Origin of the sequence: Chitinivorax sp. PXF-14 (assembly GCF_040812015.1) — a bacterium.
Lineage (GTDB): Bacteria > Pseudomonadota > Gammaproteobacteria > Burkholderiales > SCOH01 > JBFNXJ01.
The window spans coordinates 112,731-166,605 of record NZ_JBFNXJ010000003.1 but is presented as its reverse complement, the minus strand read 5'-3'; the positions used below and the strand labels follow the sequence as shown (position 1 = coordinate 166,605).

Sequence of the window (53,875 nt, the reverse complement as noted above, 5' to 3'; positions counted from 1 at the left end):
TGCCCTTGAGGGCGACGCCGAAGCACTTCTCCTTGCCGGCCATCATGTCGTCAGCGGCAGAAGCGGGCAGCGCGGCAGTAATGAGTGCTGCGCCAAGCGCGAGGGTGAGTGCAGTAACGGTGGTGCTTTTGCTCATGGTGAACTCCTATTTAAGTGAAGAATGCGGCGAACCACTGAAGCCCCCGGAGCAAAGGCGCGCATGACGTGTGCCGTTCACCGTGGGTAAGCAGTAGTCGTTATCGACCACCGGGTTCTTACAGTGATCTCGATCAGTGAGCAGAAAGGAGGGGGTCCAGCCGCCCTTGACGATCCAATTCAGCTAGATCGTCAAACCCTCCGACATGGGTTTCGCCGACGAATATCTGCGGCACGCTTCGCTGGCCGCCGCTTTTGAGCAGCATCTCCTCGCGCTTTCCAGGGGCAGTGCCGATATTGATTTTTTCGAACACTATGCCCTTGCGCGTGAGCAGATGTTCGGCGCGAACGCAATATGGGCACAAGTCAGTGCCATAGAGTGTGACGGGTTTCATGGTTCAACCCACCCTGTAAGCCGCGAAACGTTCATCCACCTCTGTGCCGAAAGCGTGATTCGAGTAGTTACTCAGCACCTTGACGGAAATGGCCAGAATGATGTTGAGCAAGTGGCTTTCGTCAAATCCGACATCCAGAAACTCCTGAACCCTGGCCGCTGTGGGCTGGCCCAGGTTCTTCACCAATTCCTGCGTCATTGCGAATAGCGCCGCCAAACGTGCATCCGGGATTGGCTGTCCGGTATGGATCGCCTGCAGAACATCACCCGGCACGCCGGACATTTTGTCTGCAATCATGCTGTGAGCAGCGGTGCAGTAGTTACAGCCGTTGACTCGACTGATCGCCAGAAATACGACCTCTTGTTCGGTCGGACTGAAGCCAGACTTTTGGCGAAAAGCGGAGTAGCCATGCAGATAAGTCGACAGAACGCCAGGCACATTCACCATGTTGGCATACATGTTTGGAATGAAGCCGACTTGTTTGAGGGCGGTGTCGAGCAGTGCTTTTTGGTCACCTTGCGCTTGAGTGTGGTCGACAGCGGAAAGGGTTTTGATGTAAGCCATGAGTTTCTCCTTCAATGGGTTGGCTGCTTGCAAGATCACGCACGATTGCAACGATCCAGCCTATTCATCGTAGATCCGCAATGATCAAGAAAGTTGATCATTCGTCTCAATGAAATGACCGATAGTGCTGTGCAGACTACCAGCGCAGCCAGTCGGAAGGCGATTGGCCAAACTTGCGGACGAAGGCTCTATGCAACGCGCTGGAACTCCCGTAACCAACCTTCAATGCCACCGTCTTACTCGGAATGCCTTTCGCCAACAGGCGTTGTGCAAGCATGAGGCGCCAGGAGGCCAAGTAATCTGCAGGCGTGCCGCCCGTGACCAGGTGAAAGTGCTGGGCGAAACGGGCTCTGGACATTCCTGCTAATGCAGCCATAGCGGATAAATCCCATTTGTCAGATGGATTCTGATGGATGGAGTCCAGCGCCTTGGCCAGCTTAGGGTCGGATAAGCCTGCTAATGCGCCACCAGATATTTGTCCTTGCTCCAGGCAGTGGCGCAGCATACGAATCATCAATACTTCGCAGAGGCGATCTAGCACCCCCTGGCGACCGCTGCGATCTTCAAACGCCTCAGCGAACATGATGTCTAGGATGGGTTCAATTTCCGCAAAATCGCGCAATTCAAGGATAACCACCTCGGGAAGAGAGTCGGAAATCGGATTGCGACCGCCACTACCTGTAAGAACCGTGGCGCAGACGACGTCAGCACCATCGCGGTCGTCGGCGATGAGCCGGTGACGTTCTGGTCGCGGCAGATAGAGCAACGTCGGCAGCACGATCAGGGTATCGGGCCTTCCAGGATTAATGAATTTGACCGGGCCCCTTTTTATTAGATGAAGATGACCACGCTGTTCGTCGCGATCAAAGTCGTGGAGACCGCAAATGTTGCCCGTGTAAAAAACACCTGCACGCAGGGAAAAATGATTGAGAAGCCGATCCAACGGACTTGTCATAGAGATGTTGGCTCAACCTGAGAACGAACGGCAGTGAAAAGCCCTTCGAAGTTGTCGAGAGCAAAATCGCAATCCGGATTCGGGATCGGATCGGGCGGCGGCTCGCAGCCCCACTCATTGGGCCTGCGAACAAATGCCGTCTGGAAGCCGCAGGCACGGGCGGCATTGAGGTCGAAGTTGTGGCAGGCGACCATGAGGATCTCCGATGGCTCTATGCCCAGCCATTTCGATGCCTGCAGATAGGCGCGCGGATCGGGTTTGTAGTAGCCGATGGCCTCGCAGGAGATGACCGCATCCCAGGAAATGCCGTTCAACCGCGAGACATCCACCACCAGCGAAAGCGGGAGCATGGTGAAGGAGACGACTGGGTAGAGCGATCTGATTTCGCGCAAAGGATCCGCAAAATCACCCCATGCTGACAGCTTGTGCCAAGCTTGGGCGATTCGTCGTTGATCCTCATTGGAGAACGCCTGCAATCCATAGGACTCGAAAATCTCATTCAACACACGGAAGTGGACATCGTCCATATTGAATGAGGGTTGGCATTGCCCGACAATGGATCTCATTGCAAGGCGCCGGTATTGATTGGCAATTGCGCCCCAATCCCTTTCCACGCCATGCGATCGCCCAATGGCGGCAAATGCATCCCTGACTCCTGAGTGCCAATCCAGGACGGTGCCTCCAGTATCGAACGCCACTGCTTTGATTTGCATGGAATCTTCTCCTTAGAACGTGCCTAAAACCGGGTGGTCAACTTCGTCAGCCAGGCAGGTGATGCGTCCACCAGCCAGGCTTCAACGGGCTTGTCGGCCCCCGACAGGATCATGGCGGCCAAGGCGATCATGACCGCTCCGAGAATCATCTTGCCGGTTTTGCCCGCCTGCATGAGCTTGCCGCGCATCTTCACCATGGCGCTGCGCCCGACGTAAGCAAGGGCCACCACGGGGAAAGCTGCCCCTGCACCGAAGACGCCCATCAACAGGGCAACTTGCGGCAGATGTGATCCCTGACTGGCCAGCACCACGGCAGCGCCGAGGGTCGGCCCCACGCATGGGCTCCAGACCACGCCCAGCACTAGGCCGATGGCGAACTGGCCCCAAAGGCCTGAGAGATTCATGCGGGAGATCAGGTTGTTGCCGGCATCCCCGATGCCGAAAGTGGCCGAGGCGAAGCGTTGTTGCAGGCTGCCCGACATCAGCACCAGGCCCAAGACCCCGAGGATCGCTGCGCCCACGCTGCGAAAGATGGCGGAGTCCAGATCTAAGGCGGTGCCGGCCCAGGCCAATCCAGTCCCGATGATGGCGTAGGAGATGGCCAGGCCGCCTGCCAGGGCGAGCGGCGCGCGTGGGTGCGCGTTCGCTGCCGTCCCCAGCAGGATGGGGATGATGGGCAGCACGCATGGCGAGAGCGTCGAGAGGATGCCTGCCAGCAGCCCGAATCCGTAGGAGCCGAACCCGAACTCCATCAGTTGACCACCTTCTTGATGAGGCCTTCTATCCCTTCTGGCGAGGTGTCACCCACAGAGCGCCCAGTTTCCTTGCCGCCCTTGAACGCAACCAGAGTGCTTTGCATCGTCACCTTGAACTTCTTGAGCGTGGGCTTGGCCGAGTCGAAGTCGATGTTCATCAATGTCACATCCTTGTAAGCGGGCCGCTTCATCAAACCTTCGACGATGGGTTTTTGTTCCTTGCAGGTGGGGCACCAGGTTGCGCTGATGTCGAGCACGACGGGCTTGCCCTCCTGGGCCAGCTTGTCGAACTCCGCTTGGTTGAAGGCCTTGATGTCGCCAGCCATGGCGAGAGATGCAATGGATGCGAGGGCAAGAAGAATTACGGTCTTGACGGGCTTCATAAAAAGTCTCCTGGGCGGTTATGGGTAGTGATGGATGGCATTTGGTCGCTGCAACAACCCTGGTTCTTACACAAAGATGGCCGCCGTCCTGTCTATGTAAGAAATTGACCAGCGCTGACGACAGAGGGCACAAGGGGGGACGAAACCCCGCGCATACCTCAAGGAGTCCTTTGATGCACGCTACGCTGCCCTTGCTGGAAGTCAGTGACTTTCCCGCACTCCACCGTCAGGTGCTGACCACGCTGCAGGTCAATCTCGGTTATCGCTGCAATCAGTCTTGTGTGCACTGCCACGTCAACGCGGGGCCCAACCGCAAGGAAATGATGGATGAAGCGACGATGGCGCTGATCCCTGCGGTGCTAAGTGCGAGAGACATCCAGACGCTGGACTTGACGGGAGGGGCCCCGGAACTGCATGTCGGTTTCCGTTCCCTGGTGCGCGCCGCACGCGAGTTAGGGGTGCACGTCATTGATCGCTGCAATCTGACGATTCTGTTCGAACCGGGGCATGAGGATCTCGCCGAGTTCCTCGCCGCCAATCGGGTCGAGGTGGTCGCTTCGTTACCGTGTTACAGCGCGGACAACGTCGACAAACAGCGGGGCAACGGCGTGTTCGACAAGAGCATCGCCGCCTTGCAGAAACTCAATGCGCTGGGTTACGGACAGCCCGGCAGCGGCTTGACCCTCAACCTGGTCTACAACCCGCAAGGTCCCAGCCTGCCGCCGGATCAGGCCACGCTGGAAGCGACCTACAAGCGCGAGCTTTTCGAGCACTTCGGCATCGTGTTCAATCAATTGTTCGCGCTGGCCAACATGCCGATCAACCGCTTCGGTTCCTGGCTGATTTCCAAGGGTCAGTTCAATGCCTACATGGGGCTGCTCAAAAGCAGCCACCGCAGTGAAAACCTCGCGCAAGTGATGTGCCGAAGCCTGGTCAGCGTCGACTGGCAAGGCCATCTATTCGACTGCGACTTCAACCAGCAATTGGGCTTGTCCTTGCAAGGCAGCCGCGTGCATCTGCGCGACTTGCTGCAAGAAGACTTGCAAGGCGCTCCCATCCGCGTTGCCGACCACTGCTTTGCCTGTACGGCGGGTTGCGGCAGCAGTTGTGGTGGGGCTTTGAAGCAAGGGGAGCGCCCATGAGGTCAGCGAAATTCTGGCTACTGCTCCTGATCGCGGCACTGCTGGGGCTGTTTTTTTACTTCAACGGGGCGCAGTGGCTGTCGTTTGCCGCCCTGAAGTCTGGGCTGACTCAGCTTCAGGCGTGGCGTGAATTGCATTCGCTCTGGATGATGGCGGGGTTCTTTGGGCTGTACGTCCTGGTAGCGGCGCTTTCCTTGCCGGGAGCCGCTGTCATGACGCTGGCTGCCGGTGCGTTGTTCGGCTTGGCGTGGGGCACCCTGCTGGCTTCGTTTGCCTCCAGCGTGGGCGCGCTGCTGGCCTTCCTCGTGGCGCGTTACCTGCTGCGCGACCTCGTGGAGGCACGGTTTTCAGCAAGGCTGGCGTCGATCAATGAAGGCGTGAACCGGGATGGGGCTTTCTACTTGTTCACGCTGCGCCTGGTGCCGGTCATTCCCTTCTTCATGATCAACCTCTTGTTGGGATTGACCCGCATGCGCGCCCGCACGTTTTACTGGGTCAGCCAGTTGGGCATGCTGGCTGGGACGCTGGTTTACGTGAACGCGGGAACACGGCTGGCGCTGATCGAAGCGCCTTCCGACATTCTCTCCGTGTCATTGCTGGCCTCATTCGCGCTGCTGGCGGCATTCCCTTGGCTGGCCAAGGCGACTATCGGATGGATCAAGCAGCGCCGTGTCTATGTGCGCTGGCAACGGCCGAGCCGATTTGATCGCAATCTGATCGTGATTGGCGCTGGCGCGGCCGGGCTGGTGACGTCTTACATCGCCGCTGCGGTCGAGGCCAAGGTCACGTTGATTGAGTCGCACAAGATGGGGGGCGATTGCCTCAACTACGGATGCGTTCCGAGCAAAGCGCTCATCCGCAGCGCGAAAGCCGCGCATCAGATGCGTCATGCAGCCGATTTGGGGCTCGAATCCACAATGCCTGCGTTTTCATTCAAGCGTGTCATGGCGCGGGTTCATGGCGTGATTGCCGCCGTGGCACCGCATGACAGTGTGGAGCGTTATACCCAACTCGGCGTGGAGGTGCGCCAAGGTCATGCCCGTTTGATCAATCCATGGACGGTCGAGATCACCGATCAAAGCGGCAAGGTGGAGCAGTTAAGCGCCCGTAGCATCGTTCTGGCGACCGGCGCACGCCCTTTCGTGCCGCCGCTACCGGGGCTGGAATCGATCAACTACCTCACCTCAGACACCCTCTGGGATCGCCTCAAGGAACGGGATCATGCGCCAGAGCGGCTTATCGTGCTCGGCGGCGGTCCAATCGGATGCGAGTTGGCGCAGAGCTTTGCGCGACTGGGCTCCACAGTGACGCAGGTCGAAATGCTGCCTCGGCTGATGCTGCGAGAGGACGACGAGGTGTCGAGCTTCGCCCGTCGCGCCCTTGAGGGCGATGGTGTCCATGTGCTCGTCGAACATCGTGCGCTGCGTATCGAACAGGAAGCTGGTTCCAAATACCTCGTCGTTGCCGGAACGGCCGGGGAGCAGCGCATCGCGTTTGACGAGATTGTGGTCGCCGTGGGTCGGCAGGCCCGGCTGGAAGGGTTCGGCTTGGAGGCGCTGGGCATCCCCACCCAACGCACGATTCAGACCAATGAATACCTTGAAACGCTCTACCCAAACATCTTCGCCGCGGGCGATGTGGCCGGGCCCTATCAATTTACCCACACTGCCGCGCACCAGGCGTGGTATGCGGCGGTCAACGCGCTGTTTGGTCGCTTCAAGCGCTTCAAAGTGGACTACTCCGTGATCCCCTGGGTGACGTTTGTCGATCCCGAAATTGCGCGGGTAGGCCTCAATGAGCGCGAGGCTAGGGAGAAAGGCATCGCGTTTGAGGTAACCCGCTATGGCCTGGACGACCTGGATCGCGCGATTGCCGAAGGTCATGCCGAAGGCTGGATCAAGGTGCTGACCGAGCCGGGCAAGGATCGCATTCTGGGCGTCACGATTGTCGGCGCGCATGCCGGGGAATTGCTCTCCGAGTTCGTGCTGGCCATGAAGCACGGGCTGGGGCTTAACAAAATCCTGGCCACGATCCACCCGTATCCCACTTGGGCCGAGGCCAATAAATATGCGGCGGGGGAATGGAAGCGCGCCCACGCACCGCAGCGGGTATTGCGATGGGTGGAAGCCTATCACCGCTGGATGAGGGGATAAGCCGATGTATTCAACGATGAAAGTTTGGCTGCGCAGACTGGCCGTCGCCATCACGTTCTCCTTGGGGGCTGCGACGGCCTATGCCCAAACGCCACAGGGCTTCGATCACGGCGCATGGAGCCAGATGCTTCAGCGACATGTGCGCTGGATTAGCGACGGCCATGCGAGCACCGTGAACTATCAGGGTATGGCGACCGACAAGGATAAGTTGCAGAACTATTTGACGGCCCTGTCAGCCGTATCGCGCCAGACCTTCGATGGTTGGTCGCGGGAGGCACAGTTGGCGTATCTGATCAATGCCTACAACGCCTTCACGGTGCAGTTTATTCTGACCCGATACCCGGATTTGAAGTCCATCAAGGATCTGGGTTCCTTCATCCAGTCACCCTGGAAGAAGCCGTTTGTGTCTTTGCTCGGGCAAACCCGTTCGCTGGATGACATTGAACACGGATTGATTCGCGGATCGGGGCGCTATCGTGATCCGCGTATCCATTTTGCGGTCAATTGCGCCAGCATCGGCTGCCCGGCGTTACGGCCCGAAGCCTATGGCGCGGAAAAACTTGACGAGCAACTCGAAGACCAGACCAAGCGCTTCTTGGGCGACCGGACGCGAAACCGGATCGCGGACGATGCGCTGGAGGTTTCCCCCATCTTCAAGTGGTACCGCGAGGATTTCGAGCAAGGCTTCCGTGGCGATAAGGCGTTGCCGGATTTACTGGCGCGTTATGCCGGTGTGGCCGGACTGAACGCCGCGCAAGCGAACGATCTGCGCGGTGGAAGGCTGGCGATCCGCTTTGGCGATTACGACTGGCGTCTCAATGACGGCCGGAGGTAAGCATGAAGTTAAGCATCATAGTCCCCATGCTCAATGAGTCGACAGGCCTGCCCGATTTGTGCGAGCACGTGGTGCCACTCGCCCGATCAGGCGTGGAAATCATTTTTGTTGATGGCGGCAGTCAGGATGGATCAGAAGCCATTGCACACGCAGCCGGGTTTCGTGTTCTGACGAGCGCAGCGGGTCGGGCGCGCCAAATGAATGCGGGCGCGGCGGCGAGCAGCGGCGACGTACTGCTTTTTTTGCATGCCGACACGCGGCTGCCGCCAGGGGCCATGATCGCCATCGCACAGGCGCTGCGCAGCCATCAGTGGGGACGCTTCGATGTGCGCATCGCCGGTAAACCGATGGCTTTGCGCATGGTTTCGGCACTGATGAATTGGCGTTCACGCCTCTCCGGGATCGCCACCGGCGATCAGGGCCTTTTCGTGACGCGTGAGGCGTTTGAAGCAGTCGGCGGATTTGCGGATCAACCGCTGATGGAAGACATCGACATCTGCCGAGCACTCAAAACCGGAGGGAAGCCCGCCTGCTTGGCGCTGCAAGTCGTCACCTCGGGCCGTCGCTGGGAGCAGCGCGGCGTGTGGCGCACTATCGCGCTCATGTGGTGGTTGCGTTGGCGTTACTGGCTGGGTACGCCGGTGGAGGACATTGCGAGGGCCTACCGATGAGTCCCATCCGGATCGTGATCTTCGCCAAGGCGCCGCTGGCGGGGCTCGCCAAGACACGCCTCATTCCGGCACTGGGCGAGCAAGGTTCGGCTCGGCTTGCCCAGCGCATGTTGCGCCATACCGTGGCCGAGGCGCTGGCCGCCGATGTCGGAGAAATCGAACTGTGCGTCACGCCAGAACCCGGCGCGCAGCAATGGCGGCCCTTTCGCGACCCTGAGTGGCCTGTCGCCTGGCAGGCACAGGGCGATGGCGATTTGGGTGAGCGGCTCGCGCGCGCCACACGCAGAGGCGTTCTGGATGGGCGCGCGGTGCTGCTCATCGGTACCGATTGCCCTTTTCTGACCGCAGAGCGTCTGCGTGAGGCTGCTACACAGCTGGTGTCGAAGGACGCGGTGATCATTCCGAGCGCCGACGGTGGCTATGTATTGCTCGGCCTAAAGACTTTCAATCCTTCGGTCTTTCGAGGCATCGCCTGGAGCACTGACAGTGTCGCTTTTGACACCCTATGCCGCATCGGCGTATTGCAGTGGTCGGTCGCGCAGTTGCCCATACTGTGCGACATCGATGAACCCGCCGATCTGGCGGCTCTGCCGCAGGATTGGTGCGTGCGGTGAAGCGTGTGGCCTTCTCAGCCTTGCTGCTGCCAGCGCTTATTCAGGCGCAGACACTGGATGTGGGGCGCATTGACGCCGGAGCAACGGCCATTCCCGCGCCCTGGCAAATCGTCGTACCGTCTGAGAAAGCGCCGCCTACCCGCTATCAGCTACGGCAGTGGGATGGCGTCGCGGCCATCGAAGCCACGGCCAAGGGCAGCATGGCGCTGCTGGCGCGACCGCTGAACATGGACTTGCAGCCAACGCCGGTTTTGTGCTGGCGCTGGCGCATCGATGCGCCCCTGATCCATGCGGATCTATCGAAAAAATCGGGCGATGATTTTGCCGCCCGTGTCTATGTCGCCTTTTCGCTGCCCGACCGTGCGCTGAATCTCGGGCAACGCCTCAAGTTGGGACTGGCGCGGCAGTTGTTTGGGGCGCAGGTTCCAGACGCGGCGATCAACTACGTTTGGGATAACCGACACCCCATCGGTTTCGAAGCCCCCAATGCCTACACCGACCAAGCCCGCATGCTGGTACTCGAATCCGGCGCCGAGCGGGCTGGCCGCTGGATTGAGGAGCGACGAGATGTTCTCTCCGATGCGCGTCGCCTGTTCGGTACGGATCAAATAAAAGCTGCGCAGCTTGCCATCGCAAGCGATACAGACAATACCGGCGAATTTGCACATGCCGGGTTCGCCGATTTTCACTTTGTGCCCCCGGATCAACCCTGTTCATTCTCAGCGCCGTCACGCTGACCGTGACGTAGTTCTCAAGCGATCCCCAGCCATAAAAAAAGAGAAACACTTGTGGATAACCTCCAGCAACATTACAGGCAAAGTCGAATCATGGTCAGTTGGGCTTCCTTCCGATCCTTGCCCGGTTGGGTTCAGTTTTGGGTGGGCTGCATTCTGGTGCCGGTCAATGCGGCATCGTTTGCGATGCTGGATACCGGGTCTGGCCGCGCCATCGCGGCCGCTGCCCTGCTGGTCGTGGCGACGAACGTTCCCATCATGCTGTGGGCTCGCGGGATGACCAAGTTGATGGCTGTACCTCATCTGTTCTTTTGGGGACCGTTGCAATGGTTCTTGCTCTCAAAAATCAGGCAGTTCTCTGATGCCGATGCCATGCCGCCGCTTGAACTGATTTATGTCACGGCGGTGTTGTTGGTGAATGGGATCAGCCTGGCTTTCGACGCATTGGACAGTTGGCGCTGGCTGAAGGGAGATCGTGCGGTACCCGGCATGCGAGTGTAAGAAATTGGCCCGGCAGTGCGACTCAGTAGCAAGCCAACACGATTCTGGAAACCGCCCATCATGCATGAACTCGTACAAGACTATTACGGCAAGCAGCTGCAAAGCAGTGCCGATCTGAAAACCACGGCCTGCTGCGATGCCAGTGCCATGCCGGAGTGGCTCAAGCCCTTGCTCGCGCGCATTCATCCCGAAGTGCTGTCACGCTATTACGGTTGCGGGCTCGTCTGTCCGCAACAGCTTGCGGGGTGCCGGGTACTGGATCTGGGCTGCGGGTCCGGACGCGACGTTTACGCGCTGGCGCAGTTGGCCGGCCCGGACGGGATGGTGGTGGGCGTCGACATGACCGACGAGCAACTTGCCGTCGCGCAAAGCCATAGAGCACACCATGTACAGGCATTCGGCTTCGATAACGTGCGTTTTCTGAGCGGCTACATTGAGCGGCTAGCCGAACTGGATCTGGAACCCGAAAGCTTTGACGTCATCGTTTCCAACTGCGTGGTGAATCTGTCGCCCGACAAGGCCGCTGTTTTGCGCGGCGTTCATAGGCTGCTCAAGCCGGGGGGCGAGTTCTATTTTTCGGACGTCTATGCGGACCGCCGCGTGCCGACCGCCGTGCGCGACGACCCCGTGCTCTACGGCGAATGCCTCGGCGGTGCGCTGTACTGGAATGATTTCCTGCGGTTGGCCAACGCGGCAGGGTTTGCCGATCCGCGTTTGGTCGAAGATAGACCGCTGCTCATCACCGACCCCACCTTGGCCGAGCGCGTGGGAAACCTGCGTTTTTTCTCCGCCACCTACCGCCTGTTCAAGCTTGGCGGCCTGGAAAGCGCCTGCGAAGACTACGGGCAAGCCGTGATCTATCGCGGAACGGTAGCGCAGCACCCGCATCGTTTCCAACTGGATAAGCACCACGATATCGCCACAGGAAAGGTGTTCCCTGTCTGCGGCAATACCTGGCGCATGCTGAACGAAACCCGTTTCGCCCGTCATTTCGACTTCATCGGAAATTTCGATCAGCACTTTGGACTGTTTGAGGGCTGCGGCGGCGGCCTGCCATTTGACCAGGGCTCCAATGGCACGTCAGGAGGTGGCGCATGTTGCTAAGCGAGGCTGTTAACCAAAGTGTCGGCCCCAAGTTGGAGAAGCCGTTGACCCTTCTGGTGCTGTGCACCGGCAACTCGGCGCGCAGCATCATGGCGGAGGCATTGTTCGATCATCTGGGCAAACCATGGATTCGAGTGGTCAGCGCCGGTAGTCACCCAGTGGGCCGGGTCAATCCGTTTGCCATCGAGCAGATCAGCGCACATTTGAATGACGATGGAGTGGCTTACCGAAGCAAGAGCTGGGATCAGTTTGCCCAAGCGCATTCGGATAGGCCGATTGATGTTGTTCTGACTGTTTGCTCGAATGCCGCAGACGAGCCGCCATGCCCGGTGTTCCCTGGTGAAGCACGGCGGGTGCATTGGGAGTTTGCCGATCCAGCCGCTGTCTCAGGAAATCCGGAGGAGATCCGCGCCGCGTTTTCCGCGACGTTTCTTGAGATGCGAACGCGCATCACATCGCTGATGGAATTGCCGCTTGAGCGCCTGAGCAAATCCCAAGTCGCGGATGCCTTGCGGGCGCTATCAGAAAGAGGAGAACAATGATGGAATGGGTACTGATTATCGCGGCGACATTTCTCGCCTTTGCCAACGGCGCCAACGACAATTTCAAGGGCTTCGCTACCGTGTGGGGATCGGGCACGCTTGATTATCGACGGGCTCTGTTCCTTGCAACCATCGCGACAGTTGCGGGCAGCCTGTTGTCATGGATGCTGGCAGATGGTTTGGTGCAGCAGTTCTCGGGTAAAGGGCTGGTGGCCAGTGAAGCGACACAGAGCCTGCCGTTTATCGCCAGTGTTGCCATGGGCGCGGCGGTGACGGTTTTCCTCGCCACCCGACTGGGTTTTCCCATTTCGACGACGCATGCGCTGATCGGTGGCCTGGTCGGGGCCGGAGCGGCACAGACCGGCGGTGTGCACTTCGCCAAGCTGGCCGACACCTTCCTCCTGCCGCTTCTGGTCAGCCCCTTGCTTGCAGCCGTTTTGGGCGTGCTCGCCTATCGGCTGCTAAAAAAGAGACCGGCTGAGAAGGATTGCGCCTGCGTTGCGCTGGAGCCTATAGTCGCGCCGGTCGCGGATTCTGCATCGCAGATGTCCGCCATGCTGCCCGTTATTGTCATCGAGCAGGCCAGCGAATGTGAGCGGGCGGCGATGCCTGTCCGTTTTTCGATCAGCAAGTATCTTGACCGCTTGCATGTCGGGTCGGCTATGGCTATCTGCCTCGCGCGCGGAGTGAACGACACGCCGAAGCTGGTCGCCTTGCTGCTGTTGGCACACAGCCTCGGAGCTTCTCAAGGCTCGGTGGTCTTGATTGCCCTGGCCATGGCATTGGGCGGCGTGCTGTTCGCAAAAAAGGTGGCGCAAACCATGAGCCAGCGCGTCACCCGAATGGATCACACCTCGGGTCTCGCCGCCAACCTGATCACGGCGTCTCTGGTACTGTTCGCCAGCAAGCTCGGGCTGCCGGTGTCGACGACACACGTCTCGGTTGGCGCGATTGCCGGGGTGGGGGCCAGCTCGAGCACGCTGGATTGGCATGCACTGCGCAACGTCTTGTTGTCCTGGGTTTTGACCCTGCCGCTGGCTGCCGGTGTGGCATGGGCAATGAGTCTGGCCCTATGAACTGTTTGGATCGCGCTGGGGGGGCATCATGTGATAATAAGCCATGCCCTAATTCAGCAACAAAGATCTATTTTCAAGATCCGGGCTTTATAGGCGAGTAATGGTATTCGTTCGGTTTATCTTGGTTGTGCTGATATCGCTTGCCGTTCCCTTCGTGGCAACGGCAGGGATCATCACGTCCCAGGCAACCGAATGCCCGATGCAGTCGAGCAACGACAGCATGGCTGCGATGACCATGCACGACTGCTGCGACCACGGCATGCTGGACAAGGCCAAGCCTCACGCCTGCAAACCTGGCCAAGAATGCAAGGTGTGCAGTGCCTGCGCGGTGGTCCCTGCCGCTTCGGCCTCTCCTCTTCTCCCGGATGCGTCGCAGGTCGTTATCGCCTTGCCGGACTCGACGCTCCCCTCCCACGACCCACGCGGGTTGTGGCGACCTCCCCGCTCGCTCTAATCCCTTGACTTGGTAGCCCTGCGGCCTTGCCGACAGGGCGTTCGTGCGCGGGTGCGCACCGATCCGTCATGGAGTTGGAGATGTATTCCCTAATACGAAGAACCGTCCTGCCCGTGTTGGCCGGACTGGCGAGCCTTGCCCAGGCCGCCCCTTTGAGTTTCACCTCGGCGCTCGATCTTGCTGAGCGCCAATCCCCCAAACTGGCGGCAAATGCCGCCGCAATCGATGCCGCCCGTTCGGCGGCCATCCCGGCCGGAGCCTTGCCCGATCCCAAGGTCTTCGCCGGCATCGACAACTTCCCGGTGTCTGGCCCCGATGCGGGGCGCTTGCAAGCCGATTTCATGACAATGCAGAAGATCGGCGTGATGCAGGAGGTGCCTAATGCGGACAAGCGACGCGCCCGCGAGGCGGTGGCCGCTGCGAGCGTGGATGTGGCGTCTGCCCAGCGGCGCGTGGATCGTCTCGCGGTGCGACGCGACGCCGCCCTGGCCTGGCTTGATCTGTACTACCTGCAACGCAAGCAAGCGCTGTTTGCCGACTTAGACCACGAAAACACCCTGTTGGGGCAAATCGTCCAAGCGCAGATCGCCAGCGGTCGCGCCCAGGCCGCCGACGCGGTGGCTCCCAAACAAGAAGCCGCCCAACTGGCTGACAGCCGCGACGACTTGGCGCGCGACCTGATGCAAGCCAGTGCAAAGCTGCGTCAGCTCATCGGCGGCGGTGCCGACGATGGCTTGGTCGGTGCCCCGCCTGCATTCGAGGTGAACGCACAACACCTGCGTGGACACCTGCAGCAGCACCCGGAATTGCTGGCCTTCGCGGCCGAGACGCGCAAGGCGCAGGCCGAAGTCACGGAAGCCCAGTCCATGAAGAAGTCCGATTGGGGTGTCGAGCTGGCTTATCAACGCCGCGCGCCGCAATTCGGCAACATGGTGTCGATCCAGTTCACCTTCGACCTACCGGTGTCACCGGCCACGCGGCAAGACCCGTTGATCGCCGCCAAGCAGCGCGAATTGGATCGTATCGATGCCGAGCGGGAAGGCATGTTGCGAACCCAAGCCACTGAACTGGAGAACCTGTTGGCCGAGTACGACGCACTCAGCCGCCAGCTCGAACGCGCCAAGCAGATTGCGCTACCGCTGGCAGAGCAAAAAGTGGCGCTGCAAACCGCCAGTTACCAAGCTGGCAAAGGCGATCTGTCTGCGGTATTGGCGGCCCGCCGCGAGCGCATCGAACAACGCCTGCGCATCGTTGAACTGGAAGCCGGACAGGCCCGCGCTGGCGCGCGACTTCATTACGCCTATGGGGAGGACTGGCAATGAACGGGAACAAACGATCTGTGGTGACGGTGGCGACGGTGGCCGTCCTGTTTGCTGGCATCGGCGGCGGCACAGGCTACTGGCTGGCCTCGCATCGAACCAGCGTGGAGGGAATGGCTGCTGCGGCTAACCCAGCGGCGAACGCGGCGCAAGGTCGCAAAGTGCTGTACTGGTATGACCCGATGGTGCCCAACCAGCATTTCGACAAGCCGGGGAAGTCGCCTTTCATGGACATGCAACTGGTCGCCAAGTACGCCGACGAAGGCGGTGACGCGGCCAGCATCAAGATCGACCCCAGCGTGACTCAGAACCTGGGCCTGCGGCTTGCCAAGGTGGAACGCGGGACACTGGCCGCGCCCGTGGCCGCAGTCGGTAACGTGCAATGGAACGAACGTCAGGTTGCCGTGGTGCAAGCCCGCACGGCCGGGTTCGTCGAGCGCGTCTACGGGCGCGCACCAGGCGATGTGATCGCCACAGGCGCGCCGCTGGCCGACCTGCTGGTGCCGGACTGGGCGGGGGCGCAGACTGAATTTCTGGCGTTACGCAGCTCCGGCGACGCGGCGTTGACGCAGGCGGCACGCGAGCGGCTGAAGCTCCTGGGCATGCCGGCCGAGTTGATCGCACAGGTCGAATCGACGGGCCAAGTGCACCCACTGTTCACGGTCACTTCGCCCGTCTCAGGCGTCATCCAGACCCTGGACGTGCGCGCGGGTATGTCGCTCGCAGCGGGCATGCCGCTGGCGAAGATCAACGGTCTCAATCCGGTCTGGCTAGAAGCAGCGGTTCCTGAGGCGCTGGCGGGCAAAGTCGGGGGAGGCACCCCGGTCAGCGCCTCGCTGGCGGCCTATCCCGGTCAACGGCTGACCGGCAAGGTCATTGCGGTGCTGCCAGAAACCAACCTGGAAAGTCGGACCGTGCGTGTACGCGTCGAACTGGCCAACCATGACGGGCGTCTGCGCGCTGGCATGTTTGCACAGATCAATCTGACTGCGGACAACGGTGCTCAAGCCTTGTTGGTGCCGAGCGAAGCGGTGATTCGCACTGGCACCCGAAATGTCGTGTTGCTGTCCCTGGATGGTGGGCGTTTTCAGCCGGTCGAGGTCAAGCTCGGCCAGGAAGCCGGAGGCAAGATTGCCGTGCTCGACGGTTTGCGCGAAGGACAAAGCGTCGTTGCTTCCGGGCAGTTCCTGATCGACTCGGAAGCCAGCTTGAAAGGCGTGTTGGCGCGGTTGTCCGAGGGAGGCGGGGTCTCGCCAGCAGCGCAACCCGCGGCATCCGCTGCCAGTACCCTCAATGAAGCAGATGGCAAGGTCGAGTCAATCTCCGGCAACGAGATCACCCTATCGCATGGGCCGGTCAAGTCTCTGGGCTGGGGCGCAATGACGATGCCTTTCCAGCTCGCCCGGCCGAATCTCTTGGCTGGCGTCAAGCCAGGTGACCGCGTGCATTTCGGTTTCAGGCAGGGCGATGGTGGCTATGTCCTCGAGCAAATCGGCAAAACCGGGAGCGCGCCATGATCGAAAAACTGATCCATTGGTCGATTGCCAACCGCTTCCTGGTGCTGCTCACTACCCTGTTCCTGGCGGCCTGGGGTATCTGGGCGGTGACGACCACGCCGGTCGATGCGCTACCCGACCTATCGGACGTGCAGGTCATCATCCGCACCAGCTATCCCGGCCAGGCACCACAGATCGTCGAGAACCAGGTCACCTACCCGCTGGCAACCACCATGCTGTCGGTACCGGGGGCCAAGACCGTGCGCGGTTACTCGTTCTTTGGCGACTCCTTCGTCTATGTGCTGTTCGAGGATGGCACCGACCTGTACTGGGCGCGTTCGCGCGTACTGGAATACCTGAACCAGGTGCAAGGTCGCTTGCCGGCCGGCGCGCGCGCTTCGCTCGGGCCGGACGCCACGGGCGTCGGCTGGATTTACGAGTACGCATTGATCGACAAGACGGGTAAGCACGATCTGTCGCAACTGCGCAGCTTGCAGGACTGGTTCCTGAAGTACGAGCTGAAAAGTCTGCCCAATGTCTCGGAGGTCGCCTCCATCGGCGGCATGGTCAAACAGTATCAGGTCGTGCTCGATCCCGTAAAGCTGGCGGCCTACCGCATCCCGCAGGCCAAGGTCATCGAGGCGATCCAGAAAGCCAACCAAGAGACCGGTGGCTCGGTGCTCGAACTGGCGGAGACAGAGTTCATGGTGCGGGCTGCGGGCTACCTGAAAACGCTGGACGATTTCCGGGCCATTCCGCTTGCCACCGCGCAGGCCGGCGTACCGGTGACTTTGGGCGACGTGGCGACGATCCAGCTCGGGCCGGAGATGCGACGCGGCATCGCCGAATTGAACGGTCAAGGCGAAGTCGCTGGTGGTGTGGTGATCCTGCGCTCGGGCAAAAACGCTCGCGAAACCATTGCGGCTGTCAAGGTCAAGCTCGCCGAATTGCAAAAGAGCCTACCTGCCGGCGTCGAGGTCGTGCCAACCTACGACCGCAGCCAGCTGATCGACCGCGCCATCGACAACCTTTCACACAAGCTGCTCGAAGAGTTTCTGGTGGTCGCGGTCGTTTGCGGCATCTTCCTATGGCATCTGCGTTCGGCGCTGGTGGCCATCGTGTCCTTGCCGCTGGGCGTGATGATGGCCTTCATCGTGATGCGCTACCAGGGCGTCAATGCCAACATCATGTCGCTGGGCGGCATTGCCATCGCCATCGGCGCCATGGTCGATGCAGCGGTGGTCATGATCGAGAACGCCCACAAGCATATCGAGGCGTGGCGGCACCACCATCCCAGCGAACGCCTGCAGGGTGAGGCGCATTGGCGCGTGATGGGAGAGGCGGCGGCCGAGGTCGGCCCAGCGCTGTTCTTCTCGCTGCTGATCATCACCCTGTCTTTCATCCCGGTGTTCACCTTGCAGGCCCAGGAGGGCCGCCTGTTTGGGCCGCTAGCCTTGACCAAGACCTACGCGATGGCGGCGGCGGCGGGCCTGTCGGTGACGTTGATCCCGGTGCTGATGGGCTACTGGATACGTGGGCGCATCCCGGGCGAGCACAAGAACCCGCTCAATCGCTGGTTGATCCGCCGCTACAGCCCCTGGCTTGACCGGGTGCTCAGGCATCCGAAAACGACGCTTGCGCTCGCGGCGCTGGCCTTGTTGACCACTGTCTGGCCGATCACTCGACTGGGCGGCGAATTCATGCCGCCGCTCGATGAGGGCGACCTGCTCTACATGCCTTCCGCTTTGCCGGGGCTGTCGGCGGCCAAGGCGGGCGAGTTGTTGCAGCAGACAGACCGGCTCATTAAGACCGTGCCCGAGGTGGCGAGCGTATTCGGCAAGGCTGGCCGTGCCGAGAGCGCCACCGACCCCGCACCGATGGAAATGTTCGAGACCACGATCCAGTTCAAGCCGCGTGAGCAATGGCGTCCGGGTATGACGCCTTCCAAGCTCGTCGATGAGCTGGACCGCGTGGTCAAGGTGCCGGGCCTGGCCAACATCTGGGTGCCGCCGATCCGCAACCGCATCGACATGCTGGCCACCGGCATCAAGAGCCCGATTGGGGTCAAGGTGTCCGGCACCAACCTGGCTGAAATCGACCAGGTGGCGCAACAGGTTGAGCAAGTCGCCAAGACGGTGCCCGGCGTCAGCTCGGCTCTGGCCGAGCGCTTGACCGGCGGACGCTACGTCGATGTCGAGATCAATCGTGCAACCGCCGCACGCTACGGCCTCAATATCGCCGACGTGCAGTCCATCGTTTCGTCCGCCATCGGCGGCGAGAACGTCGGGGAAACGGTCGAGGGACTGGCGCGCTATCCGATCAGCGTGCGCTATCCGCGCGAGCTGCGTGATTCGTTGGACGGCCTGCGCAACCTGCCGATCCTGACCGACATGGGGCAGCAGATCACCTTGGGCACGGTCGCCAATGTCCGGGTCAGCGATGGCCCGCCGATGCTCAAGAGCGAAAACGCGCGCCCCTCGGGCTGGGTGTACGTGGACGTGCGTGGGCGCGACCTGGCTTCGGTGGTGGCCGATCTGCGCGCCGCCGTCACCGACAAAGTGAAGCTGCAACCGGGGATGAGCCTGGCCTATTCCGGGCAGTTCGAGTACATGGAGCGCGCCAATGCACGGCTCAAGCTGGTGGTGCCAGCGACGTTGTTGATTATCTTCGTGCTGCTGTACCTGACGTTCCGGCGCTTCGACGACGCGCTGCTCATCATGGCGACCTTGCCATTCGCCTTGGTGGGCGGCGTGTGGTTCCTCTACCTGGCCGGCTACAACCTGTCGGTGGCCACCGGCGTGGGCTTCATCGCCTTGGCGGGCGTCTCGGCGGAATTCGGCGTGGTGATGCTGCTGTACCTCAAGCAGGCCATCGCTGAACGTGAAGAGCATGGCATGGCGATGAACGAGCACGTCCTCGACCAGGCCATCCGTCAGGGCGCGGTGCTGCGCGTGCGCCCCAAGGCGATGACGGTAGCGGTGATCCTCGCCGGTCTCCTGCCCATCCTGTTGGGCAGCGGTACCGGCTCCGAGGTGATGAGCCGCATTGCTGCGCCGATGGTTGGCGGGATGATCACTGCGCCGCTGCTGTCAATGTTCGTGATTCCGGCGGCATACCGGCTGATGCGTCGGCCGCGCCGCATGCCGCAACAAGCGAGCGAGGACTCCAGCGCGTGATGTGACTATCTTGCGCTCGTGCAATCCCTGTCGGCAGCGGGTCGTTGCCGACAGGAGCGTTCTTTTCGGCACGTCGAAGGGAGGCGGAAAATCGGAAGGGTGAAGATCAAGAACGCATGCGCTGACCACGATGACGGTTTGGGAACCGGTCATCCGCTTCAACTACACGGGTCTTTTTTGTCTTGAGCCCATCGCCACGCGGCAATCGGGATGAGTAGCCATTGCAGCAGCGGCGACAGGCCAACGCCAATCAAGGGGATGATGGGCATCCACGAGGAATAGGCCCAACTGCCGTGTGCGACGTTGTAGCGTTCGCTCAAGATCGTGTAGGAAACAGTCAACAGAACCATCCAAACGACGATTTTTGCTCGCGGCCAGCGGGCTGGTTCGTTGGCTTGGCAGATCGTTAGCGCACCGACCAACGCTGCCGTTCCGATCATTGCATCGCCCACAGTGCAATGCGCGATGGCGTATGCAACCCATGCGGCCCGGGGCTCGGACGCCAGCGTGTAAAGCGGTAGTTGCAGGATTTCCCAGGCCAGACTCAAAAGAAGCAGGCGCGGCAGGTAGCGCTTGAGGATGAATGACCAAGAGTCCTTGTGCATATGCCAGTTCATGACGACTCCATGTACCGCTAAAAATTGCGCCGGAACCCCGTGCTCAGGATGTAGTCGTTCTTGAGTGCGGTGCCGTTCAAGCGCTGCGACACCGGAATTTGGATGCCGGCTTCAAGCACCCATTTTCGGGTAACGTATTGCAAGGTGGGCGTCAGGTACAGCGTTGTGCCGCCTGAGTTTGGATCGTCGGTTCCGTTCACGCGATTCTTGGTGACATGAATGAGGTTGGCCTCCAGCCCGCCATACAGGAAGCTGGGGACACCTTCGCCCAGCACGCCGGGCCACAGCCGCCGCTGGACCGACAGATCGAATCGGGAAATCGTACCCGCCCGGAAGCCATTGGCTTCGCCATTCGATTGATAGGCAAGCTGGGCATCCGCGCCCCAATCCAACGATTGAAAGGACGCCACCGCGCCGCCTTGCCAGTCCCACGAGCCCGAGCCTGGCTGAAGCATTGGCGGCAGCCGTCCTGGGCCATCGGACGCATGGTCGTCGCCGGTAGGCACCTTGACGCCAAGAAACGGCGCGACGCGGAAAGTATGCCCTGCCGCGTTGGCTTCAAAGGCCGTGTAGCGGCCCATGAACATCGCATCGCCGAAACCCGTCTCGCTGCGCTTGACGGTCTGGCCGCCCATGTTCATCGACAGCCGCTTGTCGGCATAAGGCAGCACCGCAAAGACCGCGAAGTCGCGGGTGACGCCATACCCCAACATGGACATCAGACCGGAAACCTCCATGCGGCGGTTCATCGGCGTCGGATCGTCGGTGCTCTTCATGTAGACGAACTGCTCGCGCAGAATCCACTCGTCCTTGGAAATGGGCAGAGCCGTGTTGAAGGTGAGCGGCGCGGCACCGGCGGCGCTTGCCCAGGCGCAAAGGAGGGCCAGTACAGGGATGCCGTTGGGGGGGGCGTTCATTTGACTTCCTCCTTGGAGACCTTGGCCTCGCCCGGCGTAAAGCCCGCATCATGGATGAGCTGCTTGTAGCGTCTGATGTCGGGTTGCGCGCCGGGCTTGAGTACGATGTGCACCTTCTGCTCTTTCAAGCTCGCGCTCGCCTGCTCGACCTCGCTCGCCTTGACGAGGTTCTTCTCCAGCCCGTAGGCGCAGAACGGGCAGGTCATGCCCTTGACCGCGATGTCCACCACCTGGCGCTCGGCGCCGAAGGTCAGAATCGGCAGGCAGAGCGCCAAGACCGCTGCGACGTGTTTCAGATGAAGCTTGTGCATGATGCTTTCCTTCGAGAATGAATAGGTGGCTCAGACCCCGAGCCAGGTACGGATCGGCAGCGCCAGATAGGCGGCGAAGAATCCGATGCTCCAGACCGCTGCCGAGATGCCATGAATCCGGCGGTTCCAGCGGTCGGCGCGCTCGCACAAACGGCCCAGTTCCGGATCACTCGGGCAAGCGCGTCCGGGCCGGTAGAGCAGCCAGCCGGAAACCAGCAGCATCAGCCCCGAGCCTGCGAACACCCAGGCTTTGTGCATGGCCAGCGAGACCAGGAAGGGAGCGGTACTGGTGATCGCCGCGACGGTTGCGCCCAAACCGAGTGAGACGAACAGGATTGGCAGTGCGCAACAGACCAGCGTGCCGGTCGAGGCAAACAGCGTCAGCCAAGTGACGCGTCGTTGCCCTGATTGCGAGGGGTCGAAGTTCATCGTTGTTCTCCTACCAAGTCAGCCAAGGAAAAATGACAAAGTAGCCATTGAGCAGATACAGGCCGGTGACGATCAGCAGCAGGCTGCCGGCCAGCTCAAAAGTTCGGCGAAACCGCGTAAGCGGTTTCATCTGCTCGATCCACTCCATAGCGACCGTCGCCAAGGCCAGGGGAATCGCGCGGCCGATGGCGAAACTGATCAACATCGCCGCGCCGGAAAGCGGCGAGCCGCTGGCTGCCGCCGCGCCAACCAGCACGACGAGCGCCGGAGCGCAGGATGGGCAGACGGCGACCGAGAACGGAATGCCAAGCGCGAACGCGCCCCAGCCGCTGCCGACCCGCTTGGCGCTGAATCCGATCCGCGGCAACGGCAGCTTGATCCACCCGGTCCACAGCAGGCCCAAGACGATCAGCCAGGGGCCGAGCAGCAAGCCCCACCAGCGCCCTGCCAGCGCTTGCACCCCTTGACCGCCGAGTCCTGCCACGGCACCCAACAACGCATGTGTGGCGATCAGACCGCCGATGAAGGCCAGGCCGTAACGGGCCGCCTCGCTTGGCGCACGGGCGCGGGTGACGTAGGCAAGTGGCACCGGCAACGCGGCGATCGCCAAGGGACTCACGCTGAACAGCAGCCCGGCCAGCAGGCTGATGCCGCTGGCGACCCCCACGCTCTGAGAGGCGAGCTGCCGTAGCGTCTCAAGCTCCATGGCCGCGCTCCCCCCCATCGCGCCTACGCAGTTCGGCAACGAGCTGCTCGGCTGTCGGCAGCGCGGTGAACACCAACTCGCCATCCACCGCAAGCGCGGGCAGCGTCAGCACCCCGAGATTGACCGCGCGGTCGAGATCATCGAGCACGTTGAGCTCGCACCACTCGACTCCGGACACGGCCTGCGCCGCCGCCTTGAGCGCCGCTGTCGTGGTGCCGCACTGGGCGCAGCCGGGGACATAAAACAACTCGATCTTCATGGCATACGGGTCGCTTCGTCACCGACGGCCTCCAGCGCCGCCAGAATCGGGCAGTCATCGAGCGGCAGCTCCCCGCCGGCGCATTCGGCGATCAGCCGGTCGAGCGCGGCGGACATTGCCTGCATGACGCGAATCTTGGCGGCAAGCTGAAGCTTCTTCTCGATGGCGCGGCTCTTCACGTCATTGCAGCAGGCGCTGTCGGCCTGGCGCAGGTGCAAGAGTTCCCGAATTTCCGCCAGCGTGAAGCCGCACGCCTGCGCGTGCTGGATGAAGCGCACTCGACGCACTGCATCCTCGCCGTAGAGACGATAGCCGCCGTCGGTCTTGCGCTCAGGCGCGAGCAGCCCCTCGCGCTCGTAATAGCGCAGCGCATCGGCGCTGATATGCCCGGCTTTGGCCAGCTTGCCAATGGTCAGCATCATGCCTGACCGAGCCCGGCGGCGCGCAGACTGGCCTCATCGACACCGCGCCCTGAGCAGCAGCCGGCGAGCTGGCCGTTGATCGCCACCGCCGGCACCGAGCGCACGCCCAGCGCCTTGGCGCGTTGCGCCACGGCCAGGTCGCGCATGTCGAGCACGGCCACGTCGCACGACGGGCAAGCCAGGCTTTTTACGAGGGATTCGACTTCGGCGCAGGCTGGGCAGCCGGCGCTGAATACTTCGACTTTGCGTTGGGTAGTCATGTCCAGGCTCCTTTGATAGGCGTGACGGGCGCGGTCGAGCGGTCGCACACCACCCCATCACGATCTCAGGATAAACCTTGGAGTTAACTCCATAGTCAAGCGATTTTTCGGCGCCTACCCGGCACAGCAGGACAGGCGTGATACGTCCTTGCTGAAGGTCTGCGCCGCGAGTTTCAGCCCTTCGACCATCGTCAGGTAGGGGAACAGCTGGTCGGCCAGCTCCTGCGCCGTCAGACGCGCCCGGATGGCGAGCGCCGCTGCCGGTAAGCTGGTTTTCGGTATCTTCGCCGCCCTGGCCGAGTTCGAGCGCGAGCTGATTGCCGAGCGCACGGTGGCGGGCTTGGCGTCAGCGCGGTTGCGCTGTCGGAAAGGCGGGCGGCCGTTCAAGATGACGGCTGCCAAGCTGCGCTTGGCGATGGCGGCGATGGGGCAGCCGGAAACCAAGGTCGGCGATCTGTGTCAGGAACTCGGTATCACGCGGCAGACCCTGTACCGGAACATTTCCCCGAAGGGTGAATTGCGCCCCGATGGCGAGAAGCTGCTCGCCCGTACCTAACTACTGTTGTTTCTCGGATTGCCCGCCATCGGGGGCTGCCCAGTTTCGTGTTCACCAGCGGCTATGCGCGCCTCGAAGCGCCGATAGCAGTCTAGCCCGCAGAAATGTTCGACGTACTCCGCCCCTTCTGGGGTGAAAGCGGCGTCGAGCGGGATTTCCCTGCAGCACACGCAGCAGGCGATGGTCGGTTCATTGGCGCTCATGACGGCGTTCCTCCTTCGGCTGGCGAAGCGGACAAACTCGGCGGCCGGCATCGGCTGGGCGAACAGGAAGCCCTGCACCACGTTGCAACCGGCTTGCCGCAACAGCTCAAGACTAGCCGCCGTCTCCACGCCCTCGGCCACTACGTCCATGCCCAGCCCATGCGCGAGCTGGATCACGGTATGCACGATAGTCCGGTCGCGGGCATCGTCGGCGAGTCCGGCGACGAACGACTGGTCGATCTTGAGTGTCGTGATCGGACAGCATTTCAGGTGCTGGAGACAGGAATAGCCGGTGCCGAAGTCGTCGGCGGCAAAACGCACGCCGATCCGGCGCAAGGTTTCCAGGGCGGGATAGATCGCCGGATCGCCGAAGGCGGCCGATTCGGTCAGCTCGATTTCCAGATACTCGGCAGCCAGCCCGGTGTCGGCCAGCACGTCCTTGACCCAGGTGTCGAAGTCCGGCCCGACCTGACGCGCGGACACGTTCACGGCCAATCGGAACGTTCCCCAGCCCAGCGCCTGCCATTCGCGCATCTGGCGGCAGGCATCACGCAGGACCCACGCACCGATGTCGCGGATCAGGCCGGACGACTCGGCAAGGGGCAGGAACCGCACCGGCGGCAGCAGGCCAAGGGTCGGGTGCTGCCAGCGCAACAGCGCTTCCGCGCCGGCGACGCCACCGCTGTCCAGATCGACCATCGGCTGGTAATGCAGGACGAACTGCCGCCGTTCGAGCGCCTGCGCCAGGTGCATTGCGGTCAGGGCAAGCGGCTCAGCGGTGTTCATGCGGTGCCCCGAAACGCCCGGATCGCCCGCGCTAGCGACAGGAAGAATAGTCCGGCCAGCGCCAAGGCGGCGATGCCCCAATGGTCGCCAATGAAGGCCCCAGCCGTCGTGCCGGCGAGCACGGCTGCCAGAATCGGCAGATGGCAGGGGCAGGTCAGCGCGGCCAGCGCGCCCCAGACATAGCCCCGCCAGTGCGGCGTTTCTCGGGGTTCGGTTTGGTCGGGACTATCCATGATGATGCTCCGTGGCAGTGCGACGACGTTCCGCCACGACCATCCCCGCAAGTTGTCGGTCTAGCAAGGCCAGCGCCTCGCGCCGGGCCGCGACTAGCGCGCGCAGGTGCGCCAGGCAGTCGCCGGCATCGCCGGCCTGGCTGTCCAGCACATGGCATAGTCGCACCAACTCGCCCAACCCGATGCCGGCCTCGAACAGCGCACGCACGAAGCGCAGCCGTTCCAGCGCGCCGGCGTCGTAGAGGCCATAGCCGCCTTCCGTATGGCTCGCCGGTCTGAGCAAGCCGCGCAGCACATAGTCGCGCACCACGTTGACGCTGACATCTGCTTCCTGCGCCAGCCTCGATACCGTGTAGGCTCCCACGGCGAATCCTCCTTGTCTGTCGCTACCCGGCGCAGCAGGACAGTTGCTTGACGTCCTTGCTGAAGGTCTGCGCCGCGAGCTTCAAGCCTTCGACCATCGTCAGGTAAGGGAACAACTGGTCGGCCAGTTCCTGCACGGTCATGCGCGCCCGGATGGCGAGCGCCGCCGCCTGGATCAGTTCGCCCGCTTCCGGGGCGACCGCCTGCACGCCGATCAGCCGGTGGCTGCCCTCTTCGACGACCAGCTTGATGAAGCCGCGCGTGTCGAAGTTGGCCAGCGCGCGCGGTACGTTGTCGAGCGTGAGCGTGCGGCTGTCGGTCTCGATGCCGGCGTGGTGCGCTTCCTGCTCGCTCAAGCCCACGGTGGCGACCTGCGGGTCGGTGAACACCACCGCCGGCATGGCTGTCAGGTCCAGCACCGCTTCGCCGCCGGTCATGTTGATGGCCGCTCGGGTGCCAGCCGCCGCCGCCACATAGACAAACTGTGGCTGGTCGGTGCAGTCGCCCGCCGAATAAATGTGTAGCGTGCTGGTGCGCATGCCTTTGTCGATGACGATAGCTCCCTGCGCATTGACGGCGACACCCGCCGCTTCCAGCGCCAGGCTGCGCGTGTTCGGTATCCGGCCGGTAGCGACCAGCAGCTTGTCGGCGAGTATTTCACCGCGCGCCGTGGTCAGCACGAATTCGCCGTTCACATGGGCGACCTGGCTGGCTTGCGTGTGCTCCAGCACCTCGATGCCTTCGGCGCGGAACGCGGCCGTCAGCGCTTCGCCGATGGCCGGGTCTTCGCGGAAGAACAGCGTGCTGCGCGCCAGGATCGTGACCTTACTTCCGAGCCGGGCAAAGGCTTGCGCCAGCTCCAGCGCCACTACCGACGATCCGATCACGGCCAGGCGTTCGGGAATGGTGTCGCTGACCAGGGCCTCGGTCGAAGTCCAGTAGGGTGACCCCTTCAAGCCTGGAATCGGCGGGACGGCCGGGCTGGCACCCGTGGCGACCAGGCAGCGGTCGAATGCCACCTCGCGCTCGCCGCCATCGTTCAAATGGACGGCAAGGCTCTGTGCGTCCCTGAAACGCGCTTCGCCATGCAGCACGGTGATGGCCGGGTTGCCGTCCAGGATGCCTTCGTACTTGGCGTGGCGCAGCTCATCGACGCGTGCTTGCTGTTGGGCCAGCAGCTTGCTGCGATCAATTGCAGGTGCAGTCGCCGGGATGCCGCCGTCGAACGGGCTTTCGCGGCGCAAATGGGCGATATGGGCAGCGCGGATCATGATCTTGGACGGTACGCAGCCCACATTGACGCAAGTGCCGCCGATGGTGCCGCGTTCGATCAGCGTGACCTTCGCGCCTTGCTCGACGGCCTTCAGCGCCGCCGCCATCGCGGCCCCGCCGCTGCCGATCACGGCGACCTGCAACGGGCGCTCGCCGTCGCTGCCCTTGTCGGTGGCCCCCATCCAGCCGCGCACCTTGTCGAGCAGCCCGGTGCGGTTGTCCGTCGGTGGGGCATCGGCGAGCGTTGCCTTGTAGCCGAGTCCGGACACGGCGGCGGTCAGCGCGTCCGGTGCGGTGCCGGGGTCAAGGGCGAGCTGGGCCGCCCCCTTGGCGTAGGACACGACGGCCGACTGCACGCCGGGTACTTTCTCCAAGGCTTCCTTGACGTGCGCCGCGCACGAGTCGCAGGTCATACCGGTGATTTTCAGCGTGGTCATACTTGTTCCTTTTCGTTTTGTGAGCGGTCAATGCCGTCAACCGCGTTTCGCAGGCAGCTCGCAGCCGTCCGGCCCGCAACGGCGGCTGGCCGGCGACAGCAGATCCCAGATCGAGACACCGACCATCAACGCCAAGCCGATGTACACCAGGCGGGCCGTCCACCAGTTGCCAAGCAGCCAGACCGTTCCGGCAAACACGATGGCCGGCCCAATCATTCCGAGCAGGCTGCGGTGCCATTGCCGGTGACGCAGCCAGCCCAGCGCACTTGCCAGCAGGGCCACCGCCGCGAACAGCGGCAGCAGCCTGGAGATGAACAACCCTTCGTACTCTTGCAGGAAGCCCAGGCCGATGGCCGTGCCCAGGCTGGCGAGCGCTGGAAAGCAGGCCGCACAGCCCATCGCGGAGACGACGGCACCGAGCGCGCCGGCCTTGTCGGCGATGCGTGCAATCGGCTTCATGGCGTCACTCCCAGCTCAGCGCTTGACGCTGGATGGATAGCCCGCGTCCTCGGTCGCCTTGGTCAGCTTTTGCACGCTGGCCTTGGCGTCGTCGAAGGTCACTACCGCTTCCCGCTTCTCGAAAGTCACGCGCACCTGGCTGACGCCCTCGACCTTGGTGAGCGCTTTCTTGACGGTAATCGGACAGGCGGCGCAGGTCATGCCGGGCACGGACAGCGTGACGGTTTGGGTTGCTGCCCACACCGGGGTCACGATGGCGGCAAGGGCGACGGCGGCGAATAGCTTTTGCATGGTGAACTCCTGATCAGTAGAAGAAAGGCAACACGTAGGGGAAACCGAGCGCGACCAGAACCAGCGCGGCCACGATCCAAAAAATGAGTTTGTAGGTGGTGCGCACCTGTGGAATCGCGCAGACCTCGCCTGGCTTGCAGGCGGCAGCCGGGCGGTAGATGCGCCGCCAGGCGAAGAACAGGGCGACCAGCGCCGCACCGATAAAGAGCGGCCGATAGGGCTCCAGCACTGTCAGATTGCCGATCCATGCCCCACTGAATCCCAAGGCGACCAAGACCAGCGGCCCCAGGCAGCAGGTTGAGGCGAGGATGGCGGCCAGCCCGCCGGCGAAGAGTGCGCCGCGCTCATTTTGTGGTTCAGACATGCGCTTGTCCTTTCGAATCTGAATTAGATAGCGTAACCTTACTTCCGTAGTCATGTACGGAGTCAAGCGATATGCAAACCATTTTGGAGAATCTGACCATTGGCGCTTTTGCCAAGGCTGCCGGGGTCAATGTCGAGACGATCCGTTTCTACCAGCGCAAGGGCCTATTGCTGGAACCGAACCGGCCTTATGGGAGCATCCGCCGTTACGGCGGGGCGGACGTGGCGCGGGTGAAATTCGTGAAGTCGGCCCAGCGCTTGGGCTTCAGTCTGGACGAGATCGGCGAACTGCTGAAGCTGGAGGATGGCACCCATTGCGGCGAGGCGGCTGACCTCGCCGCCCTGCGGTTGGCCGACGTGCGCGCCCGCCTGGCGGACCTCACGCGGATGGAGGCGGCGCTGTCAAAGCTGGTGGCCGAGTGCTGCGCGCAGAACGGTCAGGTGTCGTGTCCGCTGATCGACGCGCTGCATTGCGCCTGAGCAGCGAGATGGCGGCTGGTGACATGAGTGTTGTAAGGAACTACCGAAAAAGCGCCTGAAGCTTCGTTTAACTTGCATCTGTATCAGAGCGCCGCCCTAGCCCTACTGGATGGCCACAAATCGGATGCAGATGCAATTTTCCGTACCAGTGCGGTTCCCTACGATCATATGGACTGATCGCATCAGTAGGGAGAAAACATGAACTTACGCCATCTTCGGTGCTTCATCGCCGTGGCCGAAGAGTTGCACTTCGGCCGAGCCGCTCGACGGCTGCATATCGAACAGTCCCCGCTGTCGCGCACGATCCGCCAAATGGAAGCGCATCTTGGAGTGTCACTGCTCGACCGTTCGCCGCGCAGCGTTAGTCTCACGTTGGCGGGACAGGCCTTCCTAGAAGATGCCAGACGCGTGCTGCTGGCTTTCGAGCAAGCTCAGACTAGGGCGCGCGCCGCAGCGAACCAGCGGAACACGCTGCGCATCGCGCTATCGGGTGACATGGGGCAGGCCCGCTTGTCGACATTGCTTGCGCTTTGCCGCGAGGAGGCGCCACAGGTCGGCATTCGGATATTTGAAGCGCCACTGGCGCAGTTGGTGACTGGGCTGCGCAACGACTTGTATGACGCGGGTCTTGCATTAGCCGGTGAGGTAGATGCTGGCGTCGTCGCCATGCCCGTGTGGCGAGACCAGCTGGTGGTGGCTCTGTCCGCCAGGCACCCGCTACTGGCTTTCAAGGAAGTGCCGCTGGAGGAGGTGGCGAGCTATCCGCTGGTGCTGTGCGATCCCGAGGTCTTCGAAGGTTGCAGCCGGCAACGCGAACGGCTGTTCCGCACGGTGAATGTGCAGCCGACGGTGGCCGAGTACGTCAGCACCCATTCCTTGATGCTGGCCCTCGTGGCCGCCGGCTACGGGGTGGGCTTTTCGAGCGCGGCGCATCTGGCGGGTTGCCATCAGGCCAACGTCGTGGTTCGTCCACTGGTCGATCAGGCCGCATCGCTGACGACCTTTCTCCTGCGACCCGAAGGCGAAATCACGGAGCCGCTACGGCAGTTCATCGACCGTGTGGAACGTGTGGGGCGCGCGCAAAACGATAATCAACGCCCGATGTGACGCGGGAAATTCGGATCGAGCGATTCTTTTTTGGTCTAACGCCAGACCCAATTTGCATCGCCGCTTGGCCTCCTTTTTACGTCATGGGGCCGCGGCGATTGCTCGGTCGATCTACATGGCATGAAAGACCCTGCGCGCAAGCTCATCCAGGTCAATGCACTGACGCAGAACGCATGAGCTTCGCCTGGATGCAAACCGGCTCATCCGGCTGACGCATTGGTGCTTTACCCTGCCCGTTTTTCTACGGAAGACTTTGCCCTGGTTTTCCGGTTAAGCGCGGCATCCCTGCTTTGGGTGCGCAACTTTTCAAACCGTTGCGCCGGTAACAAGACTTTTCGCAGGGGCATTATGGTGGTGGCGTATTGGGCATCGCAAGGAGTGTTTGCCCCTTATGCAACGCTCGGCGTCAGCGCCGACGCGACGTTCACCATGTGCCGGCCGGCCCGCACTTCATCGGGTTCTGGGCAATCGACGCGCCCTCGTTGGGCCGCGCGCGCTTGCCATGTGTCGATCCGACGATGGGAAGAGCGCGATATGCCGAAATCGAGCAGCCTTGCTTTTGGTGCAAAGACCTACTACCGCCCGATCGAAGCCGCCATTCGCTGGTGTGGACTGCTGCGCTTCGAGCAACGCATCCTGGAAACGCTGGCGCAACGCTCCATGCCAGAACCCAGCGAATTTCCCCGCTGGCCACTGTTGCGCTTGTATGTGGAACGCATATTTGACGCACTGATGCATGGTGAGCTGGCAGGCGGCAGGACCGGCATCGTGTTGGAGGCGCAGCGGCCCGCGCTCGACGACCCGGAGTTAACGGTGCGCCACGTCGACCTCAAAGCGTGGATGTCACATTACTACCCTGGTGACCGGCCTGGCTTCTTGTTCGACGACATCGAACGCACGGTGCATCCAGTGGTGAGCGTGGAGACGCTCAACGTCTTGCTTGCCGATCGCGAGGCGGCGAAGGTGCAGCTTGCCGAACTCTCGCAGGTGCACGAGGCGCTGCGCGCCGCGCATGAAGCCCTGGCGAAGGAACAGGCGGCGCGCGGCGATGCCAACGACACCTCGCGCGAGCCGGGCCTGCGCAGCGAGACGACCTATCTGAACATCATCGGCGGGCTGCTGACCTTGCTATTGGGCAAGTCGCCCTCGGGCACGGCGTATTCGTCATTCCACAGCATGGATGCGGTGGTGAGCGCGCTGCTCGCGCACCACGAGGGCCGACCAGGCCTGAGCGAACGCACCTTGTGGAGCAAGCTCGCACAGGCGCGGCGCCACCTCCAAGCGTCGCGCTAATTTGGGGCCGGCCGCGCCCTGCAATTGCAGTCGCGCCTTCTGCAATTGCAGTGATTTCGGTGGCGGCCGTCTATTCAATATGAGGCACTTTCCGAACAGCGCCAGTGAGCGTCAAGGAGTGTCTCTCATGTCTTCGCAGACCATCGCACCGGCAGCAGTGGCAGCCGAGCACCGCATCATGCGGCGCGCCGAAGTCGAGGCCAAGACCGGCTTCAAACGCGCGCACATCTACAGCCTCATGAAGGAAGGCAAGTTCCCCAAGGCGCTGCGCCTGGGCGTGCGCGCCGTGGGCTGGGACTCGGTGGAGATCGAGCAGTGGATTGCTGACCGCCTCAACGAGCGCGCCTGACGCTTCTTCCGGCACATGCCAATCAACCGGGAGAAGCCCATGCAGGTGGTGTCCATCATTTCGACCAAGGGCGGCGTGGGCAAGACCACGACAGCGGCCAACCTGGGCGGCTTCGCGGCCGACGCCGGGCTGCGCGTGCTGCTGCTGGACCTGGACGTGCAGCCCACGCTGTCGAGCTACTTCACGCTGTCACAGCGCGCGCCAGCTGGCATCTACGAGATGCTGGCCTACAACGAGCAGCGTGCCGAGCAACTGGTGTCGCACACCGCCATCGCCGGGCTGGACCTGGTGTTGTCGAACGACGACCGCGGCGAGCTGAACACGCTGCTGCTGCATGCGCCGGACGGCAGATTGCGGCTGCGCCATCTGCTGCCCACGCTGGCGCCGCGTTACGACCTGCTGCTGATCGACACCCAGGGCGCGCGCAGCGTACTGCTCGAAATGGCGGTGCTGGCCTCGGACCTGGCGCTGTCGCCCGTGACGCCGGAAATCCTCGCGGCCCGCGAGCTGCGCCGAGGCACCCTGCAGCTCATCGAGGACATCGCACCGTACCGTCACCTCGGCATCGAGCCGCCGCCGCTGCACCTGCTCATCAACCGCGTGCATCCGGTGTCCTCGAATGCCCGACTGATCCAGCAGGCGTTGCGGCAAGTGTTTCAGGGACAGCCGGGCGTGCACGTGCTGGACACCGACGTGCCGGCGATCGAGGCGTATCCGCGCGCGGCGACGCGCGGCCTGCCGGTGCATCGGGTGGAGTACCGCCAGCCTGCGGGCCGCTTGGCACCCGCGGCGCTAGGCACCATGCGCGCGCTGGCCGGCGAGCTGTTCCCCGCGTGGCAGGAGCGCTTCGCGCTCGTCACCGGCCGAGAGCACGCGGGAGGGGCCGGCCATGGCCAGCGCGCATGACTTGGCGCGCGGCCACAAGCGGCTGCGAGCGCTGATCGAGTTCGCCCTGGGCGAGGGCTGGAAGGTGGTGCGCACCCGCGGCGGGCACCTGCTGTTCACGAAGCTGGGCTGCGCGCCGATCTACACCAGCTCGACCGCGAGCGACCACCGCGCCGAGCGCGATGCCCGTGCGCAGCTTCGCCGCGCCGACCGCCAAGCGCAGGCGGCTGAAGACATGGCATCGCCGCAGGAGAGCGGCCATGGCTGACATGACGCCGGACGACATGGCCGCCAAGCTGCTGGCCTCGGGCTTCGAGCGCAGCGGCCCTTCGGCCGCGGCCTTGACCGACCCTATCGCCGACACGCCGATGGTCGTGACGCTGGACCAGTTGCGCCCGTATGACCACGACCCGCGCGTGACCCGCAACCCGGCCTACGAGGACATCAAGGCGTCTATCCGCGAGCGCGGGCTGGACGCGCCGCCCGCAATCACGCGCCGGCCCGGCGAGCCGCACTACATTATCCGCAACGGCGGCAACACGCGCTTGGCCATCCTGCGCGAGCTGTGGAGCGAGACGAAGGATGAGCGCTTCTTCCGCATCCCCTGCCTGTTCCGCCCCTGGCCGCAGCGTGGCGAGGTGGTGATGCTCACCGGCCATCTGGCCGAGAACGAACTGCGCGGTGGCTTGAGCTTCATCGAGCGCGCCCTGGGCGTGGAGAAGGCGCGTGAGTTCTACGAGCAGGAGATGGGGCGGGACAGCGGCCAAGCGCTGTCGCAGAGCGAGCTGGCGCGCCGGCTCACGGCTGATGGCTTCCCGCTGCCACAGTCGCACATCAGCCGCATGCAGGACGCGGTGCACTACCTGCTGCCGGCGATCCCGAACCTGCTGTACGGCGGCCTTGGCCGGCATCAGGTCGAACGGCTCGCGGTGCTGCGCAAGGCTTGCGAACGCACCTGGGAACGCCGTGCGCTGGGCCGCAACCTGTCGGTGGACTTCGCCACGCTGTTCCAGGACGTGCTCGCGCAGTTCGACACCCAGCCCGACAACTTCTCGCCTCAGCGTGTGCAGGACGAGCTGATCGGCCAGATGGCCGAGTTGCTGGAAGCGGACTACGACACGCTGGCCCTGGAGATCGACGACACAGAGAGCCGGCAGCGTGCGCTGACCAGCGATCCAGCGCCACCAGCGGCAAGACCTGCACCATCGGCTGCATCGGCCGCACCTACGCCCGAGCCGCCGCGGTCTTCGTCGCCGCCATCGTTGCCGGCTGCGCCTTCGATGCCGTCGTCGGAGTCTGGTTCGTCCGCGCCGACGGGCGCTGGCGCGGCTGCACCGGGTGTTTCCGCCGAAGCCGAGCAGCGGCGCGACGGCCAGCGCGATGAACGCCTGCAGGGCCACATCGTCTCCGCCGCACCGACCACCGAGCGCCTGCAATCCATCCAGCGTATGGTCGCCGACCAGCTGGGCGACAAGCTGCCCGACTTCGAGGCCGACGCGCTGCGCGCCATTCCCGTGCAGGCAGGCGGGCTCTATCCCATCTCGGACGTCTGGTACATCGAGCCCGGCCTGGACGTGCCGGATCGGCTGCGCGTGCACATCGCGCAGTTCGCACGCGAGATCGCCGAGGAGGCCGGCGTGGCCGAACAGGTCGAGCCCAGCGACGGCGGGATCGGCTTCGCCTGCGTCGTGCCACCGACTGCGCGCGCGATGTCGCCGTTCGCGCGGGCGGTGCTGACGCTGCTGCAGGCGCTTTGTGCCGCACGTCCCGCAGCCGGGCTCGATCGTTCCCGGCTGGCCGATGACCTGGCGCCCTTGCTGTATGGCGGCGGCACCTGTCCGCGCCTGAGCGATGCCGGGCTGGTCAAGCTGTTCCGGCTGCTGCGCCTGACGCGGCGGCTTCTAGATCTGGAAGCTGGCGCAGGCGCCAGCGCCCCCGGCCACGGCGCCTGAGCGGAGACCAGCCATGTCCGCACCGCACCCGCTCAACCAGGCCGTGATCGCGCAGGCGCTGCACGACCTGCGCAACGGGCAACTGCGACGCTGCAAGGCCATGGGCTTCGGCGAGGAAGAACTGGATGCGCTGAAGCATCCCGAACTCGTGAGCATGCTGGTGAATGCCACTGTCTCGTGGTGCTCGGTGTCGGTCAACCGCGAGGTGCTCAAGCGATTGCTGAGCCAGGTGCACGACGTGGAGCGGGAGATCGCCACGGTCGACCGCATGCTGCGCCTGGGCGCCAGCACGGAGATGGTCAGCCGCTTCTACGGCCTGACGCATCAGGAGGTGGCCTTACGCCGCGACATCTTGGGGCTACCCAAGCGCAAGGGCCGGCATCCGGTGCTGGACGAGGTGCAGGACACGGCGCTGTGGAAGCAGTGGAAGGCCGGCGTCTCGGAGCACGACATTGCGCTGGACGACGAGATGGCGATGCTGGCGTTGACCATGGACCTGGCCGAGACCATGAACCTACCCATATCGGTGATCTGGTCGGCGATACGCAACTGGATCGACCAGGGGCTGGTGTAGGCCATGGCAACCGGCGGCGCACCCAGGCGCGATGGCCCCGTGGCGCTGTCCGCACTGTTCGACGACGCGCTGCGGGAACTGACGCCGCCAGCCCCGCGCGGCGCTGCCCCTGTGGCGCAGACTGCGCCGGTCAGCGACGGCTTCCTCTACAGTGGCAACCGGCACGAGAGCGTGCCGCGTGCGCTGTTCCTCGACCGGCGCCTGACGCCGCTGGAGCGCAATGCCTGGCAGGTGTTCCGCCTGCAGCTTCAAAGCGATGGCGTGACGGCGTTCCCCACCTACGATCAGCTCCGGCCCTATCTCGCCTCGATGCCCTGCGCGGCGCAGGCCTCGCACGAGACCGTGGCACGCGCCTTGACGCTGCTGCGCCTGACGCGCTGGCTGAGCCTGGTGCGGCGGCGCCGCGACCCGAAGACCGGGCGCATGCTCGGCAACCTCTACGTGCTGCACGATGAACCGCTCACGCCCTTCGAGGCGATGCAGCTCGATCCTGACTACCTGGGCCTGGTCAGCCAGGCACTGACCCATGCGGCCAAGGCGGTGCAGATCGTCGGCATGAACACCCTGCGCGAGATCGCCGAAGACCCGATGCTGGGCGGCCGCACGCTGCCAACGCGCCTGCAAGTGCTGGCACAGCGTATGGCCCGCAACGAATGGGCGGATGCGAGTTATCCACAAGAGCCTGTGGATAACGAATCCGAAGAAGGCCAGGACGGCCGACTTCGGAATCTCGATGACCCCTCTTCGGATTCCGAAGCAGGGCTGAAACCCTCGCCAGACGGCTCACTTCGGAATCCGAAGGAGGACCGTACAGTACGTATGGATCGTATAAATCAAGTACGTACAGTACCGCGCGTGAAGGCATTGCAGCATCTGCGCTTGCCCGAGCGCCTGCTGCGCTTGAAGGACGAGCAGCAAAGCGGCGCGATGGTGGCCTTGCAGCAGGTGGACGAGTCTCTGCGGCAGGCGGTGCTGGGCGAATGGGATGCGCGCTGCCGCAACAGCGCGGTGCGCAACCCGGCTGGCTACCTGTTCGGCATCATCCAGAAGGCGATCCGCGGCGAGTTCAAGGCCTGGGCGGGTGAAGGTGGCTCGCCATCGACGCCGCCTGCACCGTCACTGTCGCCACGTCTTGCCGCACCTTCACCCTCCGCACCGCAACCTCCGGCGCCGAATGGCCACGGCCGCGAGGCGGCGCGGGCCTACCTGGCGAAGCTGCGTTCGACCTTGGGCGATTCCTGAGCGGCTATCCCCAGGGGATAGCTGGGACACGAAGCCTTCCAGCCATCGGCTTTGGTTTTGTCATGCGTCACATCGTCGCAGCCCGGCGCAGACCTATCCCCAGGGGATAGATGGAACACGCGGCCTTCACGGACGACAACCGGGGACACCCCCGCTGCGGTTTGTTGACTGACGCCCTTCCGGGCGATGCCGATGCTGGCGGCTCGTTCCTTCACCGCGAGTCGTCACCATGGCCAACGAACCCCAGCAGCCCCTGCAGTTGAACCTCGGATCGCTGCGCAGCGCGATGTCGCTGACGCTGCATACCCACCACGCTTCACGCATCTGGCATGGCCGAGCGCCCGCCGAGGGGCGGCCCGGAATCATCGGCCTCAACGGCTACATCAGTGTGATGAACAAGATGAAGCGCGGCGCCGAGCAGGACGATCCCTATTCGGACTGGTGGATGCTGCGCATCGAGGACAAGCTGACGCAGACCAAGGCCAGCCTGCAGGCGCTGCGCGAACAGGTGGACCAGGCGCTCGCCGACGTGCCGCCCGCGCTGTCGCTGGGTGAGAACATGAACGTGCAGCCCGTGAAGCTGCCGCTGTTCGTCAATGCGCAGCTCGGCTTCATGGCGGTGTACCTGCTGGCCGACTACGACGACCTGGCGCGCAAGCTGATCCTCGCCCACCACACCGCGCTGATCGACCGCAGCACGCTGGAGCGCTGGCTCAACGACGGCGCGCATGCACTGCGCAGCCTGTTCTCGCTGGCACAGCAGTACCGCTACTCCGGCGCGACGCGCGACGACTTCGCCTCGAAGAACGCGGTGGCGCGGGCGGCCCTGGAGAAGTTCGGCGAGCTGCCGCAGGACGTGCTCGAAGGCACGCGCCGCTCGCGCTTTGCGCCACCGATCGCGCGGCGGGCGGGCAAGCTTGGCGCAGCCGCTGATGCCGCACCCGTCGCTGACGCAGCCGATGTTGCGGACGACCACCACGACCATGACGGCGAAGGCACGAAGGCATGACGGCATCGTCTTCCACCGGCCAACCGGCGCGCTTCCTGGCGCTGGAACAGGCGGACTTCCAGCGCCTGGAACACGCGGGCTACCTAAAAGGCCTTTTACAGCCTTTTAAGGGTAAGGGGAGTCTGGAGGCCTGGGCCAACCAGTGCACGGCGCTGCGCGACGACTTGATCGGCCTGGCGCAGCGGCGCGTTCTGCAACAGGCGCGGGCCTATCCCTTCTCGCTGCTCGATGTGCAACTGGCCCAGCAGAGCACTGGCGCAGGCACGACCTTCCTGCGCTGGCGCAACCACGACCGTTCCTCGATGGGCGTGGCCCTGTGGGAATCGCTGCTCGACCGCCCGGCGACACCGGCTTCGCTGATCGATGACCTGTACGCGATGGAACTGCAGCGCATCGCGCTGAACATGCAGATCAGCCTCCTTCACACGCTGAGCCGCCAAGCCCAGGAGTGTGCCAGCAAGGCCGCGCAGGCCGAAGCGGCTTACCTGAGGCGTGTCCACGGGCATGCCGCGTCCATTCCACCCACCACCCCCAAGGAGTCACCATGAGCACGCACTTCGTCGGCGAGGGCAACATCGGCTCTGCGCCGGACTACCGCGAATTCCCCAACGGCAACGACGAGCCGCGCCGGCTGCTGCGCCTGAACGTCTATTTCGACAACCCGATCCCGAAGAAGGACGGCGAGTACGAGGACCGCGGCGGCTTCTGGGCGCCGGTGGAACTGTGGCACCGCGACGCCGACCACTGGAAAGACCTGTACCAGAAAGGCATGCGCGTGCTGGTGGAAGGCCGCACGGTGAAGGACGAGTGGGAGGACGCCGACGACAACGAGCGAACGACGTTCAAGATCGAGGCCCGGCGTGTCGGCATCCTGCCGTACCGCATCGAGTCCGTGACGCTCAGCGCCAAGCCGGCCGGCGGGCAGTAGCTCGCGCATCGTCCAGCACCGCGTCCCCGAGGGCGGCTGTAGCAACCGTCAGACGCCCGCCATGCACCAGCTACCCCCAGGGGATAGCTCCATGGTGTTCCACCGAGTTCCAGCCGCCCTCCCGAAACGACGCTCCCGCTGCGCCAGCCGCTGCGGTCAGCTCGTATTGCTGCGGCAACGCATCGCCAGCCGATCACAAAACGGTGTCCGCGCCGATCGGCTTCCTTGCTGCTGCCATCCGCTGGCCCGGCCAAGCTGGGGCCATCCGATGAACCGCACATTTCCCGAGGAGGCTTCATGCGCGTGTTCCTGTGCGAAAAGCCGTCCCAGGGCAAGGACATCGCCCGTGTGCTGGGCGCAGGCCAACGCGGCAACGGCTGTTACAGCGGTGCGGGTGTCGTCGTGACCTGGTGCGTCGGTCATCTGGTCGAAGCGGTTCCGCCCGAAGGCTACGGCGAGCAGTACAAGCGCTGGGCCATTGAGCAACTACCCATTCTTCCCGAGCGCTGGCGTGTCGAGCCCAAGGCGGCGACCGCGGCGCAATTCAAGGTCGTGCAGCAGCTCGTCGCCAAGGCAGGCGAGCTGGTGATCGCGACCGACGCCGACCGCGAGGGCGAGATGATCGCCCGCGAGATCATCGAACTGTGCGGCTACCGCGGCCCGATCCAGCGGCTGTGGCTGTCGGCGCTCAACGATGCGTCCATCCGCAAGGCGCTGGGAGCGCTCAAGCCATCCGCCGAAACGCTGCCGCTGTACTTCTCCGCGCTCGCCCGATCGCGTGCCGACTGGCTGATCGGGATGAACCTGAGCCGCTTGTTCACGCTGCTGGGCCGCCAGGCCGGCTACAACGGCGTGCTGTCGGTGGGGCGGGTGCAGACGCCGACGCTCAAGCTGGTGGTGGACCGTGATCGCGAGATCGCGCGTTTCGTCTCGGTGCCGTTCTGGGCCATCGAGGTGGCGCTTTCGCATGCGGGCCAGTCCTTCGTCTCAAGCTGGATGCCTCCGCAGGGCAGCACCGACGACGCCGGCCGCTGTCTGCAGCAACCCGTGGCGCAGCAGGCCGCCGAGCGCCTGCGCGCGGGCGGCGCCGCCCAGGTGCTGTCGGTGGAGACCGAGCGCGTGCGCGAAGGGCCGCCGCTGCCGTTCGACCTCGGCACCTTGCAGGAAGTGTGTTCCAAGCAATTGGGCCTCGACGTGCAGGAGACGCTGGACATCGCCCAGGCGCTGTACGAGACGCACAAGGCAACGACGTATCCGCGCTCGGACTCGGGCTACCTGCCCGAGAGCATGCTGGCCGAAGTGCCGGCCGTGCTCGACAGCCTGGTCAAGACCGATCCCAGCCTGCGGCCGCTGGTCGACCGCCTGGATCGTCAGCAGCGTTCGCGGGCCTGGAACGACTCCAAGGTTACGGCGCACCACGGCATCATCCCGACGCTGGAGCCGGCGAACCTCTCGGCGATGAGCGACAAGGAGTTGGCCGTCTACCGGCTGATCCGCGCCCACTACCTGGCGCAGTTCCTGCCGCATCACGAGTTCGACCGGACGGCGGCGCAGCTCACGTGCGGCGGCCAGTCGCTGGTGGCGGTCGGCAAGCAGATCGCGGTGGCCGGATGGCGCCAGGTGCTGGCAGCGCCGGTGCCCGAGGACACCGACGGCGAGGATGTGCAGCGCGGCCAGGTGCTCCCGGTGTTGCACGCTGGCGCCGCCTGCCAGGTCGGCCAGGTCGAACTCATGGCGTTGAAGACGCTGGCGCCCAAGCCCTACACGCAGGGCGAGCTGGTCAAGGCCATGAAGGGCGTCGCCAAGCGCGTGACCGATCCGCGCCTGCAGCAAAAGCTCAAGGACACCACAGGCATCGGCACCGAGGCCACGCGCGCCAACATCATCAGCGGGCTGCTAACCCGCGGCTATCTCTTGAAGAAGGGCCGCGCCATCCGCGCGTCGGATGCGGCCTTCACGTTGATCGACGCGGTGCCGGCGGCCATTGCCGACCCGGGCACGACGGCGGTGTGGGAGCAGGCGCTGGACATGATCGAGGGCGGCCAGATGACACTGGACACCTTCATCGCCAAGCAATCGAGCTGGGTCACCCAGCTCGTGCAGCAGTACCGCGGTGCCACCCTTGCCATCAAGCTGCCGCCGGCGCCGAGCTGCCCGCAGTGCGGCGCACCGATGCGCCAGCGCAGCGGCAAGAGCGGCGCGTTCTGGTCTTGCAGCCGCTACCCGGACTGCAAGGGCACGCAGCCGGTCGAAGATGCCGTGGCAGGCAAGCGCGGCGTATCCAGCCGTACATCCAACGCACCGCGCCGGCGCCCCAAGGCGAACTGACGCCCCACGTCTCCCTCTGCCACGCCGGCTGCTGCCGACGGCGGGGCAAACCTCCCGCGCCCCGCGGGACTCCCCAGCGCGCGTTCCCTTCTGCAACGGTGTGCGCGCCCTGCACGGGCCGATCACGGCTGGCAGGGCGAGAAGGTCTTTTCTCCATCGAATCGCGCTTGTCGCGGGTCCGTTGATCGAGTTGCTTCCGTCGATCCGGGAGCGGTCTCCTGACGCCTTGGCCCGCAAGGCTGCGAGGTGCCAGGAGACTGCTTGCGGTTGACGGTATTCAGTGCCGGTGCCCGCCGGCGAAACAATGGGCTCCCTTTGTGTGTGGATACACGCCAGAGGATGCCGGCCCCAGCCACGAAACGGGCCGGGTGAGATTGCTGACGCAGCGAATGGCTTTGACGACGGCCTTGCCTGCTTGCAGCCCACAGGTGGATTGATTCCTCTCCAGCCGAAGTCCTTCGGGACTTCGGCTCCTTTGTCGTAGGTAGACGGATCGTGCGTCGCCGAGGGCAGCAGCGCCCAGGCCAAACCGGACGGTGTTCGGTTCCGTTTGATCGGTGACGGCGCGCTGCCACGCTTCCATCCTTCCCGCATGTGTCGCTGACGGTCGTCAGCACCATGCCCTGGCAGCCCCGGTCTTCAAGGCTGCAATGCGGTTCGCCGCGTTGACCGATCCAGTCCGCTTCGCACCGACCACCGCGGACGCGCGTCGCCACGACGCGGGTGCTTTCGATGTTCAACCCTTCGGGAGGTATCCGCTCCCGTCAGGGCGTGGTGCTCCCGGTCTTCAACCACCAGGAGAAACCCATGTTCCTTGCGCTCGCATCGGCACCTTTGAGTGCTGAACAGGCCCGCGCCGAATCCATCGGCTACCAGGCCCTGGCCTACGTCGGCAAGCGCCTGCCCCTGCAGGTGCTGTGCAGCGCGGCCGGCCACTACATCGGAACCGCCGATGCGGACGGCCCGGTCTCGCGCGAGTCGGTCAGCTACTTCCGCTCGCACCACGCCGCCGAGCACGCCCTGCAAACGGGCCGCTGGCAGCAGCGCATCAACCCGTGATTCCAACCACCTGGAGCCCATGTCATGAACCGTGCCCTGCCTCAAGAGGTACTTGATCAGATCGAGCTGGAACACCAGCACTTCGCCGCCGCGCCCCAAGCCTTCTTCGAGGCGTGGAAACGCGGCGTCCACATCGCCGGAGCCGAATGGTTCGGCGACGGCACCCGCGAAGGCCTGCAGCGTGCCACCACCAAGTGGGATCTGCGGCCGCAGCTGCTGATGCTCAACGACGCCCTCGGCGTCCTGAGCAGCGGCCAGCGGATGTTCCTGTCCGCGATGGTGAGTTTCTACAACGCCCGCGAGGGCGGCGCGATGCTCAAGCGTTGCGGCTTCGAGGGGCTGTCCGACCTGGGCGGCCTCGACCTGGAACGGCGCAAGGTCATCGCCGATCTGACGCTGAACTACAACGGCTGGTGAGCCGCTTCGGCACACCGACGATCTTCTCTTCCTCCGACCCCACGAGGGACATGCGCCTCCGCACGAGGCCGTGTCCCTCGATTTCTTTGTCGGTTGCTGGGCGCGCCGCCATGCGCGTTTCCGGCCGACCGGCTGCCACTTCATCCACTCGTTGGGGTTCAATCCCCAGCAGGGGACTGCCTCGGCCATCCTCTGCTGGAGAAATCCCATGTCCTACTCGAACAACAATCCCTTTGTCCGCGGCTACGACGGCCTGTCCGTCCAGCGGCTGCTCGCTATCTCCTACAACGACGACTGCCCGCTGACCTACCTGCCACTGCACCCCTCGCAGTCGAATCTGCCGGACAGCCTGGTCGAACGACGAAGCTGCACCTTCTCGGACGAATTCGCGCTGATCACCGAGGACCAGGCTGTCCCCGACGAGCTGCAGGCGCAATGCCGCAGCCACGGACTCGCCCGCAACGTGGTCTACGCCGTGATGGCCGAGGAAGGCGGCAAGCCGCTGCACGTGGGCGATACTTACTCCGAGGAAGCGGCCCGTGAGGTGGTGCAGCGCCTGAGCTTCGAGACCGGCTATTACAGCCGGTGCTGGGAAATCAGCAGCGCGCACCTCGACGCCGAGGCGCATCGCTTCCTCGCCGAGATGGCCGACATCGCCACGCCGACGCTGTTCCTGTTCGTCGCCTTCCGCATCCCGTACAGCCCGGCCATCGGGTTGAAGGTGATCGCAACGCCCTGGACCGACGAGAACCTGCGCGCGGTCGAAGGCATCACGGCCCAGCGGCTGATGCAAGAGCATCGCAAGAAGGGCATGCCGGAATCGCTGGTGCACGTGCTGCATCTGGCCGCGCTCGCGGACGTGCGCATGCTGGTTTTCGATGCCGATGCGCCGGTGCTGGACGGACTGCCAATCTACGACGAGTGACACCCATTTCGAGCCCCCATGCGGGGCTCGTTTCATTTCTGGACGAAGCCGGTGGCGGTGCAATGCCGATTCCCCCGCGACGTTGGCCCTGTGCCTGACGCACGCTGCTCGCATGTTCGCTGGCGTTGCCGGCAAGCATGCCCAGGCAGTCGAGACCTTCGAGGCTGCGGCGCGGTTCGCCGTGCTGGTTGTTTTTCCTTCTCCGGGGCGCATGTCGCGTCCATCCACCTCACCCCCAAGGGACATGCCTCCCTTGCGGGCGGAAGTTCCTTGGATTGCCACAAGGAGCCTCCCAATGGATACCCAAGCCATCCGCGCACAGATGCCGACACTGGTTCGCGGCCACGTGCCTTCCAACGTCCGCAGCTTCAAGTTCAACATCTTCGACGGCCAGCCCAAGGTTTCGACGCTGGGCTTTCACATCGACCCCAAGCCCTTCGAGGGCAAGGTCATCGCCACCACCGACGAGGCCATCGTCGTCAAGACGGGGCGGGCCGAGTTCGCGGTGCTCGACAGGGCGCTCGTCACCGACGTGCCCGACGAGGGCGCCAAGGTGCAGGTCGAACCTTATGCGCGGCGCCGCTTCGACGGCCTGCGCGCGGACACGCCCGAGGAGAGCACCGAGTTCACCGCCGACGGCCAGCCGTACACGGTGAAGCGACTCATCCTGGGTTCGGCGCCGGCCAAGCTGCCGATCGCCGAGCCGCAGTGCCCCGAGTTGCAGGAACTGATCCACCAACTGGAGCAGTTGCCCGCACCCGATGGCTTCCGGCGCATCACGCACCTGCTGGTGGATGCCGGCGCGCGGGACTTCACGGTGTTCGATCCGAGCCCCAGCAACATCATCGCCACGCCGCCGGCCATCGGCTTCACCGTCGCCTCGGCGAAGTTCCAGGGACGCGTCACCGTGCTCTACGAACGCGGCCTCGACACCTACGCGGTGGAACTGCACCGCGACGGCGAACTGGTCGAGCGGGTCGATGAAGTGTTCTTCGACACCTTGGGCCAGGTTCTGGAGCGACTGATCGACGACGGGAGCTGGCGCCTCATCCGCGTGCAGTGCCTGTCCGGTCGCAAGCCCGTCCAGCACTGAGCCCCTCACGTCCCCAAGCGGCTTCCCGCCCTCGCGGCGGGAAGCCTTCTTCCCCTACCTCCGTTGGAGATCACTTCCATGACTGTTCGATTCAAAGGTACCGAGCTTCGGCCCGTGCTCGCCGAGGCAGCGGCCAACCAGTGCCGCGTCATCCTGGTCAAGGACCAGGGCGTGTACTTCATGGCCGAGCGCGGCGAGAGCCGGCCCGATGGGCGGCGCAAGACCATCGCCTACGCCGTGGGCTGCAACCCCGACGTCGATGCGTTCGACGACTGGTGGGAGCTGACGCGCGCCGAGTTCGGCGGCGACGACTTCGGCGAGTTCTTCGACCTGCAGGAACGGGTGTTCGCCCGCATCCTGCATAGCGAGGACGACCTCGAAGTGTCGGCCACGGCTACGCACCTGTCGATGCAGCCCGTATCCGCTGCGCCAGCCGGTCACTGATCGTCCTGCTTCCCAGCCCCCTCGCGGGGGCTTCTCTTTCTCTGGTGCCGCGGCTCATGGCCGCATGCACGCGATCGTCTCCAGCCCGACTCGGGCCACTCACGCCGGCCATCGCCGGCGCCACCGCCTGGAGACGCACGCATGCGAGACCCGTTCAAGATCGAGTAACCGACCTGCATCAGTTTCAGCGGCGGTCGCACCAGCGCGTACATGCTCTGGCGCGTGCTGCACGCCCATGGCGGCCTGCCCGCGGATGTCGTGGTGTGCTTCGCCAATACGGGCAAGGAAGTGGACGCCACCTTGCGCTTCGTACGCGACTGCGCCGAACACTGGCAGGTGCCCATTCATTGGTTGGAGTACCGGCCAGCGGAACCGGGCTTCGTGGTGGTGGACTTCGACACCGCCAGCCGCGCGGGCGAGCCCTTCGAGATGCTGATCCGCAAGCGGCAGTACCTGCCCAACCCCGTGGCGAGAGGGTGCACGACATTGCTCAAGATCAGGCCGATGCACCGCTTCCTGCGGCAGCAGGGCTGGACCGATTGGGACCAGTTCATCGGTATCCGCGCCGACGAACAGCGCCGGGTCGCCAAGATCAGGGCGCGCGGCCACTCCACCGAATCCACCCACGAGACGATGTGCATGCCGCTGGCCGAGGCCGGCGTGACCGTGCGCGACGTGTCCGCCTTCTGGCAGGCGCAGCCCTTCGATCTGGACCTGCTGACGGTCAACGGGCGCACGCTCGAAGGCAACTGCGACCTGTGTTTTCTCAAACCCCACGGCTAGCGCCTGGCGCTCATCAAGGCCAGGCCGGAGGCGGCCGTGTGGTGGGTACGCATGGAATCGCTGAACCTCGCCAGCCGCCCGAGTGGCGCGCGTTTCCGCAACGATGGCCCGAGCTACGCCGACCTGGCGCGCTTCGCGGCCGACCAGCGCGACCTGTTCGATGCCGTCGAAGAATCCATCGCTTGTTTCTGCGGCGATTGAAGCGCGGGCCGTATCGTCGCGTCTCAACGTGATGCCACTGTCGCTGCGTGTGGCCAACGCCTTCGTGCTGGAACACCACCGGCATCACCGGCCTGTGCAGGGCGGCAAGTTCAGCCTGGCGGTCGCGCTGACCGACGGCGATGCGGTGCCAAGCCGCATCGTCGGCGTGGTGATCGTGGGCCGCCCGGTGGCCCGGCACCTCGATGACGGCTGGATGCTCGAAGTCACGCGGCTGTGCACCGATGGCACGCCCAACGCCTGCAGCAAGCTCTATGCGGCCGCCGACCGCGCGGCACGCGCGTTGGGCTACATACGTCTCATCACCTACACGCTGCCAGCCGAGGGCGGCGCCAGCCTGCGGGCGGCCGGCTGGCGCCTGGTCGGACAGCGCGGTGGTGGGAACTGGAACCGTGCGCGCCGGCCGCGGCAGGACACCCCCGAGGCGCTGCGCATGCCCAAGCTGCTGTGGGAGGCGCCGTAGCGGCGAGCCTGGCACAGGTCGCCAATGCGGACAGCCGCCGGTGCCGATTGCCGCTCGCGCGGGCGCGCGTCCGGCGCCACGCTGTCGCCATGTTCCGCTGACACCCGTCAGCAGCATGCCCAGGCAGTCTCGATCTTCAAGGCTGCGACGCGGTTCCGACCGCGCTGATCAACCAGTTCGCTCCGGCATCCAAGCGCGAACGGCCATCGGTTCTCCCGATGGTGATGCCACCCAAGCTGTCCCTTCAACCCACGCGGGGGTTCCACACCTTCCCCGCCTTGGGTCGGGTGTGTCTCCGCCTCTTTGTTCTCAGGAGATTCACCATGACCACTTCCACCGACAAGTCCTTCTTCGACCTGCACATCACCGGCCTCGGGTACCTCAATCGCATCCGCGAAGTGAAGCCCAAGAAAGGCGATACTTTCCTGGCCTGCGACATCGCGGCGCTCAACGGCCCCAGCGATGACGTTGCCTACGTGCGTTTCGACACGCGCGTCTCTGGCTCAGAAGCGCAGCACCTAGTGCGCCGCTGCATCCAAGCGGTCGATGCCGAGAAGAAGGTGATGATCGGCTTCCGCCTGGGTGACCTGTGGACCGACACCTTCACCTACTCCAAGGGCAAGCGTGCCGGCGAGCAGGGGGTGAGCCTCAAGGCCCGCCTGCTGTTCGTCAGTTGGATCAAGGTCGACGGCAAGCTCGTCTACAAGGCCGAGCCCAAGCCGACCGATGACCGCGACGAACGCGACGTGCGCGACACGGATGTCCCCGCGACTTCCGCTGAACCGCAAGCCGCAGCGTCCGAGCCCGCCGCCGAAGCTGCCGATGAAGCCACTGCCGATGCTCCCGCATTGGAAGTTGCCGAGTCGTTCTGATCCGCAAGGCCCCATTTCCCCCGGGGTCTTGTCTTCATCTCACTCGCGTGCGTATGCGACCGTCTTCGTGACGGCCGCATGCGTGATCGCAGCTTCGTCCGCAGGAGTTCTTCATGATCACCATTCCCGGCCAACTGGCCATCAAGACTATCCACGGCCGCAACGGCGACTTCAACGTCGGCCGCCTCGCGACCTCCATCGGCGAGTTCGTCGTGAAGAACGCCGAACTCGACCAGTACGCCGAAGGCAAGTACGAGGGCGATTTCGCCATCGCGGAGATTCGCCCGTCCACATACACCGCCAACGGCCGCATGGTCATCGAGATTCGCGCCCTGCTGGGCGGGATGACCTTGTCAGCCATCGATGCCCTGAGCCGTGACGATGCCAGCCGGCTGAGTCCGCAGGAAGTCGATCCGATCGACGAGGAAACGCAGACCGCTACGCCGACGCCGACGACCGCCCCCAAGGCGGCCGGCCGGAAGAAGGCACGCAGTTCGCGCGACCCGCTGGTCGACACCACGCCGTTCGGCAGCGAACCGGCTGCTGCGTCTGCCGAGGCTTCGGCCCATGAGGAAGACGGCGACGACGCGGCGCTGTTCGGCGCACTCTGGCCGCTGGGCGACGTCGTCAAGCTCGATGCCACCGTGGATCGGCGCGTGCTGCGTCAGCAGCGCGACCGCCTCGGCGACCTGGGCTACGAGTTCGCTCCGCTGTCCCAGGACTGGCACCTCGCCAGGGTCTGATCCGACCGCCGTTCCACGCCGCGTTCCTGCGGCTTTCCACCACCCGCCGGGGTTCCTTCCCTGGCGGGAGGACTCCGGCCCTTTCTCACAGGAGTCATTCCATGGGCTGGACATTTGTTCGTATGACGCGCGATCAGTTGATCCGCGAGCTGACCGCGACAGAGGAAACCGAGCGGTCGCGCAATGAGGTCATCGACCACACGCTGGTCGGCAACGTGCTCTGGACGGTGGTGCGCGTCACCGCCAAGCAGGCCGGCATCCTGGGTCTCGCACCCGAAGAGTCGGCCACCTTGATCGGCTGCCATCTGCTGGAAAGCGAGGGCCGCGAATGGGGCTACAAATCCCTGGTCGAGGCCGAGCACCCGTACTACTACTCGTGCCCGCTGCGCTATCTCGACATGGCGCCTCAGCGGTGCGCCACCTGGCGCGCACGGGTGCATGCCTTCCACCAGCAGCGGCCGACGTACAACGCGGCCGCCGGTGCAGTCACCGAGTGAGGCGCACATGGACACCATCCTGTCGTCCTTGCCGACCGAGCTGCTGCGCTTCGTCGAAGACCAGTTGGCCAACAACGAGGTTTCCGACGACGACGAGCTGCGCGAGCACTTCATCGCCAACGGCCTCAGCGAAGAACAGGCGTGGCAGGCATTGACCTACCGCACGCTGTACCTGCGCCACGTCTTTCTAGAAGGCTTCACGCCGATCACCAAAGGCCAGGAAGCACTGTGCTTCAACCCGCAGACCCGCGGGTGGGAGCCGGCTCCGACTCCGTAGGCCGGCCTTCACGCAGCGCGCGCTGCTTCATCCCTTTCCCCAGGCCCTGTTCAGCAGGGCTTTTCTTCGTCCCACGCAATCGCGCGCATCCGGCCTCGGCCGCTGGATGCCGATTGCTCCATTCCGCAAGGAGATCATCATGCAACTCGCATCCCGCTTCGCTTCTCGTTCCCCGGTGCTGCGCGCCGACCATCCGCTGTCGGACGATCAGATTCGCACCGTGGTCCCGTCCATCTTCGCGGACAACCCGCACGAAAGCCGATCCGAACGGTACAGCTACATCCCCACGGCGGCTGTGCTGACCGAACTTCGCAAGGAGGGTTTCCAGCCGTTCATGGTGTGCCAGACCCGCGTGCGACACGAGGATCGCCGCGACTACACCAAGCACATGCTGCGCCTTCGCCACGCCAGCCAGATCAACGGCGCCGAGGCGAACGAGATCATCCTGCTCAACTCGCACGACGGCAGCAGCAGCTACCAGATGCTCGCGGGCATGTTCCGCTTCGTCTGCCACAACGGCCTGGTGTGCGGCGATACCTTCGCCGACGTGCGGGTGCCCCATAAGGGCAACGTCACCGATCACGTGATCGAAGGCGCCTACGAGGTGCTGCACGGCTTCGAGCGCGTGCAGGACTCGCGCGACGCCATGCGGGGCATTACGCTGGACAACGGCGAGGCCGAAGTCTTCGCCAGGTCGGCGCTGACCTTGAAGTACGACGATTCGGGCAAGGCCTTGCCCATTACCGAGACCCAGATCCTGCGGCCCCGCCGTTTCGACGACAACCGCGCCGATCTGTGGTCGGTCTTCAACCGGGTCCAGGAAAACCTGGTCAAGGGCGGCCTGAACGGCCGCGCCGCCAACGGGCGCCAGCAGCGCACGCGACCCGTCCAGGGCATCGACCAGAACGTCCGGCTCAACCGGGCGCTGTGGCTGCTCGCGGATGGCCTGCGTCAGCTCAAAGCCTGACCGAAAAGCGGATCGTGTCCTCGCGGCACGATCCGCTTTTTCTTTGCCGGCGGCGCAAGCGTCAAGGAAAACAGGGTTGCGTGCCAGGTCGGTTTTCGGCTCACGCGGCACGCACCTCTTGGCGCAGGCTATGGCCCATGTCCGTCGGCGTTGCCGACAACATGCCCAGGTAGCCCAGACCTTCAAGGCTACGGTGCGTTGCGACGCACGTTCTGATTCTTCGCCACGACGCTTACCGCGTTCTCTTCCATCCCCCAGGGGCAGTGATTGCCCTCGCGGGTGGTGCTGTCTCCGCTCACTTCGAGGACATCACCATGCCTGCACCTTCTTCCCCCAAGACGCTCTATCGCATCGACGAGTGCCCCGACCTGATGGCCGATGGCGTCGTCGGTGACGAGAACGGCAACCTGGTCTTCATCTCCCTCTGGGCGCGCGACACCGCCGTCCAGGAATTCCTGGCCCGCCTCACCCTGGGCCGGGACGAACAGGGACTGGATCAGTTCCACATCATCACCGAGCAGGGCGCGAGCGTCCCGGTCTTCGTCGGTAACGTCGAGAACCTGGACAAGCGCAGCGCACGCGCCTATCGGCGCACGCTGTTCGGCTCGCTGACCAACATCTGGCTGTTCGATCGGCGCTGCGTCAAGCCCGACAAGGCCAACGCCAGCGCGCTGGCGCTCCTGCCTCGCGATTCCACACACCGGCTCGACCGGCTGTGGAAGCTGGTGCGGGATACCTGCCCGCTGCCGCTTCTCGATCCCTGGCGCGAACCCGTGCTGGAACTGCTGCAGGCGAAGTCGATGCTGACGCGTCTGCCGTTCGCCCTCGGGCCGCTAGAAGGCCACCGGCTCGCCATCGACGTGCCGACGCTGACTCAGGTGCTGGGTGGCCTGATCCGCAGCGGCGCGCTCGTCGCCGACACGTCCGCCAGCCGCATCCCTTCGGCACAACCGCTTGAAGCGGTGGCTTGAGGTTCTTGCACCGGACACGCGCGCCCCGCGTGTCCGCAGCCCTTCAATTCATCTACTGCCAGGAGACTCCTATGGCCCTCATGTTCCCGCGGCTTGCCCGCAACTTCGTGAAGAACGGGTACTTCCCCACGGATGAACCCACGCTCGAAAGAGCACTCGCCGCATTGGCGCCCCCCGATTCCTCGGCCGGGCCGCTGTGCATCCTCGATCCCTGCGCCGGCGAAGGCGTGGCGATCGCCGAAGCCGCCCACGCCCTCGGGCGCGGACGGGTCCAGGCCTTCGCCGTCGAGTACGACGCCGAGCGCGCGCGCCATGCCCGGCAACTGGTCGATCGCTGCATCCACGGCGACCTAATGGACACGCTGATCAGCCGGCAGAGCTTCGGCCTACTGTGGCTTAACCCGCCGTATGGAGACCTGGCCAAGGATGCCAACGGCAACGTCGGCTACCAGGGCCAGGGCCGTGCCAGGTTGGAGAAGCTGTTCTATCAGAAGGCGCTCCCGCTGCTGCAGTACGGCGGCGTGCTGGTCTACATCGTTCCGCACTACGTGCTCGACGCCGAGCTGGTCGGCTGGCTGACCCGGCACTTCGCCGAGCTGCGCATCTACCGCGCAGTGGAAGCGCAGTTCAAGCAGGTCGTGATCTTCGGTCGCAAGGTTCGCCTGCGCGACCAGGCATCGGATTCGGTGAAGGCCACGCGCGCGCTGCTGCTGCAGATCGGGCAAGGCGATGCCGAAGCGGAGGAACTGCCAAGCGAATGGCCGTTCCTGCCGTACACGGTGCCTGCCAGCCCGGCCGAGCCGGAGCATTTCTACCGCGTGACGATGGAGCCCGAGCAATTCGCCGATGAAGTCGGCCGGCTGCAAGGGCTCTGGCCGACGCTCGACACGCACCTGGGTGCCGCGCAGCAGTCGCTGCGGCCTCCGGCGCGGGCCTTGTCTCACTGGCATCTCGCTCTGGCCTTGGCCGCAGGCGCGATCTCCGGCGTGGTGAAGTCCAAGACGGGCCGTGTGCTCGTCGTCAAGGGCGACACCCACAAGGAGAAGACCTTGCAGACGGAATACACCGAGCGCGACGACGGCTCCGTGGCCGAGACGCGCATCCTGACCGACAAGTTCGTGCCGGTCATCCGTGCCTGGGACATGACGCCGGGCTCGTCGACCTGCGGCGAGGTGTTGACCATTCGCTGATCGTTCTTCCCTGACGGTTCGCCGTCCCTTTCATCCACCCACCGGGGTCATGTTGCCCCGCCGGGTGCCGTGGCCCTCTCATTTTCCTGAAGGAGAAAACCATGACACTCGCAGTTCTCAACGTGGCGTCGCAAGCACGCTTTGCCCCTGGGCACCTGGTCATGACCTGCGGCATCGATGCGCTGGTCCAGCAAGGCCGGCTCAATCCGACTCCGTACCTGTGCCGCCATCTCAATGGCGATTGGGGTGACCTCGACGACAGCGACCGGCGCCAGAACGACGCCGCGCTGCGTTCTGGCGAGGATCGGTTGTTCTCGTCCTACCAGGTCGCGCCTGACCTGAAGCTCTGGATCATCACCGAATGGGATCGCAGCGTGACCACGCTGCTGCTGCCCAGCGAATACTGATCTTCATCGACCGCGGCCTCGTGCCGTTCTTTCTTCCCACCTCGGGGCATGCCATCGCCCCGCAGGGGAGGTGCATGCCCCATTTCCTTGGAGCATCACCATGTCCCTCGATACCGACGTTGTTCCCGCCACCGATGGCGCGCCCGTTCAGGGCGACCTGCTCGAAGCGGTTGCCTCTCCTCTGGCGATGAGCCTTCAGGATTTCGTTGCCGAATTCGGCGACGAGCTGCTGGACTCGCTCAACCGCGCCAACCCTCCCGTCTACACCGGCCAGGCCCGGCCGCATCGCCAGCTCGTGCTGGCCAGTCTCAAGCGCAAGCTGTTCGGCGCGCAAGCCGAGGTGGTGCATGCCGTCACCGAGCTGTTGGCCGACCGCGGCGAACGCGCTGCGATCGTCAATGGCGAGATGGGCTGCGGCAAGACCACCGTTGGCATCGCCACGGCGGCCGTGCTGCACGCCGAAGGCTACCGCCGCACGCTGGTGCTCTCTCCGCCGCACCTGGTCTACAAGTGGCGCCGTGAAATCCAGGAGACGGTGGCCGGCGCGAAGGTCTGGGTGCTCAATGGCCCGGACACGCTGTTCAAGCTCATCAAGCTGCGCGAGCAGTTGGGCGTACCGGTGCGCGGCCAGGAGTTCTATGTGCTCGGGCGCGTCCGCATGCGCATGGGTTTCCACTGGAAGCCCGTCTTCAACGTGCGGCGCACGAAGCACGGCGAAGTGGGCGCATGCCCAGACTGCGGCCAGGTCATCACCAACCTTGACGGCGAGCCGATCAACCCGGTCGAACTCGAAGCCGAGGACTACCGCCGCCGGTGCAGCCACTGCGGCGCACCGCTGTGGACGCTGATGCGACCACGGAGCCTGTCCGCCAGCGACCAGTCAACGGCCGTCTTCAAAGCCTTGCAGCGCATCCCGACCATCGGGGAAGTCACGGCGCAGAAGCTGATGAAGAAGTTCGGCGACTCGTTCCTGGCGTCCATGCTCGGCGACAACATCCACGAGTTCATCAACCTCATGGATGCCAACGGCGAGCTGGTGTTCTCGGATCGCCAGGCGCACCGCATGGAGCGGGCGATGGCGAACATGGAGTTCGGCTTCGGTGAGGGCGGCTATCAGCCGTCCGAGTTCGTCAAACGCCACCTGCCGCAAGGCACGTTCGACCTGCTCATCGCCGACGAGGCGCACGAGTACAAGAACGGCGGCAGTGCCCAGGGCCAGGCCATGGGCGTGCTGGCGGCGAAGGCTCGCAAGACCTTGCTGCTTACCGGCACGCTGATGGGCGGCTACGGCGACGACCTGTTCCACCTGCTGTTCAGAGCCCTGCCGGGGCGAATGATCGAAGACGGCTACCGCCCGACCAAGAGCGGCAGCATGACCTCGGCGGCCATGGCGTTCATGCGCGATCACGGCATCCTCAAGGACATCTATTCCGAGAGCACCGGCACGGCGCACAAGACGGCCAAGGGCACCAAGGTCTCGGTGCGCACGGTCAAGGCGCCGGGCTTCGGTCCGAAGGGCGTGCTGCGTTGCGTCCTGCCGTTCACGGTCTTCCTGAAGTTGAAGGATATCGGCGGCAATGTGCTGCCGTCCTACGACGAGGAGTTCCGCGAGGTGGCGATGGACACGGCGCAAGCCGCGGCCTATCGCGACCTGTCGTTTCGTCTGACCTCGGCGCTGAAACAGGCGCTGGCCAAGCGCGACACGACGCTGCTTGGCGTGGTCCTCAACGTGCTGCTGGCCTGGCCGGATTGCTGCTTCCGGTCGGAGACGGTGGTGCACCCGCGCACGCGCCAGACCTT

Annotated in this window: 63 protein-coding genes and 3 pseudogenes (2 of these 66 only partly in view); 43 read left to right on the top strand and 23 right to left on the bottom strand. The window is 64.0% G+C overall.

The genetic code is table 11. The features are described from left to right. The 7 genes from ABWL39_RS05630 to ABWL39_RS05600 all read right to left on the bottom strand — a co-directional run. A protein-coding gene (locus ABWL39_RS05630; protein WP_182594302.1) for a DUF2282 domain-containing protein crosses the window boundary here: on the bottom strand, positions 1-136 show its beginning. The gene continues 167 nt to the left of window position 1, outside the view; only the first 136 of its 303 coding nucleotides appear in the window; it begins with the start codon at positions 134-136; its stop codon lies beyond the left edge, outside the window. Positions 137-269: 133 nt separating this feature from the next. Further along, on the bottom strand, positions 270-530 hold the full coding sequence (gene grxC / locus ABWL39_RS05625; protein ID WP_182594303.1) for a glutaredoxin 3: 261 nt from the start codon (positions 528-530) through the stop codon (positions 270-272). 3 nt (positions 531-533) lie between these two features. After that, positions 534-1,094 carry a carboxymuconolactone decarboxylase family protein gene (locus ABWL39_RS05620; RefSeq protein WP_367787946.1) on the bottom strand — a complete coding sequence of 187 codons (561 nt, stop codon included), beginning with the start codon at positions 1,092-1,094 and terminating at the stop codon, positions 534-536. Positions 1,095-1,230: 136 nt separating this feature from the next. Continuing rightward, entirely contained in the window at positions 1,231-2,037 is an 807-nt protein-coding gene (locus ABWL39_RS05615; protein WP_367787944.1) for a cupin domain-containing protein, read from the bottom strand. A gap of 8 nt (positions 2,038-2,045) precedes the next feature. Next, entirely contained in the window at positions 2,046-2,762 is a 717-nt protein-coding gene (locus ABWL39_RS05610; RefSeq protein ID WP_367787942.1) for a haloacid dehalogenase type II, read from the bottom strand. 23 nt (positions 2,763-2,785) lie between these two features. Further along, positions 2,786-3,514: a cytochrome c biogenesis CcdA family protein gene (locus ABWL39_RS05605; protein WP_182594307.1), complete on the bottom strand. Its 729-nt coding sequence runs from the start codon at positions 3,512-3,514 to the stop codon at positions 2,786-2,788. After that, a complete protein-coding gene (locus tag ABWL39_RS05600) occupies positions 3,514-3,900 on the bottom strand; it encodes a thioredoxin domain-containing protein (RefSeq protein WP_367787940.1) in 387 nt (128 codons plus the stop codon). The genes ABWL39_RS05605 and ABWL39_RS05600 overlap by 1 nt, the downstream gene beginning before the upstream one ends. A 173-nt stretch (positions 3,901-4,073) precedes the next feature. Here ABWL39_RS05600 and arsS point away from each other — a divergent pair, with 173 nt between their 5' ends. Genes arsS through ABWL39_RS05560 form a run of 8 tightly spaced genes read left to right on the top strand, consistent with a single transcriptional unit; the run spans position 4,074 to position 11,654 of the window. Continuing rightward, positions 4,074-5,042: an arsenosugar biosynthesis radical SAM (seleno)protein ArsS gene (arsS, locus tag ABWL39_RS05595; RefSeq protein WP_182594309.1), complete on the top strand. Its 969-nt coding sequence runs from the start codon at positions 4,074-4,076 to the stop codon at positions 5,040-5,042. Beyond that, a complete protein-coding gene (locus ABWL39_RS05590; protein WP_367787937.1) occupies positions 5,039-7,195 on the top strand; it encodes an FAD-dependent oxidoreductase in 2,157 nt (718 codons plus the stop codon). The genes arsS and ABWL39_RS05590 overlap by 4 nt, the downstream gene beginning before the upstream one ends. A gap of 16 nt (positions 7,196-7,211) precedes the next feature. Then, on the top strand, positions 7,212-8,030 hold the full coding sequence (locus ABWL39_RS05585; RefSeq protein WP_367787935.1) for a DUF547 domain-containing protein: 819 nt from the start codon (positions 7,212-7,214) through the stop codon (positions 8,028-8,030). Positions 8,031-8,032: 2 nt separating this feature from the next. After that, positions 8,033-8,701 carry a TIGR04283 family arsenosugar biosynthesis glycosyltransferase gene (locus ABWL39_RS05580; protein WP_367787933.1) on the top strand — a complete coding sequence of 223 codons (669 nt, stop codon included), beginning with the start codon at positions 8,033-8,035 and terminating at the stop codon, positions 8,699-8,701. Next, positions 8,698-9,315, top strand: coding sequence for a TIGR04282 family arsenosugar biosynthesis glycosyltransferase (locus ABWL39_RS05575; RefSeq protein WP_367787931.1), 618 nt, complete (start codon positions 8,698-8,700; stop codon positions 9,313-9,315). Before ABWL39_RS05580 ends, ABWL39_RS05575 begins: the two co-directional genes overlap by 4 nt. Next, positions 9,312-10,052 (top strand): DUF3047 domain-containing protein, encoded by a 741-nt coding sequence (locus ABWL39_RS05570; RefSeq protein WP_367787929.1) that lies wholly within the window; start codon positions 9,312-9,314, stop codon positions 10,050-10,052. The genes ABWL39_RS05575 and ABWL39_RS05570 overlap by 4 nt, the downstream gene beginning before the upstream one ends. A 51-nt stretch (positions 10,053-10,103) precedes the next feature. Continuing rightward, positions 10,104-10,550 carry a hypothetical protein gene (locus ABWL39_RS05565; protein ID WP_367787927.1) on the top strand — a complete coding sequence of 149 codons (447 nt, stop codon included), beginning with the start codon at positions 10,104-10,106 and terminating at the stop codon, positions 10,548-10,550. Positions 10,551-10,610: 60 nt separating this feature from the next. Further along, positions 10,611-11,654, top strand: coding sequence for a methyltransferase domain-containing protein (locus tag ABWL39_RS05560; RefSeq protein WP_182594315.1), 1,044 nt, complete (start codon positions 10,611-10,613; stop codon positions 11,652-11,654). A gap of 8 nt (positions 11,655-11,662) precedes the next feature. Here the strand turns inward: ABWL39_RS05560 and ABWL39_RS05555 are convergent. Then, positions 11,663-11,773 (bottom strand): annotated as a pseudogene (locus tag ABWL39_RS05555) (glycosyl transferase family 2); the annotation flags it as partial. Between ABWL39_RS05555 and ABWL39_RS05550 the strand changes: the two are divergent. From ABWL39_RS05550 to ABWL39_RS05530, 5 genes are all read left to right on the top strand, one after another. After that, entirely contained in the window at positions 11,744-12,196 is a 453-nt protein-coding gene (locus tag ABWL39_RS05550; RefSeq protein ID WP_367787924.1) for an arsenate reductase ArsC, read from the top strand. The pseudogene ABWL39_RS05555 and the gene ABWL39_RS05550 sit on opposite strands and share 30 nt — an antisense overlap. Further along, positions 12,193-13,272, top strand: a complete 1,080-nt coding sequence (locus tag ABWL39_RS05545) for an anion permease (protein WP_367787922.1) — start codon at positions 12,193-12,195, stop codon at positions 13,270-13,272. The genes ABWL39_RS05550 and ABWL39_RS05545 overlap by 4 nt, the downstream gene beginning before the upstream one ends. A gap of 522 nt (positions 13,273-13,794) precedes the next feature. Next, positions 13,795-15,048 (top strand): TolC family protein, encoded by a 1,254-nt coding sequence (locus tag ABWL39_RS05540; protein ID WP_232357185.1) that lies wholly within the window; start codon positions 13,795-13,797, stop codon positions 15,046-15,048. Continuing rightward, positions 15,045-16,562 (top strand): efflux RND transporter periplasmic adaptor subunit, encoded by a 1,518-nt coding sequence (locus ABWL39_RS05535; protein WP_367787919.1) that lies wholly within the window; start codon positions 15,045-15,047, stop codon positions 16,560-16,562. The genes ABWL39_RS05540 and ABWL39_RS05535 overlap by 4 nt, the downstream gene beginning before the upstream one ends. Beyond that, the gene (locus ABWL39_RS05530; protein ID WP_367787917.1) at positions 16,559-19,717 is read left to right on the top strand and encodes an efflux RND transporter permease subunit; all 3,159 of its coding nucleotides are present in this window, start codon (positions 16,559-16,561) and stop codon (positions 19,715-19,717) included. Before ABWL39_RS05535 ends, ABWL39_RS05530 begins: the two co-directional genes overlap by 4 nt. Positions 19,718-19,875: 158 nt before the next feature. Here the strand turns inward: ABWL39_RS05530 and ABWL39_RS05525 are convergent, their stop codons facing one another. From ABWL39_RS05525 to ABWL39_RS05490, 8 genes are read right to left on the bottom strand one after another with little or no spacing between them, the layout of a single operon-like run. Next, a complete protein-coding gene (locus ABWL39_RS05525) occupies positions 19,876-20,334 on the bottom strand; it encodes a hypothetical protein (protein ID WP_182594320.1) in 459 nt (152 codons plus the stop codon). Between the two features lie 17 nt (positions 20,335-20,351). Further along, a complete protein-coding gene (locus tag ABWL39_RS05520; protein ID WP_367787914.1) occupies positions 20,352-21,251 on the bottom strand; it encodes a transporter in 900 nt (299 codons plus the stop codon). Next, a complete protein-coding gene (locus ABWL39_RS05515; RefSeq protein ID WP_182594322.1) occupies positions 21,248-21,562 on the bottom strand; it encodes a heavy metal-associated domain-containing protein in 315 nt (104 codons plus the stop codon). The genes ABWL39_RS05520 and ABWL39_RS05515 overlap by 4 nt, the downstream gene beginning before the upstream one ends. Positions 21,563-21,592: 30 nt before the next feature. Beyond that, positions 21,593-21,991, bottom strand: coding sequence for a hypothetical protein (locus tag ABWL39_RS05510; RefSeq protein ID WP_182594323.1), 399 nt, complete (start codon positions 21,989-21,991; stop codon positions 21,593-21,595). Positions 21,992-22,001: 10 nt separating this feature from the next. Further along, positions 22,002-22,697: a cytochrome c biogenesis CcdA family protein gene (locus ABWL39_RS05505; RefSeq protein ID WP_367787911.1), complete on the bottom strand. Its 696-nt coding sequence runs from the start codon at positions 22,695-22,697 to the stop codon at positions 22,002-22,004. Next, a complete protein-coding gene (locus tag ABWL39_RS05500; RefSeq protein WP_182594325.1) occupies positions 22,687-22,956 on the bottom strand; it encodes a thioredoxin family protein in 270 nt (89 codons plus the stop codon). Before ABWL39_RS05500 ends, ABWL39_RS05505 begins: the two co-directional genes overlap by 11 nt. Further along, positions 22,953-23,375, bottom strand: a complete 423-nt coding sequence (locus ABWL39_RS05495) for a heavy metal-responsive transcriptional regulator (RefSeq protein ID WP_367788236.1) — start codon at positions 23,373-23,375, stop codon at positions 22,953-22,955. Before ABWL39_RS05495 ends, ABWL39_RS05500 begins: the two co-directional genes overlap by 4 nt. After that, positions 23,375-23,638, bottom strand: a complete 264-nt coding sequence (locus tag ABWL39_RS05490; RefSeq protein ID WP_182594326.1) for a thioredoxin family protein — start codon at positions 23,636-23,638, stop codon at positions 23,375-23,377. The genes ABWL39_RS05495 and ABWL39_RS05490 overlap by 1 nt, the downstream gene beginning before the upstream one ends. A gap of 256 nt (positions 23,639-23,894) precedes the next feature. Here ABWL39_RS05490 and ABWL39_RS05485 point away from each other — a divergent pair. Then, positions 23,895-24,194: pseudogene (locus tag ABWL39_RS05485) on the top strand (recombinase family protein); the annotation flags it as partial. Here the strand turns inward: ABWL39_RS05485 and ABWL39_RS05480 are convergent. From ABWL39_RS05480 to merT, 7 genes are read right to left on the bottom strand one after another with little or no spacing between them, the layout of a single operon-like run. Then, positions 24,191-25,183: a DUF3330 domain-containing protein gene (locus ABWL39_RS05480; protein WP_367787907.1), complete on the bottom strand. Its 993-nt coding sequence runs from the start codon at positions 25,181-25,183 to the stop codon at positions 24,191-24,193. The pseudogene ABWL39_RS05485 and the gene ABWL39_RS05480 overlap by 4 nt on opposite strands. Continuing rightward, positions 25,180-25,416: a broad-spectrum mercury transporter MerE gene (gene merE / locus ABWL39_RS05475; RefSeq protein ID WP_182594328.1), complete on the bottom strand. Its 237-nt coding sequence runs from the start codon at positions 25,414-25,416 to the stop codon at positions 25,180-25,182. The genes ABWL39_RS05480 and merE overlap by 4 nt, the downstream gene beginning before the upstream one ends. After that, positions 25,409-25,780, bottom strand: coding sequence for a mercuric resistance transcriptional repressor MerD (gene merD, locus ABWL39_RS05470; RefSeq protein ID WP_182594329.1), 372 nt, complete (start codon positions 25,778-25,780; stop codon positions 25,409-25,411). Before merD ends, merE begins: the two co-directional genes overlap by 8 nt. A gap of 22 nt (positions 25,781-25,802) precedes the next feature. Then, positions 25,803-27,488: a mercury(II) reductase gene (gene merA / locus ABWL39_RS05465; protein ID WP_367787904.1), complete on the bottom strand. Its 1,686-nt coding sequence runs from the start codon at positions 27,486-27,488 to the stop codon at positions 25,803-25,805. Positions 27,489-27,524: 36 nt separating this feature from the next. Then, positions 27,525-27,947, bottom strand: a complete 423-nt coding sequence (gene merC / locus ABWL39_RS05460) for an organomercurial transporter MerC (RefSeq protein ID WP_367787902.1) — start codon at positions 27,945-27,947, stop codon at positions 27,525-27,527. A gap of 15 nt (positions 27,948-27,962) precedes the next feature. Beyond that, positions 27,963-28,238 carry a mercury resistance system periplasmic binding protein MerP gene (merP, locus tag ABWL39_RS05455; protein WP_182594332.1) on the bottom strand — a complete coding sequence of 92 codons (276 nt, stop codon included), beginning with the start codon at positions 28,236-28,238 and terminating at the stop codon, positions 27,963-27,965. A 13-nt stretch (positions 28,239-28,251) separates the two neighbouring features. Beyond that, a complete protein-coding gene (gene merT / locus ABWL39_RS05450) occupies positions 28,252-28,602 on the bottom strand; it encodes a mercuric ion transporter MerT (RefSeq protein WP_182594333.1) in 351 nt (116 codons plus the stop codon). A 71-nt stretch (positions 28,603-28,673) separates the two neighbouring features. Between merT and merR the strand changes: the two genes are divergently transcribed. The 29 genes and pseudogenes from merR to ABWL39_RS05305 all read left to right on the top strand — a co-directional run. Beyond that, the gene (gene merR, locus ABWL39_RS05445; protein ID WP_182594334.1) at positions 28,674-29,081 is read left to right on the top strand and encodes an Hg(II)-responsive transcriptional regulator; all 408 of its coding nucleotides are present in this window, start codon (positions 28,674-28,676) and stop codon (positions 29,079-29,081) included. A gap of 198 nt (positions 29,082-29,279) precedes the next feature. Next, the gene (locus ABWL39_RS05440) at positions 29,280-30,188 is read left to right on the top strand and encodes a LysR family transcriptional regulator (RefSeq protein ID WP_367787900.1); all 909 of its coding nucleotides are present in this window, start codon (positions 29,280-29,282) and stop codon (positions 30,186-30,188) included. A gap of 534 nt (positions 30,189-30,722) precedes the next feature. Next, positions 30,723-31,481: an ATP-binding protein gene (locus ABWL39_RS05435; protein ID WP_367788234.1), complete on the top strand. Its 759-nt coding sequence runs from the start codon at positions 30,723-30,725 to the stop codon at positions 31,479-31,481. Positions 31,482-31,608: 127 nt separating this feature from the next. Further along, positions 31,609-31,830, top strand: coding sequence for an AlpA family transcriptional regulator (locus ABWL39_RS05430; protein WP_182594336.1), 222 nt, complete (start codon positions 31,609-31,611; stop codon positions 31,828-31,830). 39 nt (positions 31,831-31,869) lie between these two features. Next, positions 31,870-32,736: a ParA family protein gene (locus ABWL39_RS05425; RefSeq protein WP_182594444.1), complete on the top strand. Its 867-nt coding sequence runs from the start codon at positions 31,870-31,872 to the stop codon at positions 32,734-32,736. Further along, entirely contained in the window at positions 32,720-32,983 is a 264-nt protein-coding gene (locus tag ABWL39_RS05420) for a type II toxin-antitoxin system HicA family toxin (protein WP_367787897.1), read from the top strand. Before ABWL39_RS05425 ends, ABWL39_RS05420 begins: the two co-directional genes overlap by 17 nt. After that, positions 32,976-34,667 carry a ParB family protein gene (locus ABWL39_RS05415; protein ID WP_367787895.1) on the top strand — a complete coding sequence of 564 codons (1,692 nt, stop codon included), beginning with the start codon at positions 32,976-32,978 and terminating at the stop codon, positions 34,665-34,667. The genes ABWL39_RS05420 and ABWL39_RS05415 overlap by 8 nt, the downstream gene beginning before the upstream one ends. A 13-nt stretch (positions 34,668-34,680) precedes the next feature. Then, entirely contained in the window at positions 34,681-35,241 is a 561-nt protein-coding gene (locus tag ABWL39_RS05410) for a DUF2857 domain-containing protein (RefSeq protein ID WP_182594339.1), read from the top strand. A 3-nt stretch (positions 35,242-35,244) separates the two neighbouring features. Beyond that, the gene (locus ABWL39_RS05405) at positions 35,245-36,483 is read left to right on the top strand and encodes an STY4528 family pathogenicity island replication protein (RefSeq protein WP_367787893.1); all 1,239 of its coding nucleotides are present in this window, start codon (positions 35,245-35,247) and stop codon (positions 36,481-36,483) included. 229 nt (positions 36,484-36,712) lie between these two features. Beyond that, entirely contained in the window at positions 36,713-37,492 is a 780-nt protein-coding gene (locus ABWL39_RS05400; RefSeq protein ID WP_367787891.1) for a PFL_4669 family integrating conjugative element protein, read from the top strand. Beyond that, positions 37,489-38,040, top strand: coding sequence for a DUF3158 family protein (locus ABWL39_RS05395; protein WP_182594342.1), 552 nt, complete (start codon positions 37,489-37,491; stop codon positions 38,038-38,040). The genes ABWL39_RS05400 and ABWL39_RS05395 overlap by 4 nt, the downstream gene beginning before the upstream one ends. Next, entirely contained in the window at positions 38,037-38,420 is a 384-nt protein-coding gene (locus ABWL39_RS05390) for a single-stranded DNA-binding protein (protein ID WP_182594343.1), read from the top strand. Before ABWL39_RS05395 ends, ABWL39_RS05390 begins: the two co-directional genes overlap by 4 nt. A gap of 297 nt (positions 38,421-38,717) precedes the next feature. Next, positions 38,718-40,748, top strand: a complete 2,031-nt coding sequence (locus ABWL39_RS05385) for a DNA topoisomerase III (RefSeq protein ID WP_182594344.1) — start codon at positions 38,718-38,720, stop codon at positions 40,746-40,748. Positions 40,749-41,555: 807 nt separating this feature from the next. Continuing rightward, positions 41,556-41,807 (top strand): hypothetical protein, encoded by a 252-nt coding sequence (locus tag ABWL39_RS05380; protein WP_367787888.1) that lies wholly within the window; start codon positions 41,556-41,558, stop codon positions 41,805-41,807. A gap of 24 nt (positions 41,808-41,831) precedes the next feature. Next, positions 41,832-42,224 (top strand): hypothetical protein, encoded by a 393-nt coding sequence (locus ABWL39_RS05375; RefSeq protein ID WP_367787886.1) that lies wholly within the window; start codon positions 41,832-41,834, stop codon positions 42,222-42,224. Between the two features lie 208 nt (positions 42,225-42,432). Then, positions 42,433-43,149, top strand: a complete 717-nt coding sequence (locus ABWL39_RS05370) for an ABC transporter substrate-binding protein (protein ID WP_182594347.1) — start codon at positions 42,433-42,435, stop codon at positions 43,147-43,149. A gap of 295 nt (positions 43,150-43,444) precedes the next feature. Beyond that, on the top strand, positions 43,445-44,242 hold the full coding sequence (locus tag ABWL39_RS05365) for a GTPase (RefSeq protein WP_182594348.1): 798 nt from the start codon (positions 43,445-43,447) through the stop codon (positions 44,240-44,242). 78 nt (positions 44,243-44,320) lie between these two features. Next, positions 44,321-44,686 (top strand): DUF3085 domain-containing protein, encoded by a 366-nt coding sequence (locus ABWL39_RS05360; RefSeq protein ID WP_367787883.1) that lies wholly within the window; start codon positions 44,321-44,323, stop codon positions 44,684-44,686. A gap of 177 nt (positions 44,687-44,863) precedes the next feature. Continuing rightward, positions 44,864-45,670 (top strand): annotated as a pseudogene (locus ABWL39_RS05355) (phosphoadenosine phosphosulfate reductase family protein). Positions 45,671-45,701: 31 nt separating this feature from the next. Continuing rightward, a complete protein-coding gene (locus ABWL39_RS05350; RefSeq protein ID WP_367788231.1) occupies positions 45,702-46,151 on the top strand; it encodes an XF1762 family protein in 450 nt (149 codons plus the stop codon). Between the two features lie 323 nt (positions 46,152-46,474). Next, entirely contained in the window at positions 46,475-47,023 is a 549-nt protein-coding gene (locus ABWL39_RS05345) for an STY4534 family ICE replication protein (RefSeq protein WP_182594350.1), read from the top strand. Between the two features lie 113 nt (positions 47,024-47,136). Continuing rightward, complete coding sequence (locus tag ABWL39_RS05340; RefSeq protein ID WP_367787881.1) at positions 47,137-47,766, top strand: DUF3275 family protein; 630 nt, start codon at positions 47,137-47,139, stop codon at positions 47,764-47,766. 101 nt (positions 47,767-47,867) lie between these two features. Then, complete coding sequence (locus tag ABWL39_RS05335; RefSeq protein WP_182594352.1) at positions 47,868-48,263, top strand: hypothetical protein; 396 nt, start codon at positions 47,868-47,870, stop codon at positions 48,261-48,263. Positions 48,264-48,270: 7 nt separating this feature from the next. Beyond that, complete coding sequence (locus ABWL39_RS05330) at positions 48,271-48,540, top strand: hypothetical protein (protein WP_182594353.1); 270 nt, start codon at positions 48,271-48,273, stop codon at positions 48,538-48,540. A 139-nt stretch (positions 48,541-48,679) separates the two neighbouring features. Beyond that, on the top strand, positions 48,680-49,507 hold the full coding sequence (locus ABWL39_RS05325) for a DUF932 domain-containing protein (RefSeq protein WP_182594354.1): 828 nt from the start codon (positions 48,680-48,682) through the stop codon (positions 49,505-49,507). A gap of 314 nt (positions 49,508-49,821) precedes the next feature. After that, positions 49,822-50,478: a hypothetical protein gene (locus ABWL39_RS05320; protein ID WP_182594355.1), complete on the top strand. Its 657-nt coding sequence runs from the start codon at positions 49,822-49,824 to the stop codon at positions 50,476-50,478. 71 nt (positions 50,479-50,549) lie between these two features. Beyond that, on the top strand, positions 50,550-51,668 hold the full coding sequence (locus tag ABWL39_RS05315) for a DUF6094 domain-containing protein (RefSeq protein WP_182594356.1): 1,119 nt from the start codon (positions 50,550-50,552) through the stop codon (positions 51,666-51,668). A 101-nt stretch (positions 51,669-51,769) separates the two neighbouring features. Then, positions 51,770-52,075 (top strand): hypothetical protein, encoded by a 306-nt coding sequence (locus ABWL39_RS05310; RefSeq protein WP_182594357.1) that lies wholly within the window; start codon positions 51,770-51,772, stop codon positions 52,073-52,075. Between the two features lie 100 nt (positions 52,076-52,175). Then, a protein-coding gene (locus ABWL39_RS05305; protein WP_182594358.1) for a helicase-related protein crosses the window boundary here: on the top strand, positions 52,176-53,875 show its 5' portion. Its footprint extends 583 nt past the window's final position; the window shows 1,700 of its 2,283 coding nt (coding positions 1-1,700); its start codon is at positions 52,176-52,178; its stop codon lies beyond the right edge, outside the window.

Coding starts and splice junctions, on each gene's coding strand:
- grxC (WP_182594303.1), bottom strand. CDS start 530: ATGAAACCCGTCACACTCTATGGCACTGACTTGTGCCCATATTGCGTT.
- ABWL39_RS05620 (WP_367787946.1), bottom strand. CDS start 1,094: ATGGCTTACATCAAAACCCTTTCCGCTGTCGACCACACTCAAGCGCAA.
- ABWL39_RS05610 (WP_367787942.1), bottom strand. CDS start 2,762: ATGCAAATCAAAGCAGTGGCGTTCGATACTGGAGGCACCGTCCTGGAT.
- ABWL39_RS05605 (WP_182594307.1), bottom strand. CDS start 3,514: ATGGAGTTCGGGTTCGGCTCCTACGGATTCGGGCTGCTGGCAGGCATC.
- ABWL39_RS05600 (WP_367787940.1), bottom strand. CDS start 3,900: ATGAAGCCCGTCAAGACCGTAATTCTTCTTGCCCTCGCATCCATTGCA.
- arsS (WP_182594309.1), top strand. CDS start 4,074: ATGCACGCTACGCTGCCCTTGCTGGAAGTCAGTGACTTTCCCGCACTC.
- ABWL39_RS05590 (WP_367787937.1), top strand. CDS start 5,039: ATGAGGTCAGCGAAATTCTGGCTACTGCTCCTGATCGCGGCACTGCTG.
- ABWL39_RS05585 (WP_367787935.1), top strand. CDS start 7,212: ATGAAAGTTTGGCTGCGCAGACTGGCCGTCGCCATCACGTTCTCCTTG.
- ABWL39_RS05580 (WP_367787933.1), top strand. CDS start 8,033: ATGAAGTTAAGCATCATAGTCCCCATGCTCAATGAGTCGACAGGCCTG.
- ABWL39_RS05575 (WP_367787931.1), top strand. CDS start 8,698: ATGAGTCCCATCCGGATCGTGATCTTCGCCAAGGCGCCGCTGGCGGGG.
- ABWL39_RS05560 (WP_182594315.1), top strand. CDS start 10,611: ATGCATGAACTCGTACAAGACTATTACGGCAAGCAGCTGCAAAGCAGT.
- ABWL39_RS05550 (WP_367787924.1), top strand. CDS start 11,744: ATGGCGGAGGCATTGTTCGATCATCTGGGCAAACCATGGATTCGAGTG.
- ABWL39_RS05545 (WP_367787922.1), top strand. CDS start 12,193: ATGATGGAATGGGTACTGATTATCGCGGCGACATTTCTCGCCTTTGCC.
- ABWL39_RS05540 (WP_232357185.1), top strand. CDS start 13,795: ATGGAGTTGGAGATGTATTCCCTAATACGAAGAACCGTCCTGCCCGTG.
- ABWL39_RS05535 (WP_367787919.1), top strand. CDS start 15,045: ATGAACGGGAACAAACGATCTGTGGTGACGGTGGCGACGGTGGCCGTC.
- ABWL39_RS05530 (WP_367787917.1), top strand. CDS start 16,559: ATGATCGAAAAACTGATCCATTGGTCGATTGCCAACCGCTTCCTGGTG.
- ABWL39_RS05525 (WP_182594320.1), bottom strand. CDS start 20,334: ATGAACTGGCATATGCACAAGGACTCTTGGTCATTCATCCTCAAGCGC.
- ABWL39_RS05520 (WP_367787914.1), bottom strand. CDS start 21,251: ATGAACGCCCCCCCCAACGGCATCCCTGTACTGGCCCTCCTTTGCGCC.
- ABWL39_RS05515 (WP_182594322.1), bottom strand. CDS start 21,562: ATGCACAAGCTTCATCTGAAACACGTCGCAGCGGTCTTGGCGCTCTGC.
- ABWL39_RS05510 (WP_182594323.1), bottom strand. CDS start 21,991: ATGAACTTCGACCCCTCGCAATCAGGGCAACGACGCGTCACTTGGCTG.
- ABWL39_RS05505 (WP_367787911.1), bottom strand. CDS start 22,697: ATGGAGCTTGAGACGCTACGGCAGCTCGCCTCTCAGAGCGTGGGGGTC.
- ABWL39_RS05500 (WP_182594325.1), bottom strand. CDS start 22,956: ATGAAGATCGAGTTGTTTTATGTCCCCGGCTGCGCCCAGTGCGGCACC.
- ABWL39_RS05495 (WP_367788236.1), bottom strand. CDS start 23,375: ATGCTGACCATTGGCAAGCTGGCCAAAGCCGGGCATATCAGCGCCGAT.
- ABWL39_RS05490 (WP_182594326.1), bottom strand. CDS start 23,638: ATGACTACCCAACGCAAAGTCGAAGTATTCAGCGCCGGCTGCCCAGCC.
- ABWL39_RS05480 (WP_367787907.1), bottom strand. CDS start 25,183: ATGAACACCGCTGAGCCGCTTGCCCTGACCGCAATGCACCTGGCGCAG.
- merE (WP_182594328.1), bottom strand. CDS start 25,416: ATGGATAGTCCCGACCAAACCGAACCCCGAGAAACGCCGCACTGGCGG.
- merA (WP_367787904.1), bottom strand. CDS start 27,488: ATGACCACGCTGAAAATCACCGGTATGACCTGCGACTCGTGCGCGGCG.
- merC (WP_367787902.1), bottom strand. CDS start 27,947: ATGAAGCCGATTGCACGCATCGCCGACAAGGCCGGCGCGCTCGGTGCC.
- merP (WP_182594332.1), bottom strand. CDS start 28,238: ATGCAAAAGCTATTCGCCGCCGTCGCCCTTGCCGCCATCGTGACCCCG.
- merT (WP_182594333.1), bottom strand. CDS start 28,602: ATGTCTGAACCACAAAATGAGCGCGGCGCACTCTTCGCCGGCGGGCTG.
- merR (WP_182594334.1), top strand. CDS start 28,674: ATGCAAACCATTTTGGAGAATCTGACCATTGGCGCTTTTGCCAAGGCT.
- ABWL39_RS05440 (WP_367787900.1), top strand. CDS start 29,280: ATGAACTTACGCCATCTTCGGTGCTTCATCGCCGTGGCCGAAGAGTTG.
- ABWL39_RS05435 (WP_367788234.1), top strand. CDS start 30,723: ATGCCGAAATCGAGCAGCCTTGCTTTTGGTGCAAAGACCTACTACCGC.
- ABWL39_RS05430 (WP_182594336.1), top strand. CDS start 31,609: ATGTCTTCGCAGACCATCGCACCGGCAGCAGTGGCAGCCGAGCACCGC.
- ABWL39_RS05425 (WP_182594444.1), top strand. CDS start 31,870: ATGCAGGTGGTGTCCATCATTTCGACCAAGGGCGGCGTGGGCAAGACC.
- ABWL39_RS05420 (WP_367787897.1), top strand. CDS start 32,720: ATGGCCAGCGCGCATGACTTGGCGCGCGGCCACAAGCGGCTGCGAGCG.
- ABWL39_RS05415 (WP_367787895.1), top strand. CDS start 32,976: ATGGCTGACATGACGCCGGACGACATGGCCGCCAAGCTGCTGGCCTCG.
- ABWL39_RS05410 (WP_182594339.1), top strand. CDS start 34,681: ATGTCCGCACCGCACCCGCTCAACCAGGCCGTGATCGCGCAGGCGCTG.
- ABWL39_RS05405 (WP_367787893.1), top strand. CDS start 35,245: ATGGCAACCGGCGGCGCACCCAGGCGCGATGGCCCCGTGGCGCTGTCC.
- ABWL39_RS05400 (WP_367787891.1), top strand. CDS start 36,713: ATGGCCAACGAACCCCAGCAGCCCCTGCAGTTGAACCTCGGATCGCTG.
- ABWL39_RS05395 (WP_182594342.1), top strand. CDS start 37,489: ATGACGGCATCGTCTTCCACCGGCCAACCGGCGCGCTTCCTGGCGCTG.
- ABWL39_RS05390 (WP_182594343.1), top strand. CDS start 38,037: ATGAGCACGCACTTCGTCGGCGAGGGCAACATCGGCTCTGCGCCGGAC.
- ABWL39_RS05385 (WP_182594344.1), top strand. CDS start 38,718: ATGCGCGTGTTCCTGTGCGAAAAGCCGTCCCAGGGCAAGGACATCGCC.
- ABWL39_RS05380 (WP_367787888.1), top strand. CDS start 41,556: ATGTTCCTTGCGCTCGCATCGGCACCTTTGAGTGCTGAACAGGCCCGC.
- ABWL39_RS05375 (WP_367787886.1), top strand. CDS start 41,832: ATGAACCGTGCCCTGCCTCAAGAGGTACTTGATCAGATCGAGCTGGAA.
- ABWL39_RS05370 (WP_182594347.1), top strand. CDS start 42,433: ATGTCCTACTCGAACAACAATCCCTTTGTCCGCGGCTACGACGGCCTG.
- ABWL39_RS05365 (WP_182594348.1), top strand. CDS start 43,445: ATGGATACCCAAGCCATCCGCGCACAGATGCCGACACTGGTTCGCGGC.
- ABWL39_RS05360 (WP_367787883.1), top strand. CDS start 44,321: ATGACTGTTCGATTCAAAGGTACCGAGCTTCGGCCCGTGCTCGCCGAG.
- ABWL39_RS05350 (WP_367788231.1), top strand. CDS start 45,702: ATGCCACTGTCGCTGCGTGTGGCCAACGCCTTCGTGCTGGAACACCAC.
- ABWL39_RS05345 (WP_182594350.1), top strand. CDS start 46,475: ATGACCACTTCCACCGACAAGTCCTTCTTCGACCTGCACATCACCGGC.
- ABWL39_RS05340 (WP_367787881.1), top strand. CDS start 47,137: ATGATCACCATTCCCGGCCAACTGGCCATCAAGACTATCCACGGCCGC.
- ABWL39_RS05335 (WP_182594352.1), top strand. CDS start 47,868: ATGGGCTGGACATTTGTTCGTATGACGCGCGATCAGTTGATCCGCGAG.
- ABWL39_RS05330 (WP_182594353.1), top strand. CDS start 48,271: ATGGACACCATCCTGTCGTCCTTGCCGACCGAGCTGCTGCGCTTCGTC.
- ABWL39_RS05325 (WP_182594354.1), top strand. CDS start 48,680: ATGCAACTCGCATCCCGCTTCGCTTCTCGTTCCCCGGTGCTGCGCGCC.
- ABWL39_RS05320 (WP_182594355.1), top strand. CDS start 49,822: ATGCCTGCACCTTCTTCCCCCAAGACGCTCTATCGCATCGACGAGTGC.
- ABWL39_RS05315 (WP_182594356.1), top strand. CDS start 50,550: ATGGCCCTCATGTTCCCGCGGCTTGCCCGCAACTTCGTGAAGAACGGG.
- ABWL39_RS05310 (WP_182594357.1), top strand. CDS start 51,770: ATGACACTCGCAGTTCTCAACGTGGCGTCGCAAGCACGCTTTGCCCCT.